Consider the following 56269-nt stretch of genomic DNA (forward strand, 5'->3'; position numbering starts at 1 on the left):
CAGCGGCTCGATCCGGTCCCACATCGCATCGGTGATTACTAAGCGGACAGCCACATCCGATCAACTGACCAACTGATCAAAGGGACACGCTCTAGGGGCGTCAGGGGCGTCAGGGGCGTCACTGGTTCCAGGGGTTCCGGGGCTTCTCAGTGGTGGAAGGAGGTGGCGGCGCCCTTGTCCCGGGTGAACGGGTGCGACTGGCGGCGCAGTTCGGGCAGCAGCCGGTTCACATCGTCGACGAGGAGACCCGCCAGGTCGGCCGAGAATCCGTTGCGGCAGACCACGCGGAGGACGGACAGGTCCTCGCGGTGGGCGGGGAAGGTGTAGGCGGGTACCAGCCAGCCGCGTTCCCGCAGCCGCCGGGACACGTCGAAGACGTCGAAGGACGTGACGTCGGGGGCGGTGGTGAAGGCGAAGACGGGCAGCTGGTCGCCGCGCGTGAGGAGCCGGAAGTCGCCCGTGGCCTCGATGCGTTCGGCGAGGCCGCGGGCGATGTGGCGGGACGTCTGCTGCACCGCCCGGTAGCCCGCCCGGCCGAGCCTCAGGAAGGTGTAGTACTGCGCGACGACCTGGGCGCCGGGACGGGAGAAGTTGAGGGCGAAGGTGGGCATGTCGCCGCCCAGGTAGTTGACGCGGAAGACGAGCTCCTCGGGGAGTTCGGCGGGGGAGCGCCACAGGGCCCAGCCGACGCCCGGGTAGACCAGGCCGTACTTGTGACCGGAGGTGTTGATGGAGGAGACGCGGGGCAGCCGGAAGTCCCACACCAGGTCGTCGTCGAGGAAGGGGGCGACCATGGCGCCGGAGGCGCCGTCGACGTGGACGGGGATGTCGAGACCGGTGCGTTCCTGGAGCGCGTCCAGCGCGGCGCAGATCTCGGCGACCGGTTCGTAGGAGCCGTCGAAGGTCGAGCCGAGGACGGCGACGACCCCGATGGTGTTCTCGTCGCAGAGCGCGGCGGCGGATTCGGCGTCGAGGTGGAAGCGGTCGCCCTCCATGGGGACGAGCCGGGGCTCGACCTCCCAGAAGGTGCAGAACTTCTCCCAGCAGACCTGGACGTTGATGCCCATCACCAGGTTGGGGCGGGCCGCGCCCGGATAGCGGTCGGCGTTCCGCTTGGTCCAGCGGCGCTTGAGGGCCATGCCGGCGAGCATGCAGGCCTCGCTGGAGCCGGTGGTGGAGCAACCGACGGCGGTGCCCGGGTCCGGGGCGTTCCACAGGTCGGCGAGCATGGCCACGCAGCGGCGCTCCAGTTCGGCGGTGCGCGGATATTCGTCCTTGTCGATCATGTTCTTGTCGCGGCACTCGGCCATCAGCACGCCGGCCTGGGGCTCCATCCAGGTGGTGACGAAGGTGGCGAGGTTGAGCCGTGAGTTGCCGTCGAGCATCAGCTCGTCGTGGACGAGTTGGTAGGCGCTCGCCGGGGGCAGGGGTCCGTCGGGCAGCCGGTGGAGGGGTGGTGCCTCGGTCATGCCTCCGACCGGGTCGGCTTCTCCGAAGAAGGGGTTGAGCGCGAGTCGGCGTTCGGGTTCGGGAGCGGAGGCGTGGGGGCCCTGGTGGAGCGGCATGGGGGACTCCTTCTGTCCGGTGGGGGGCAGGTCTGTCCGGGGGGAGGGGGGTCAGCGCAGGGCGTGGCCGTGTTCGTCGAGTTCGAGCTGGGGGCGGCCGGTGACGATCAGCCAGGCGGGGAGGGAGGCGAGACAGAGCAGGGCGAGCATCGCGGTGGAGCCGGCGAGGACGGCGCCGGTGAAGAGGCTGATCCAGCCCTGCCGGGTGGTGGCGAGCAGGACGCCGAGGACGGCGGAGGAGACGGCGACGGCGGGATGGACCTCGGGGACGAGGGCCTGGGTGAGCAGCCCGAAGGCGGCGCCGATGAAGACGGCGGGGAAGATCCGGCCGCCCCTGAAGCCGCAGGAAGCGGCGACGAGAAGGGCGAGGAGTTTGACCACGGCGAGCCTGGCCAGTTCGCCCGAGGACCAGCCGCCGATGGAGGAGGTGAGCTCCTTGACCTCCTCCAGGCCCTTGAAGAGCGTCAGGGGCCCGCCGAGGGCGCCCAGGAGGCCCAGGACGAGGCCGCCGAGGGGCAGCATCAGCATGGGGTGTCGCAACCGCTGGAAGACGGCGTGGACATGGGGGAACAGGTAGCAGGCACCGAGGCCGAAGACCGCCGCTGCGGAGGCGATCACCAGCGCGGCGAGGAGGTCGCCCCAGCCGGGGTCGGTCAGTGGCGGGAGGCCCAGGGCGAAGGTGGGTTCGGCGAGGAGCTGGGTGGTCATCGCCCCCGTACCGGCGGCGACGAGCGGGGCGAAGAGCCGGTCCCAGAGGGAGCCGCGGCCCGGCTGCCCGGCCAGGGCCTCGGAGATGACGAGGGCGGCGGCCACCGGGGTGCCGAAGAGGGCGCCGATCGTGGCGGCCGAGGCGAGGGAGACCCAGGCGGCGCCTGGCAGCGCCGGCTGGGCCTTGCGGCCGAGCCAGTAGGCGAGGGCGATGTTGGCGGCGATGATCGGGTTCTCGGGGCCGAGGCTGACCCCGCCGGTGAGGGCGAGCGCGCTCGCCAGCAGCAGCCCAGGGACGACGCCGGGGGCGAGCGGCGCCCCGCCGAGGCCCGTGGAGGCGGGGTCGGGACCGGCGTGGCCCGGCATCTTCCAGACGACGAGGCCCACGGCGACCCCGGTCGCCGTGAGCATGAAGATGATCCAGAGGGAGGAGTGGCCGCCGATGCCGAGGGCGTCCGGCAGGTCGTCCCAGAAGACACCCTGGAGCTGCTCCGCGAGGGCGCTGATCCCGAGGAACAGCAGGCTCGCTCCCACTCCGACCAGGACCGCGGGCAGTACCTGCGGCAACAGGACCCGCAGCGGGGTCTCGTCGCCGGGGGCGGACGGCGCGGGCTGAGCACGATCGGTAGCCACCGCCCCACCATAAGTGAGCAAATGCCCCAGAACATTCCCAAATGGTCCGGACGGCTCCGCCTCACGTCCGCGGTGCGATCACCACCGCCGTGCCGTAGGCGCAGACCTCCGTGCCCACGTCCGCCGCCTCCGTCACGTCGAAGCGGAACATCAGCACGGCGTTCGCCCCGCGCGCCTTGGCCTGCTCCACCAGGCGTTCCATCGCCTGGTTGCGGGTCTGCACCAGGGTCTTCGTCAGACCCCTCAGCTCCCCGCCGATCATCGACTTCAGGCCCGCGCCGATCTGGCTGCCCAGATGACGGGACCGGACGGTGAGCCCGAAGACCTCACCGATCACCTGCCGCACCTCGAACCCCGGCACGTCGTTCGTCGTCACGACCAGCACGTCGGGGTGCGGTCCCTGACCGCCTCCGTACTCCTCGATGCCCATCGGCACACACCTCCTGACCCCCCAGCCTCAGGGCCGGGCCCCCTGTCCGCATCCCGTGGGCCCCGGGTGGAACCGGTCGCGTCCGCCTCGCGTTGATAGCTTGGGGCCAGCCGTCCCCCATGCCCCCACCGACCGCAGGAGCCCGGAACCCGTGAACACGCTTGCCCTCGGACCGAGCTGGCTGGACCCGGATTATCTGATCCAGACCTTTGGTCTGATCGGTGTCCTGGTCATCGTCTTCGCCGAGTCCGGACTCCTCATCGGGTTCTTCCTGCCCGGCGACTCCCTTCTCTTCACCACCGGCCTGCTCGTCACCACCGGAAAGCTCGACACACCGCTGTGGGTGGTGTGCACCCTCGTGGTGGCCGCCGCGATCATCGGCGACCAGGTGGGCTACCTCTTCGGCCGGAAGGTGGGCCCCGCCCTCTTCAAGCGCCCCGACTCCAGGCTCTTCAAGCAGGAGAACGTCGAGAAGGCCCACGAGTTCTTCGAGAAGCACGGCCCGAAGTCGCTGATCCTGGCCCGTTTCGTCCCCATCGTGCGGACGTTCACGCCGATCATCGCGGGCGTCAGCCGGATGAACTACCGCTCGTTCATCACGTTCAACATCATCGGCGGTGTGCTGTGGGGCGCGGGCGTGACCCTGCTCGGCGCCTCCCTCGGCAAGATCGACTTCGTGCACAAGCACATCGAGATGATCCTCATCGGGATCGTCCTGCTGTCCGTCGTCCCGATCGTGATCGAGTTCCTCCGGGCCCGCTCCCAGTCCAAGAAGGAGCAGGCCCAGGGCGGTCACCACGACGCCCCCGGCGCCCCGAACCCACAGTCCCCCCGCGGCGGCCGCCACGCCAAGCGCTAGGACAGCGCGCACGACCAGCAGGAACGTCAGAACCCCCGGGTGCGCTTCGCGGCGCGCCGCGCCGCCGCCGCGCCCGGGGCCTGCATGAAGAGGCGTGCCAGCTCCCCACCCAGGTTCACGCCGATGGCGATCGCCAGGGCCAGGGCCGACGCCTTCGCCAAGGAGGCGAAGCCCTGGTCCAGATTGTTCTGCGCGATCGCGAGCACCCCGAAGTACGTGGCGGAACCGGGCAGCAGCGGCCCGATCGCCGCCGTCACGTACGGCAGCGACGAGGTGTGCTCGTAGCGGGCGATCAACTGCCCGAAGAGCCCCACCAGACCCGCCGCCACCGCCGTCGCCATCACCGCCGAACCCTCCGCGGTCACCGCGATCGACGCGTAGATCACCCACGCCACCCCGCCGTTCAGCGTCGCGAACAACACCGTCGCCCGCGACTGCTGCAACAGGATCGCGAAGGTCGCGCACAGCACCATCGACGCCAGGATCTGCGTCACCGGCCGCTCCACCGCCCGCAGCGCCCCCTCGGGATTGAGCTGCGCGTCGAACTGCACGGCGATGTAGAGCACCGACAGCACGCCCACCACGATCGCGACGAAGAAGTACGCGACCTCCAGGAGCCGCGCCGAGGCCGTGATGTAGAAACCGGTCAGACCGTCCTGCACGGCCGCCACGAGCGCCCGCCCCGGAATCAGCGCGAACAGTCCACCCGTGATCACCGCCGAGGGCCGCAGATCCGCGTGCAGCATCGTCAGCAGCACACCCATCGCCGCCGGCGGCATCGCCGCCACCAGGAACTGGTAGAACTCCGGCAGCCCCCGCCCCGCGCACAGCCACGCCAGCCGGTCCCCCAGCACCGCGCCGAGCGCGGCCACGAGGAACACCGTCAGGCCACCGCCCAGCAGCACCGAGGCCGCACCGGCGAGGACACCCGCCGCCGACGTCAGGACCCACCCCGGGTACGGATGCCGGTTGCGCCGGATCTCCGCGAGCCGCCGGTACGCCTCCTCGGGCGTCACCTCGTGCGCCCGCGCGTTGAGATCGGCCAGCAGCGTGTACACCGCCGCCAGCCGCGTGTAGTCCGTCCCCCGGCGCCGTACCGTCCGGTTCGCCGTGATCGGATCGTCCACGAGGGACGGCTGGTACGTGACGGACAGCAGAGTGAACGTCACCGTCGGCTCGACCCGGTCCAGACCGTACGAGCGGCAGATCGCGAACATCGCCGCCTCGACGTCCTCCGCGCCCTCCCCGCCCGCGAGCAGCAGCTCACCGATACGCAGGGTCAGGTCGAGGACACGCGGCACCGAAGGACCCGCCTCGTCCTCCTTGCGCGCCGATTCCGGCACCGGCCGCTCACCCACCGGCAGCCGAAGCATCGTCCGCATCCGGTCCTGCCACGGCGCGTCCTGCGACAACCGCACCAGGGGCACCCCGTACGCCGGGGTGAACGCGGGCGGAGAGCTCTTCGCCGAATACGTCGCCGGCGTCGCGAACGCCGACCCCTCCTGCTCGGCCGGCGGCTCCGCGGTGAACCCCGCGGGAAGAGCGAACTCGGAGGTCGGATGCTCCTCCTCCGGCGGCGACGGCTGCTCCACGCCCGCAGGCGGTACGAACGCGCTCCGCGCCTCGTCCGACTGCGGCTTCCGGTCCTCCGGAGCGTCGTCCGGACCACCTGTCGAGCCGTTCGGCTCCGCCACCACTCTGCCCGCCTCGCTCTCTCTCCTGGAACCGTGCATTCCAGTATGAGTGTGCGACAGACGCGCGAAGGCGGTGCACCCCAAGAGGTGCACCGCCTTCACACGGTCAGAACAGAACCGGCGCCTCAGTGGCCGCCCTGCTCCTTGGCGCGCGCGTACGACTTCTCGATCTCTTCCTCGGCCTCGGCGCGGCCGACCCAGTCGGCGCCCTCGACCGACTTGCCCGGCTCCAGGTCCTTGTAGACCTCGAAGAAGTGCTGGATCTCCAGGCGGTCGAACTCCGCCACGTGGTGGATGTCCCGCAGGTGCTCCATGCGCGGGTCCGTCGCCGGGACGCACAGCAGCTTGTCGTCGCCGCCCGCCTCGTCCGTCATACGGAACATGCCGATGGCGCGGCACTTGATCAGGCAGCCCGGGAACGTCGGCTCGTCGAGGATGACGAGCGCGTCCAGCGGGTCACCGTCCTCGCCGAGGGTGTTCTCGACGTAGCCGTAGTCGGTCGGGTAGGCCGTCGACGTGAAGAGACGACGGTCCAGACGGATGCGACCCGTCTCGTGGTCGACCTCGTACTTGTTCCGCGATCCCTTCGGGATCTCGATGAGAACGTCGAACTCCACGGGTGGCTCCTCCTGAATCAACACAAGTGAATGCTCGCGACGACGCGCGGTGATTAAGTGTCCCTCACGCATGTGTGTGATCGCGAAAGGGGCTGGTCAGCAATGCCCGAGCCGAGGACGTGGCAGCTCACGGCGGGCTCCGCCGCCCTCGGACTGGCCCTGGCCGCCGTGGCGGTGACCGCGGCCGGCCCGTGGGACTCGGGCCAGCGTACGGCCGAGCGGGCCCGCGCCGCCGCCCCGGCGACGGGTGGCGCACATCACGCCCCGCCCCCCGCGCCGGCCGCCCCCCGGCGCCCCGCACCCGCCCCCAGCGCCCCCGGCGTCCTCACCGCCCTGCACGCCCCCGCCCCCGCCGGGCGCCCCGCACAGGACCTCGCCGCCGTCCTCGTACCGCTCCTCGCCGACCCCGGCCTCGGCCCCCTGCGCACCGCCTCCGTCGTCGACACCGCCACCGGCAGACAGCTGTACGGCGAGGGCGCCGGCACCCCCATGACCCCCGCCTCCACGGTCAAGATCGCCACCGCCGCGGCCGCGCTCTCCGCCCTCGGCCCCGACCACCGCATCCCCACCACCGTCACCGCCACCCCCGACGGCACCACCGTCACCCTCACCGGCGGCGGCGACCCCACCCTCGACCCGGCCCGCCTGAAGGCCCTCGCCACCGACACCGCCCGCGCCCTCACCGCCCGCGGCCACACCTCCGTACGCCTCACCTACGACACGACCCTCTACCCGGGCCCCACGCTCCACCCCATCGGCCCCAACGAGAACCTCGCCCCCGTCGTCGCCCTCATGACCCGCGCCGGACGCCTGACCGACGGCGACAGCGGCCCCGCCCCCCGCACCGCCGACCCGGCCGGCGACACCGCCCGAGCCTTCGCGGACCTCCTCACCCGGGCCGGGATCACGACCACCGCCGACCCGGCCCCCGGCCGTACCCCCCGGACCGCCCCCCTCGCCCGTACGTACTCCGCACCCCTCGCCGACCTCGTCGAACGCACCCTCACCCACAGCGACAACGACCTCGCCGAAGCCCTCGCCCGGCAGACCGCCCTCGCCCGGAAACACCCCGCGAGCTTCGACGGCGCCGCCCGCGCCGTACACGACGAACTCAGCCGGCTCGGCCTCCCCGTCGCCGGAGCCCGCTTCGCCGACGGCAGCGGACTCGACCGCCGCGACCGCGTCTCCGCCGCCCTCCTCACCGGACTCCTCACCCGAGCGGCCGACCCCGCGCGCCCCGCCCTGCGCCCCGTCCTCACCGGACTCCCCGTCGGCGCCTTCACCGGCACCCTCGCCGACCGCTTCGACACCGCCACCGCCGGCGCCGGACACGTCCGCGCCAAGACCGGCACCCTCACCGGCGTCAACACCCTCGCCGGGACCGTCGTCACCACCGACGGACGCCTCCTCGCCTTCGCGTTCCTCGCGGGCCGCACCCTCTCCCCCTACGAGGCACAACCCGCCCTCGACCGGCTCTCCGCCGCCCTCGCCGGACCGCGCTGACCACCCGCCGAACCGCCCCCGCCCCGCACCCCCGCCGAGTCCGACCCGCCCCGAACCCTCACCGAACAGGCGCCGAGACCGTACGGTTGACGCATGACGAGCATCGGTGGAGCAGGCACATCCGGGATGGTCGACTGGAACCTCGCGGTCGCGACCGCGACCCGCCTCGTGCGGCCAGGACCCGAAGTCAGCCGCGACGAGGCCCGCGAGGTCGTCGCCGAACTCCGCAGGCACGCCAAGGCCTCCGAGGAACACGTCCGGGCCTACACCCGGATGATCCCCGAGGGGTACGAACCCCAGGACACCCCCGTCCTCGTCGTCGACCGGGCCGGCTGGATCAGGGCCAACGTCGCCGGCTTCCGCGAACTCCTCACCCCCCTCCTCGGCAAGATGCAGGAACGCCGCTCCGCCACCCCCGGCAACGCCGTCCTCGGCGCCGTCGGCGGCAAGATCACCGGCGTCGAGCTCGGCATGCTCCTGTCGTTCCTCGCCTCCCGCATCCTCGGCCAGTACGAGACCTTCGCCCCCGCCACCCGCGAGTTCCCCACCGGGGCCGACGGCGGCGGACGCCTCCTCCTCGTCGCCCCCAACATCGTCCACGTCGAACGCGAACTCGAGGTCGACCCGCACGACTTCCGGCTCTGGGTCTGCCTCCACGAGGAGACCCACCGCACCCAGTTCACCGCCGTCCCCTGGCTCCGCGCCCACCTGCAGAGCGAAATCCAGTCGTTCCTCGCCGCCACCGACGTCGACCCCGGCACCGTCGTCGAACGCCTGCGCGAAGCCGTCCAGACCCTCGTCGGCGGCCGCCCCGAAGGAGAGGAGGGCGAACCCTCCCCCTCCCTCGTCGAACTCGTCCAGACCCCCGAACAGCGCGAGATCCTCGGCCGCCTCACCGCCGTCATGTCCCTCCTCGAAGGCCACGCCGACTACGTCATGGACGGCGTCGGCCCCCAGGTCGTCCCCTCCGTCGCCGAGATCCGCGAGAAGTTCCAGGCCCGGCGCGCCCGCGGCGCCTCCCGCCTCGACCTCGCCCTGCGCAAACTCCTCGGCCTCGACGCGAAGCTCCGCCAGTACCGCGACGGCGAACGCTTCGTACGGGCCGTCGTCGACGAGGTCGGCATGGACGGATTCAACCGCGTGTGGACCTCCCCCAACACGCTCCCCACCAAGGCCGAGATCGCCGCCCCCGCCGACTGGATCGCGAGGGTGCACCGTAGGGCAGACTCCTGAGACAGGTGCGGCAGACGACACAGGAACACGTCGGAACGCCGCACCAATCACCCATCCGAGGGACCCTGAGGACAGGGTGAGGCGTGCAATGCTCGGGTAACGGCCGGGTTTCTGTCACCATCGACGCACTCTGAGTGACCGAACCCCCCTTTCCGACCGTTAAGACTCCGACCGAGGCACCCCACCCCCATCACGAAGGGCACCGGACATGGGTCCCCATCCTGCGGTCGCGGCGATACGCCTGGCGGTCCGCCGCGTACTCCACGACGTCCTCACCGAGCACCAGACCGACCCCGCCCCCGCACGCGACGCACAGGCACCCCTCGTGCTCGTCGCCTGCTCCGGAGGCGCCGACTCCATGGCGCTCGCCTCCGCCCTCGCCTTCGAGGCCCGCAAACTGCCCGTGCGCGCCGGCGGCATCACCGTCGACCACGGACTCCAGCACGGCTCCGACACCCGCGCCGACGAGGTCGTCGGCCGCATGACCGCCCTCGGCCTCACCCCCGTCGAGGCCGTCACCGTCACCGTCGGCCGCGAAGGCGGACCCGAAGCCGCCGCCCGCGACGCCCGGTACGCGGCCCTCGACGCCGCCGCCGAGCGCCACGGAGCCACCGCGATCCTCCTCGGCCACACCCGCGACGACCAGGCCGAGACCGTCCTCCTCGGACTCGCCCGCGGCTCCGGCATCCGCTCGCTCTCCGGCATGGCCGCCATCTCCGGCACCGCCGGCCGCTACCGGCGCCCCTTCCTCAAGATCGACCGCCAGACCGTCCGCAAGGCCTGCGTCGCACAAGAACTCGCCGTCTGGGACGACCCCCACAACAGCGACCCCGCCTACACCCGCTCCCGACTCCGCCACGAAGGCCTCCCCGCCCTCGAGAAGGCCCTCGGCAAAGGCGTCGTCGAAGCCCTCGCCCGAACGGCCCAGCTCTCCCGCGACGACGCCGACGCCCTCGACACCTGGGCCGCCGACGCCGAGACCTCCGTACGCGACGAGGCGGGCGCCCTCGAATGCGCCAAGCTCCACGGACTGCCCCCCGCCGTACGCCGCCGCGTCCTGCGCCGCGCCGTCATCGCCGAGGGCGCACCCGCCGGCTCCCTCTTCGCCCGGCACATCGAAGAAGTCGACCGGCTCATCACCGGCTGGCGCGGCCAGGGAGCCATCAACCTGCCCGGCCGCGTCGAAGCCCGCCGCCAGGGTGGCAGACTGGTCATCCGGCAAGGCTGACGCACGCTGCAACGAAAGTGACCCGGGTGAACGAGAAGGACATGGGCACCGACCTCCAGTCGGTGCTCATCACCAAGGAAGAGATCGACGCCAAGCTGGCAGAGCTGGCCGCGAAGATCGACGCGGAATACGCGGGCAAGGACCTGCTCATCGTCGGCGTCCTCAAGGGCGCCGTGATGGTGATGGCGGATCTGGCTCGCGCCCTTTCCACCCCCGTCACCATGGACTGGATGGCCGTCTCCTCCTACGGCGCCGGCACCCAGTCCTCGGGCGTCGTCAGGATCCTCAAGGACCTCGACACCGACATCAAGGGCAAGCACGTCCTGATCGTCGAGGACATCATCGACTCCGGCCTGACCCTCTCCTGGCTCCTCTCGAACCTCGGCTCGCGCGAGCCCGCCTCCCTCGAGGTCTGCACGCTCCTGCGCAAGCCCGAGGCCGCGAAGGTCGCGATCGACGTCAAGTGGATCGGCTTCGACATCCCCAACGAGTTCGTCGTCGGCTACGGCCTCGACTACGCCGAGAAGTACCGGAACCTTCCGTTCGTCGGCACGCTCGCCCCGCACGTCTACGGCGGCTGAACCACCGGCCGTACGGGGAACCCCGACCGCCTTCCCTCCGTTGAACCACGGGAAGGCGGTCGCGGGCGACGATGCTGAGGTACCGTCCGAAGAACAGCTTTTTCACACAGCAGCATTCACAGCAGCATTTTCCTACGGGCAGGAGGGACGGAGCGTTCTCGCTCCGTATGGATGGACGTGAAGCGATACTTCCGTGGGCCGGTCATGTGGATCGTGCTGGCCGTCCTCGCCGTGGTCGTGCTGATGCAGGTCGTCGGCTCGTCCGAGGGCTACAAGACGGTGGACACCGGCAAGGTCGTCCAGGCGATCGACAAGAACCAGGTCAAGCAGGCAAAGATCACCACCGGTGATGAGCAGATCGTCAAGATCGAGCTCATCGACGGCCAGAAGATCGACAAGAGCAGCAAGGTCCAGGCGAGCTACATCGGCAGCCAGGGCGTCGACCTCGCCGACAAGCTGCAGGAGAAGTTCGAGGCCGGGCAGATCGAGAAGGGCTACACCGTCTCCCCGACGAAGCAGTCGCCCTTCGTCTCGATCCTGCTCTCCCTCCTCCCCTTCGTCCTCATCGTGGTCGTCTTCCTCTTCCTGATGAACCAGATGCAGGGCGGCGGCTCCCGCGTCATGCAGTTCGGCAAGTCCAAGGCGAAACTCATCACCAAGGACACGCCGAAGACCACCTTCGCCGACGTCGCCGGCTCGGACGAGGCCGTCGAGGAACTCCACGAGATCAAGGAATTCCTCCAGGAGCCCGCGAAGTTCCAGGCCGTCGGCGCCAAGATCCCCAAGGGCGTCCTGCTCTACGGCCCGCCCGGCACCGGCAAGACGCTCCTCGCGCGCGCCGTCGCCGGCGAAGCCGGCGTGCCGTTCTACTCGATCTCCGGCTCCGACTTCGTCGAGATGTTCGTCGGTGTCGGCGCCTCCCGGGTCCGCGACCTCTTCGAGCAGGCCAAGGCCAACGCGCCCGCCATCGTCTTCGTCGACGAGATCGACGCCGTCGGACGCCACCGCGGCGCCGGCCTCGGCGGCGGCCACGACGAGCGCGAGCAGACCCTCAACCAGCTCCTCGTCGAGATGGACGGCTTCGACGTCAAGGGCGGGGTCATCCTCATCGCGGCGACCAACCGCCCCGACATCCTCGACCCGGCGCTGCTCCGCCCCGGCCGCTTCGACCGGCAGATCGCCGTCGACCGCCCGGACATGCTGGGCCGCCTCGAGATCCTCAAGGTCCACCAGAAGGGCAAGCCGGTCGCCCCGGACGTCGACCTCGGCGCCGTCGCCCGACGCACCCCCGGCTTCACCGGAGCGGACCTCTCCAACGTCCTCAACGAGGCGGCGCTCCTCACCGCGCGCAACGACCTCAAGTTGATCGACAACCACGCGCTGGACGAGGCGATCGACCGCGTGGTCGCGGGCCCGCAGAAGCGGACCCGGATCATGTCGGACAAGGAGAAGAAGATCACCGCGTACCACGAGGGCGGACACGCCCTGGTCGCGGCGGCCTCACCGAACTCCGACCCCGTCCACAAGATCACCATCCTGTCCCGAGGCCGAGCCCTGGGCTACACGATGGTCCTGCCGGACGAGGACAAGTACTCCACCACGCGCAACGAGATGCTCGACCAGCTGGCCTACATGCTGGGCGGCCGCGCGGCCGAGGAGCTCGTCTTCCACGACCCGACCACGGGCGCGGCGAACGACATCGAGAAGGCCACCGCCACGGCCCGCGCGATGGTCACGCAGTACGGCATGACCGAGCGTCTCGGCGCCATCAAGTTCGGCGGCGACAACACCGAGCCGTTCCTCGGCCGTGAGATGGCGCACCAGCGCGACTACTCGGAAGAGGTCGCCGCGCTGGTCGACGAGGAAGTCAAGAAGCTCATCGAGACCGCGCACAACGAGGCCTGGGAGATCCTCGTCGAGAACCGCGACGTCCTCGACAACCTGGTCCTCGCCCTCCTCGAGAAGGAGACGCTGGGCAAGGAGGAGATCGCCGAGATCTTCTCCACCATCGTCAAGCGCCCGGCCCGCCCGGCCTGGACCGGCTCCAGCCGCCGCACGCCCTCGACGCGCCCGCCGGTGCTCTCCCCCAAGGAGCTCGCCCTGACGAACAGCGCCACCGGCACGGCGACCCCCGCGGTCGACACCACGAAGGGCATCGAGATCGCCCCGGTGGACACCCCCGAGGACTGATGGGCCGGTCACCCCGGAATGGAAGCCGCGCCCCCACAGGTTCTAGCCTGTGGGGGCGCGGCTGTTTCGCGCGCACACAGTCAGACGGAACGAGGCACAGGATGACCGACCCGGTGACACTGGACGGCGAGGGCACGATCGGCGACTTCGACGAGAAGCGAGCCGAGAACGCCGTACGAGAGCTCCTCATCGCGGTCGGCGAGGACCCGGACCGCGAGGGGCTCAAGGAGACCCCGGCGCGGGTCGCGCGGGCGTACAAGGAGCTTTTCGCGGGGCTGTGGCAGACGCCCGAGGATGTTCTGACGACGACGTTCGATCTGGGACACGACGAGATGGTCCTGGTGAAGGACATCGAGCTGATGGCGACCTGTGAACATCATTTGCTGCCATTCCATGGCGTAGCTCACATTGGTTACATTCCGGCTGAATCGGGCAAGATCACCGGGCTGTCCAAGCTGGCCCGCCTCGTCGACGTCTTTGCCCGGCGCCCTCAGGTGCAGGAACGCCTCACGACGCAGATTGCCGACTCGTTGATGCGCATCCTCGATGCCCGTGGTGCGATCGTCGTCATCGAGGCCGAGCACATGTGCATGGCTCTGCGCGGCGTCCGCAAGCCGGGCGCGAAGACGACCACCTCGGCGGTACGTGGTCAACTTCGTGACGCTACTACACGTGCTGAGGCTATGTCCCTGATATTGGCCCGTTAGTAGCGGGCTGCCCGCCTTGCTCCATACCGTCCCCGATCAGTGGAGTTGATCGCTGATCAAGGGGGATCGGTATGGGGTACGGGCCGACCAGCAAGATGCTGGTGAACCTGGTGGACGGCTGCGTTTCGGCAAGGGACGTGACTCCGGGCAGCGCGATGTGGACGCTGGACGGAGACCGGACGGTACAGACCACGGTCGTGGGAGTGACGGCGCTGAAAGCGCGAGCCGCCGTCGATGTGGTCACCGACCGCACGACCTTCACCGTCAGCCCGGACCTGCTGCTGTCCACTCCAGGCGGGTGGGTGCACGCGGCTGACGCCGTGGGAATGACGGTGGCCTGGACCCCTGCGCGGAAGCTGTGCCGGGAGCGGCTGACGATCAGGCCCGGCTACGAGTTCGGCTACTTCGTCGGCGCCACGTGCGCTGACGGGACCGTCTACAAGAACTACGTGTCCTTGATCGTCAACGACGAGAGCTTCGCTTCACGGTATGCAGCCGCCATGACGGCCTGCACCGGGCTTTCGGCGCGACTGGAAGCGGTCAGCCGACCGTCCGGATACCTCAAACGAGACGTTGCGGGTTTTCGAGTCCGCGTGGTCTCGTCGTATCTGTCCGATCTGCTGCGGCAGTACGTAGGCGGCGATCCCCATCACACGCGTCAGCGTTTCCCGCGTGTGGTCCTGCGGGACATGGAGACGTTCACGGGCTTCATGGACGGTTACGTGGACGGGGATGGCTGCCGGGTGACGTGGGGGAACTACAAGGGCCGGGTGGTGGGGAGCGCCAACGTCCCGTTCCTGCGCGAATGGGCATCGATCATCGGAGCACGCTTTACACCGGAAGGCCCAAAGAGCCGGGTATCGCGCCTCTACATCGCCGATCGCTGGCGCAGCAGGGACACCTTCCGGCCGGAGCGGCACCCCTTGCAGTTGCAGGAATCCTCCTGGATCCAGGTCCAAGAGGTCCGCCCCCGTCCCGCCCTCGGTGCCAAGCCCTTCACCTTCTACAGCTACCGGCTGGCCCCGTACCCCAGCTTCCTGGTGAACGGGCATCTCGTGCGCGAGGTCTGGTAGGCGTCAGGCGGCCGGGGCGCGGTTGTCGTCGTCGTCCTCCGGGAGTCGGCAGACGCGTTCCAGGAAGAGGGCCGCGGCGATGACGGCCAGGCCCGCCAGGACCGAGAAGGCCGCGTAGAGGGCCTGGTCGCGGCGGGCCGGGACGTCGAGGAAGCCCAGGAGGTAGACGCTCGTGCCGCCGTACATGCCGGCGACGAGGGCGGCGACCAGGGCGCTCGCCTGGCCGAAGACGACCGCGCGGGCCGCCATCAGGGGTTCGACGCCCTTGGCGCCGGGGCGGCGGTCCCGCTGTGCCTTGAGGCGGGCGCGGATCGACAGGGCGGTCGCGGTGAGCACGGCCGCGATCGCGGTGAGCACGATGGGCGCGGCGATCGGCACGCTGGGGAGGGTGCCGACCGAGTCCCAGAGGCGGGCGCCGCCCCAGGAGAGGACGCCGGCGACGACGAAGAGTCCGGCGAGCACCTTGAGCCGCAGTTGTTTCACCGGGTGTCCTTCACGGGGTCGTCGGTCGTGGTCGTGGGCGTCTGCCACGAAGCGTAACGACTACTCGGGGAGACGGAGTTCCAGGTCGGCGCGGCGGGTGACGCCTTCGTCGCCGACGGCGGCGAGGAGCGCGGCGACGGTGCCGTGGCCGGAGAGCTGGGCCTCGGGGTCGACGTCGTGCCAGGGGGCGAGCACGAAGGCGCGCTGGTGGGCGCGGGGGTGGGGGAGGGTGAGGACGGGGTCCTCGGAGACCACGTCGGCGTACGTGACGATGTCGACGTCGATGGTGCGGGCGCCCCAGCGCTCCTCGCGGACGCGGTGGAAGGCCTCCTCGACGGCGTGGGCCCGCTCCAGGAGGGAGGAGGGCGGCAGGGTCGTCTTGAGGAGGGCGACCGCGTTGAGGTAGGAGGGCTGGGTGTCGGGTTCGACGCCCCAGGGCTCCGTCTCGTAGACGGGGGAGACCGCCTTGACCCGGAGGCCGGGGGTGTCGGCGAGGGCGTCGACGGCGCCCTGGAGGGTCTCCAGGCGGTTGCCGAGGTTGGCGCCGAGGGCGACGACGGCCCAGCGGGGGTTGGAGAGGGTCACGTCGGCCGCGTCGACGGTCTCGACGACGGCGGCCGGTACGGGCTGGACGGTGGGGTCGCTCTGGGTCGTCTTCATCGTCGGCTCCGGGTGATCGTGATGGTCACGTCGTCGAAGGGCACGGTGATGGGCGCGTCCGGTTTGTGTACGACGACTTCCACCTCCTGTACCCCGGCGTGGCTGAGGCATTGCTGTGCGATGCGCTCGGCGAGGGTTTCGATGAGGTCGACGGGCTCGCCCTGGACGACGTCGACGACCTCTTCGGCGACGATTCCGTAGTGCACGGTCTTCGTCAGGTCGTCGTCGGCGGCCGCCGGGCGGGTGTCCAGGCCGAGGACCAGGTCCACGATGAAGGTCTGGCCCTCCTCGCGCTCCTTGGGGAAGACGCCGTGGTGGCCCCGGGCCTTGAGGCCGCGCAGCGCGACACGATCCACGCGAATCACTCCTGCTGTCGTAGTTCGGGTGGCCACGCAGCCGGGTGCGGACGGCCGGGTGTCCAGTGTCGAATCTACCTGCGGGGACCGACAGCGCTTGCCCGTGGGGGGCGGGGGGTGGGTCAGGCGGGGGGTTCGGTGCTGTCCGTTCCGGGCTCGTCGTCCTCGGTTTCCTCGGTCTCCGCGAGGACGGGGGAGGCGTGGTGGGACCACATCTTCCAGCCGTCGGGTGTGTGGCGGAACACGTTGGTGGCGACGACGAGCTGGCCGACGAGGGGGCCGAGGGCGGCGCCGTCCTCGGCGGGCCCGCCGCTGAGGATGTTCTCGGTGCAGGTGACGACGGCGGTGCCGCCGGCGAGGGAGATCTTGAGGTCGGTGAGGAAGAACTGGATGTACTCGGTGTTCGCCATGATCAGGGCGTACGAGCGGAGTACCTCGCCGCGGCCGGTGAGGACGGGCCAGCCGGGGTGGACGCAGGTGATGGGGGTGGCGCCGTCGTCGAGCCAGCGGTCGGCGACGCCTTCGAAGTCGCCGGTCTCCATCGCCTCGTAGAAGGCGGTGTTGGCTGCCTCCACGGCTGCTTCGTCGGCGCTGCGGGCGTGGTGGGGGCGGTCGTCGAGTTCGTCGTCCCCGTCGTTCCAGCCGTCCGGGCTCATGCGGCTCCCTCGACGGCTCGGGCGACGCGTACGGCGTCGGCGGTGGCCCTGACCTCGTGGACGCGGACGGCCCATGCGCCCGCGTGGGCGGCGAGGGCGGAGACGGCGGCGGTGGCGGCGTCGCGTTCGCGGGCGGGGGGCGGGGCGGCGCCCTCGCGGGCGAGGACGTGGCCGAGGAAGCGCTTGCGGGAGGCGGCGACCAGGAGGGGGCGGCCGAGGGCGCGGAGCTCGGGGAGGTGGGCGACGAGGGCGAGGTCGTGGGGGGCGAGTTTGGCGAAGCCGAGGCCGGGGTCGACGACGATGCGTTCGGGGTCGATCCCGCCGTCGACGACGGCCTCCAGGCGGGTGCGGAGTTCGGTGACGACTTCGGTGACGACGTCGTCGTACACGGCGAGGCTGTTCATGTTCTGGCTGAATCCGCGCCAGTGCATGACGACGAAGGGGACTTCGGCCGCGGCGACGGCGGGGACCATCGCGGGGTCGGCGAGGCCGCCGCTGACGTCGTTGACGAGGACGGCGCCGGCTTCGACGGCGCGTGCGGCGACGCCGGCGCGCATGGTGTCGACGGAGACGGTGACGCCTTCGGCGGCGAGGCCGCGGACGACGGGGACGACGCGGCGGAGCTCTTCGTCCTCGTCGACGCGGCTGGCGCCGGGCCGGGTGGACTCGCCTCCGACGTCGATGAGGTCGGCGCCCTCGGAGACGAGGTCGAGGCCGTGTTTGACGGCGGCCGTGGTGTCGAACCAGCGGCCGCCGTCGGAGAAGGAGTCGGGCGTCACGTTGACCACGCCCATGACCGCGCAGCGGTCCCACTCCGGCAGGCCCCGGGCGGTGCCCCGGTCGATCGTCGTCCTCATGGGTCCAGCGTAGGGCCAGGGGGCGAGATCAGGCCGCGCGGATCTCGCGTTCGGCGGGTGTGGGGACGATGTGGGCGCAGGGTCGGGGGGTGGGGGCGGGGCGTCTGCGGGTGAGGGGCCGGGGCAGGGAGAGGTTCACGAAGCCTTCGGCCTGCATGGCGGCGAAGCCGATGCGGGGGAGGTCGCGGCTGGTGCGGTAGACGACGAAGCGGGGTTCCCAGCGTGGCCGGAACTTGGCGTTGAACTTGTAGAGCGACTCGATCTGGAACCAGCGGGAGAGGAAGACGAGGAGGCCGCGCCAGACGCGCAGGACGGGGCCGGCGCCGATCTTCTCGCCGCGGGCGAGGGCGGAGCGGAACATGGCGAAGTTGAGGGAGACGCGGGCGATGCCGAGGCCGGGGGATGCCTGGAGGGCGGCGACGATGAGGAGCTCGTTCATGCCGGGGTCGGCGGAGCGGTCGCGGCGCATGAGTTCGAGGGACATGCCGTCGGTGCCCCAGGGGACGAAGTGGATGATCGCCTTGAGGTCGCCGTAGGGGGAGTGGGGGGCGGTGGGGGCGTCGGGATCGGTCTTGTGGGCGGTCGCTATGACGGCGTCGCCGTCGCCGGGGGCGCCGATGCGGCCGAGGGCCATGGAGAAGCCGCGTTCGGTGTCGGTGCCGCGCCAGTCGGCGGCGGCGCGGCGGACGCGTTCGAGTTCGGCGGTGTCGAGGTCTCGGACGCGGCGGACCTGGGTGGTGTAGCCGTTGCGTTCGATGCGTTTGACCATCTGGCGGACGTTGCGCATGGCTCGTCCGGAGAGGGAGAAGTCCGGGACGTCGACGACCGCCTCGTCGCCGAGTTCGAGGGCGTCGAGGCCGGTTTCGCGGGTCCAGACCTGGCCGCCGGTCTCGGAGCAGCCCATGACGGCGGGGGTCCAGGAGTGGGCTTTGGCTTCGTCCATGAAGCGTTCGATGGCGCCGGGCCAGGCTTCGACGTCGCCGATGGGGTCGCCGCTGGCGAGCATGACGCCGGAGACGACGCGGTAGCAGACGGCGGCTTTGCCGCTGGGGGAGAAGACGACGCCCTTGTCGCGGCGGAGGGCGAAGTGGCCGAGGGAGTCGCGGCCGCCGTGCTGGGCGAGGAGGGTGCGGAGCCGGAGTTCGTCCTCGTCGGTGAGGCGGGCGGCGGGGTGCTCGGGGCGGAAGGCGAGGTAGATGGTGGTGAGGGCGGTGAGCATGCCGAGGGCGCCGAGGGAGTAGCCGACGGTCCAGTCAACGCCGTTGCTGTAGGCGACGGGTCCTTCGACGCCGAAGAGTCCGTACAGGACGTGTTCGAGGCGGTCGGCGAGGCTGGGGCTGCCGAGGACGCGGCGGGGGTGGGCGCTGACGATGACGAGGCCGAGGGCGAGGGATCCGCCGCCCATGACGACGAAGTTGGCGAGTGCGCGCCAGCGGCTGCGGGGGTCGGGGAGGGCGGCGAACTCGTCCCGGTGGCGCAGGAGGAGGGCGAGGAGTACGAGGGAGAGGAGGGCGCCGAGGACGGAGTGGCGCCAGACGAACTGGGCGGCGGCGCCGAGGGGGAGGAGGACGACGGCGGCGCGCCAGGCGCGGCGCTTGTGGCGCTTGAGGCCGTGGGCGAGGAGCAGGAGGAGGACGCCTGCGCTGAGGGAGAGGGCGGCGGAGAGGGGGCCGAGGGTGCCGGGGAGGACTTCGGCCAGGGCGTGCATGCGGCTGGCGCGGAAGCGGGGGAAGACGCCGGCGGCGATGTCGATGAGGCCGACGAGGGTGCAGGCCGTGCCGACGAGTGCGGGGACCTTCTCGGGGCGGGGGCCGCGGAGAATCCGGCGTACTCGAACCGGAACCATTCCTGATTTGTCCCCATCTAGCGTGACAGACATGGCTTCCCGTACTTCCCGTGGTCCAGCGAGGGGTCTTTGACTCCGGTCGGGCCCTGCGGCGCGTTCGGCGGGCCGTTCCGGCTGGTGCGCCTTCTAGGACGGTGGCGTGCGGAGTCGGGTTCATTCGTTCGCAGGAAATTCTCGGAAAGAAGGCTCGGTCGCTCCATGGGTCTCACCAGTGACAAGGTCCTCGTGGTGGCGGTCGCACTGACCGTGGCGCTGTTCTTCGCCACGGTCTGGCTGTGGCCGCGGCTCGCCCGTCGGGGCTGGCGGGCATACGTGGGGCGGGTGGGGCTGCTGCTCGCGACCCAGGTGGCGCTGTTCGCGGCGGTGGGTCTGGCGGCGAACCGGTCGTTCCTCTTCTACGGTTCGTGGGCCGATCTGTTCGGTCAGGAGCAGCAGATGGGTGTGGTCGTCGACCACGGGGCCGGTTCGAAGGACCTGCGGGTGGTGGGGACGCGGGCCGTGGACGTGCCGGGCGGCAGGCTTCCCGAGGTCGGCGGCCAGATACAGAAGGTCGTCGTGGCGGGGGAGCGGTCGGGGATCGTCTCGCCGGCCTATGTGTACCTGCCGCCGGAGTACTTCCAGGAGCGGTACGCGAAGCGCACGTTCCCCGCGTCGGTGGTCCTCACGGGGTATCCGGGGACGGCGGAGAACCTGATCAAGGGGCTGAAGTACCCGAGGACGGCGTACCTCCAGGCGAAGGAGGGCCGGATGCAGCCGATGATCCTGGTGATGCTCCGTCCGACGGTGGCGCCGCCCCGGGACACGGAGTGCGTCGACGTGCCCGGGGGCCCGCAGACGGAGACCTTCTTCGCCGAGGACCTGCCGAAGGCGGTCTCGGAGACGTACCGGGTGGGCACGAAGCCCCGGAACTGGGGCTTCATGGGCATCTCCACGGGCGGTTACTGCGCGCTGAAGATCGCCCTGCACCATCCGGAGCGGTATGCGGCGGGGGCCGGGTTCTCCGCGTACTACCGGGCGGCGGAGGACGTGACGACGGGCGACCTCTTCCACGGGGACGAGGGGCTGCGCAAGCGGGCGGACCTGCTGTGGAGCCTGGACCACCTGCCGCAGGGGAGGTCGTCGTTCCTGGTGACGACGTCGAAGCGGGGGGAGGGCAACCGCTCGGGCACGCTGGACTTCGTCAGGAAGGTGAGGAGCCCGGCGCACGTCTCCTCGATCACGCTGGAGAGCGGCGGCCACAACTTCAACACGTGGAACCGGGAGATACCGCCGGCGCTGGTCTGGATGGGCGGCAGGCTCAGCGCGACCTGACGCCTACTCGACGGTCGCCCTGCGCAGCGCCCGGTGGACGCCGGCGGGGGTGAGGACGCCGAGCGGCCGCCCGTCGGCTCCGACGACCGTGAGCCGGCCGGTGTCGTGCTGGAGGAGCACGGCGAGGGCGTCCTTGAGGGAGGTCCCGAGGGGTACGGGGGCGGGGGCGCCGTCCGGGCCGCCGGGACTCTCCGGTGCGGCGCCGTCCGGGCCGCCGGGGTTCTCCGTGGTCACGGGGCCGGGGTCGCCTTCGGACACGCGGGTCACGGGGTCGAGGTCGGCCTCGGTGACGGGGGTGACGGCGAGCCGCTTCAGGCCGCGGTCGCTGCCGACGAAGTCCGCGACGTACGGGGTGGCGGGGGCGCCGAGGACGGTGGCGGGTGTGTCGAACTGCTCGATGCGGCCCTGCCCGTAGACGGCCATCCGGTCGCCCATGCGGACGGCCTCCTCGATGTCGTGGGTGACGAGGAGGACCGTTTTGCGGACGGTGGCCTGGAGGGCGAGGAACTCGTTCTGGAGGCGCTCGCGGACGACGGGGTCGACGGCCCCGAAGGGTTCGTCCATGAGGAGGACGGGCGGATCGGCGGCGAGGGCGCGGGCGACGCCCACGCGCTGGCGCTGGCCGCCGGAGAGCTGGGCGGGGTAGCGGGAGCCGTATACGGCCGGGTCGAGGCCGACGAGGTCGAGGAGTTCGGCGGCACGCGCGCGTGCGGCGGTCTTCTTCCAGCCGAGGAGGGCGGGGACGGTCGCGGTGTTGTCGAGGACCGTGCGGTGGGGGAAGAGCCCGACCTGCTGGATGACGTAGCCGATCTTGCGGCGCAGGGCGACGGGATCGACGTCGGCGACGTCCCGGCCGTCGACGAGGACGCGGCCGGAGGTCGGCTCGACGAGCCGGTTCACCATCATCATCGTGGTCGTCTTGCCGCAGCCGGACGGCCCGACCAGGGTGACGAGTTCGCCCTCGGCGACCTCGAAGGACAGGTCGTCCACGGCGGTGGTGCCGTCCGCGTACCGCTTGGTCACGTGCTCGAACCGGATCATGGTTCCCCATTCTGGCCCCTGGACGCCGAGGGTGTGTGAAGAGCGTGTTGCCGGGGGGTGGCGGGTCTCCGGGATTGTCAGCGGCGGGGGTTAGGGTCGTCATACATTCGTTCGGGAAGTCGACGACCCGGGGGGAGGGACGGATGAGCGCGCCGAACTGTCTGGTCACGAACGACTGGATCTGCGGGGAGTACCTGCGCACGCGCGCCGAGGAGTTGACGGACGCCACGCTCCAGCACGTGGGAATCACGGTGGTGTCGGTGCTGATCGCGCTGGTCGTGGCGGTGCCGCTCGCGCTGCTCGTCCGGGCCCGGCCCCGGTTCGCGGGGCCGGTCCTCGGCCTGACCACCCTGCTCTACACGGTGCCGTCGCTCGCCATGTTCTCGCTCCTGCTGCCCTTCTTCGGCCTGTCGGCGGCGCTCGTGGTGACCGGTCTCGTGCTGTACGCGCTGACGATCCTCGTGCGGAACACCCTCGCGGGTCTCGCGGCGGTGCCCGCCGAGACCCGGGAGGCCGCCCGGGGCATGGGGTACGGCTCGCTGAGGCTGCTCTGTCAGGTCGAACTGCCGCTCGCGCTCCCGGTCCTGATGGCGGGGATACGGATGGCGACGGTGTCGACGATCGCGCTGACGACGGTCGGTTCGGTCGTCGGCCGCGGCGGCCTCGGCAATCTCATCGAGGACGCGCTGCCCACTTTCTTCAAGGCGCAGATGCTCGCCGCGTCGGTGCTGTGCGTGCTGCTCGCCGTCACCGCCGACCTGTTGCTCCTGGGCCTCCAGCGGCTGCTCACGCCGTGGGCCCGGATACGGACCGCGCCGGGGGGTGGGTGAGATGGGCATCGTGACGGAGGCCTGGGGCTGGCTCACCACCGGCGCGCACTGGTCGGGCGAGGAGGGCATAGGGCGGCGGCTCACCGAGCACGTGTACGTGAGCGGGGCCGCGCTGCTGATCGCGGCGGCGCTCGCGCTGCCGCTGGGGCTGTGGCTCGGTCACCTCGGCCGGGGCGGGGCGCTCGCGGTGAACGTGTCGAACGTGGGGCGGGCGATCCCCGTCTTCGCGGTGCTCGCCCTGTTCATGGTGTCCCCCCTGCGGAATGCCGGGTACGTGCCGACCGTCGTGGCCCTCGTGCTGTTCGCGATACCGCCGCTCCTCACCAACGCGTACGTGGGGGTGCGGGAGGTGGACCGGGCCGCCGTGCGGGCCGCGCGGGGCATGGGGATGACGGGTGGCCAGCTCTTCCTGCGGGTGGAACTCCCGCTCGCCGGCCCGGTGGTGATGACGGGGGTGCGCTCGGCCGCGGTGCAGGTGGTCGCCACGGCGACGATCGCGGCGATGGTCGGCCAGGGCGGCCTCGGCCGGATCATCACGGCCGGCTTCGCCACGTACGACACCGCGCAGGTCGTGGCGGGCGCCGTGCTCGTCGCGCTGCTCGCCCTCCTGGTGGAGGGCGTGCTCGTGGGCGCGGACCGGCTGCTCGGACGACGACGTGAAAGACCGATCGAAAGCTGACTGGAGATGGGTGATCTCGTGAACAGGGTCTCGCGTACCGCGGGCGCGGTACTGGGTACGGCGGCGCTGGCCGTCGCGCTCGCCGCGTGCGGCGGTGAAAGTCTGGAGCAGGACAAGGGCACCGGGAGCGCCGGGCTCCCCGGTACCGGGGAGAAGGGCGCGCTGGTGGTCGGCGCGGCCGCGTTCACCGAGGCCAAGGTCCTGGCCGAGCTGTACGCGCAGTCGCTGCGGGACGCCGGGTACTCCGTGTCCATCACCACCGTGAAGAATCGGGAGCTGTACGAGCCGTCCCTGGAGAAGGGCGAGATCGACGTCGTGCCGGAATACGCGGCGACGATCGCGGAATTCCTCAACGCGAAGGTGAACGGGCCGAAGGCGCCCGAGGAGAAGCCGGTCGCCTCCGGTGACGTGACGGCCACGGTGGAGGCGCTGCGGAAGCTCGCCGAACCGCGCGGCCTGAAGGTGCTCGCGGCCGGCGAGGCGGTCGATCAGAACGCCTTCGCGGTGACGAAGGAATTCGCCGCGAAGAACAAGCTGAAGACGCTTTCGGATCTCGGCGAGGCGAAGCTGAAGGTGAAGATCGCCGCCGGTGACGAATGCGCGGTACGGCCGTTCTGCGCGCCCGGTCTGAAGAAGACGTACGGGATCGACGTGACCGGCATCGACCCCAAGGGCGTGGGCACCCCGCAGGCGAAGCAGGCGGTCAAGGACGGGGTGGACCAGCTGGTCCTGACGACCACCACGGACGCCACCGTCGACAGCTACGGCCTTGTCTTCCTCGCCGACGACAAGAAGCTGCAGAACGCCGACAACGTGCTGCCCGTGGTGAACGCCAAGGACGCCGGTTCCGCCGAGATAGCCGCCGCCCTGGACAAGATCACCAAGGTCCTGACCACAGCGGATCTCGCCGAACTCAACCGCAAGGTGGATGCCGAGCGGGCGAAGCCGGAGGACGTCGCCAAGGAGTATCTGACGGCGAAGGGGCTGCTCAAGAAGTAGGCGTCGGGTGAGGGGAGTCGGCCCGAAACGGAACCGGAACGGCGGATATCCACTTCTGATGGCGAGAAGTCGCCAACAGATTGCCGGGCCGACGCCCCACACGACGCCTACGCACGGTAAATTTCAGGCCATGCCACGTGGACGCCACCGCCATTCCCCGCCTCTGCACAAGCTGCTGCCGCCCTCCGCGGTCGCCGGCGCCGCGGTCGTGTGCGCCGCGGCCGCCTGGCTGCCCGGCGACCTGCTGGTCGTGCGGCTGCTCACCGCAGCGGCGGCGGCCGCCGCCGTCACCGGTGCCGTCCTCATGCGCAGTTGGGACCGCGGCGCCGGTCTGAAGGTCGCCGAGCTCGACCGGGCCCGCACCGCCGACCAGTGGAAGGCCGAGGAGCGGGTCGCCGAGCTGGAGTCCGACCTGGAGGAGTCCCGCGCGCTGCGCTCCCGGCTCGACGCCAAGCTCCGCGCCAAGCGCGTGGAACTCGCCGCTCTGCGCGGCGAGCACGCCGACCTGCTCCGCCGGTACGCCACCGCCGAGACCGAGCGCGCCAGCGCCCTGGAGGGCCGACGCGTCCTGGCCCTGGAGGCGACCGGCACGGCGTCCGGCACGGGCACGGCCAAGGCGCTGCCCGCCGGCGGCTCCGCGCCCACTCCGGAGGCCTTCCGCCGCGCCGCCGAGGCACTCCGCGACCTCCCGCGCAACGCCGCGGCCCAGCAGGCCCGCCGCACCACCGAGGCGGCCCGCGCGCGCGACCTGGCGGAGCGGGCCCTGGAGACGGAGGAGCCGCAGGGGAAGCACGCGGCGGCCGCCGGAACAGAGCACACCCGCCCGGCCGCCCCCGCCCTCCCGCCGGCCGCCCCGGCCCCGCCCGCCCCCCCGAAGGTGCCGACCGCGGCCGCGATCGTCCCCTACGCGGCCCGCAGGCCCGTCCCGCGCCCCGAGGGCGGCTTCGACTTCTTCGGTACGCAGAAGGCGGCGGCCATCGAGGCCGTGCAGCACACCGACCTCGCCGACGTCGTGGGCGAGGAGGTCCTCGAAGAGGCCCTGGCGTCCCGGACCGCGCTCGGCACCCCGCTGCTCACCCCGGTGGCCGCCACCGGCACCCCTGTCGCAGCCACCGGCACCCCGGTCGCCCCCGCCGGCACCCCCGGCGACCCGTCGGCACCCCCCGTCACGGCACCCGCCCAGGCGGTCGGCCAGGTCATCGACCTGACCGCGCACGACGAGACCGAGCAACTCGACGTCGCCGAGCTGCGCGGAGCGGTGAACTCGTGACGTACCGCCTCACCGCCCTCCCGGCCGGTGAGACCGTCCAGCGGCGCGACGAACTGCTCGCCCTCTTCGCCCAGGCCTTCTGCGGCGCCCCCTGGCACGAGCCCCCGCTCGGCGCCGTACGGAGCGTGGAGCGGCTGCTCGGCACGGCCGCGCGGAACGACGACTTCACCGCCGTGGCCGCCCTCGACACCGACGGGGCGCTCCTCGGCATCGCGGCCGGTTGGACCGACACCGTCCTGTCCGCGGGCGCCCCCGCCTTCGAGGTCGCCGAGCTCGTCGTCGCCCCCGGCCACCAGGGGCGCCGCATCGGCCGCGGGCTCCACGACGCCCTCCTCGCGGCCGCGGCGCCCGGCCCGGCGCTGCTCATGACCCTGGACGTACCGGAACTGACGGACCGGTACGCGCGCTGGGGCTGGACCGTCGTCGACCGGCGGCGGCCCGGCCAGGAGGAGCGGGAGTACGTCGTGATGAGCCGGGAGGGCTGACCCCCGGCCCGGGACCACTACTTGTCGATGTCGCCGACGACGAAGAACAGCGAACCCAGGATCGCCACCATGTCCGCGACGAGCGTCCCCGGCAGCAGCTCCACGAGGGCCTGGATGTTGTTGAACGAGGCCGAGCGCAGCTTCAGCCGGTACGGGGTCTTCTCGCCCTTGGACACCAGGTAGTAGCCGTTGACGCCGAGCGGGTTCTCGGTCCACGCGTACGTGTGGCCCTCGGGCGCCTTGAGCACCTTCGGCAGCCGCTGGTTGATCGGCCCCGGCGGCAGCTCCGCCATCCGGTCGAGACAGGCGTCCGCCAGCTCCAGGGCGTTGTGCGTCTGGTCGAGCAGGCACTCGAACCGGGCGAGGCAGTCGCCCTCCTCGCGCACCGCGACCCGCAGGGTGTCCTGGAGTTCCCCGTAGGCCAGGTACGGCTCGTCACGGCGCAGGTCGAAGTCGACGCCCGAGGCGCGGGCGATGGGCCCCGACACCCCGTAGGCGTGGACCGCCGCGGGGGACAGGACGCCGACCCCGCGCGTACGGCCGCGGAAGATCTCGTTGCCGAGGACCAGCCGGTCGTACACGTCCATCCGCGACCGCACGTCCGCGACGGCCTGTCGCGCCCGACCCAGCCACCCGGCGGGCAGGTCCTCCTTGAGCCCGCCGACCCGGTTGAACATGTAGTGCATCCGGCCGCCGGAGACCTCCTCCATCACCGCCTGGAGCTCCTCGCGCTCCCGGAAGGCGTGGAAGATCGGGGTGATCCCGCCCAGTTCGAGGGGGTACGAGCCGAGGAACATGAGGTGGTTGAGGACCCGGTTCAGCTCGGCGAGGAGCGTACGGGTCCACACCGCGCGCTCCGGGACCTCCATGCCCAGCATCCGCTCGACGGCCATGACCACGCCGAGCTCGTTGGAGAAGGCGGAGAGCCAGTCGTGACGGTTGGCCAGCATGATGATCTGCCGGTAGTCCCGCGCCTCGAAGAGCTTCTCGGCGCCGCGGTGCATATAGCCGACGACCGGCTCCGCCTGCCGGACGACCTCGCCGTCGAGCACGAGCCGAAGCCGGAGCACGCCGTGGGTCGAGGGATGCTGCGGCCCGATGTTCAGCACCATGTCGGTGCTCTCCGCCGCGCCGCCGATGCCGACCGTCGTCTCCGTCATGCGGCCAGTATCCCCTGCGCCCAGGACCCCGGAAGTTCCCGCCCACGAAGACGGGGCCGCCACCGCGCGGGGCGCCCGGTGGCCCGGGGCCGTCCGGTCACCCCTTCGTCGGGATCCGCCGGTCCAGCCCGTCGCCGCCGGGTTCCGCCGGGATCCGCCGCGTCAGCCAGAGGAAGTCGCCGAGACCGCCCCGGGCGGTCAGCTCGGCCGCCTCACCGGCGGTGGAGAGGCGGCGGACGTACGCGGCCGGGTCCGTCGAGGCGAGCGCGAGCGGCGGCCGCTCACCGGACACCCCGAGGCGACGCAACACCTCGCGCTGCGAGGCCAACTCCGTGCCGCCACCCCCCATGGCGCCCGCCCCCGTGTCGCCGCGCCCCCCGCCCGCCCCCGGCCGGACGGCCGCCTCGCACGCGTCCAGGGCCACGTGCGCGGTCAGGTCGCAGCTGCCGTCAGGGACCGGCGGGACCTCGCGGCCCGCGCGGAACCCCGTCAGGGAGCCGAACGGCGGCCGGGAGGCCCGTACGTGCGCGTAGTCCACGGCCACCGCGCGGCCTGCCGCCAGCGAGGCCACCGCCGCCGCCCAGGCCTCGTCCCGCGGCCGGCCGATCTCGGCCCGCGCGCCCGGCTCCCGCAGGGGCCACCAGCGGGCCAGCCACTCCGCGTCCGGGCCGGAGACCGGCGCACCGAGGCGTTCCGCGCCGTCCGCGCGGACCTCCACGTACCGGACGGTGCCCTCCGCGTCCGCCTCGGCCACGTCCACCGGCACGTTGTCGAGCCACTCGTTCGCGAAGAGGAGCCCCCGCGTCCCCGGGGGCGGCCGGTCGGTCCACACGATCCGGGGATCGAGCCCCGACGGGCGCGGGGCGCGCTCGACGGCGTACGCCCGGACCGTGAAGCCGGCGCCCTCCGTCGCGGCGAGGACGCCCGTGAGCAGTTCCCCGCGCCCCGCGCCCACGTCCACGAGGTCCACCTCGGTCGTGCCCAGCTCGTCCGCGACCTCGCCGAGCAGCCGGGCCACGGCCGCCGCGAAGAGCGGCGAGGCGTGCACCGAGGTGCGGAAGTGGCCCGCCGGCCCCTCCGGGCGCAGATAGAAGCCCCCGGGGCCGTACAGCGCCCGCTCCGTGGCCTGTCGCCACCCCTGCCACTGACACGTCTCATCCGTCACGGGCCCCAGTCTCCACCCCGGGGAGTACGGGTCCCGCGTCAAGGATCGACCCCACGGTTGATCCCCGCACCTGTCCACGTTCCCTACTCTGGGTGACGTGCAGCGCCTCTACGACTTCATCCGCAGACACCCGACGGGCGTCGACACCTTCTGGGCGGTCGTCCTCTTCGGGTTCTCCGCGCTGTGGGTGGGGACCACCTACCCGGCGGTGGGCAACCCCGTCGCGTACGGAGTGGTCGCCGCGCTGTTCTCCCTCGTCGTGGCCCTGCGGCGGCGCGCCCCGGAGAAGATGCTGGTGCTCGCGGTCGCCCTCGGGCTGGTCCAGCTCGGCGCCGGGCTCGAACCGTTCATGGCCGACTTCGCCATGCTCGTCATCATCTTCACGGTCGCGGCGCACGACGGGCCCCGCTGGGGCTCCCGCCTCGCCCTCGTCGGCGGGCTGTGCGCCTCGCCGCTCGCCGCGCTGAGATGGCCGATAACGGACCCCTCCTCCGGGCCCGCCAAGGTCTTCTTCATCGTCATCCTGATCGTGCCGTTCGTGCTCGCCTGGGTCCTCGGCGACTCGCTCCGCACCCGCCGCGCCTACTTCGCGCAGCTGGAGGAGCGCGCCTCCCGCCTGGAGCGGGAGCGCGAGGCCCAGGCCAAGGTCGCGGTCGCCGCCGAGCGGGCCCGGATCGCCCGCGAGCTGCACGACGTCGTCGCGCACAACGTGTCGGTGATGGTGGTGCAGGCGGACGGCGCCGCCTATGTCATGGACTCCTCCCCGGAGACCGCCAAGCAGGCCCTGGACACCATCTCCACCACGGGCCGGCAGGCGCTCGCCGAGATGCGCAGACTGCTCGGCATCCTGCGCACCGGGGAGCACCAGGAGGCCGGGGAGTACGTGCCGCAGCCCGACGTGGAGCAGATCGAGGACCTCGTCGAGCAGGTGCGGGGCGCCGGACTCACCGTCGACTTCGCGATCGAGGGGAGCCCGCGCCCGCTGCCCAGCGGCGTCGAGCTCACCGCGTACCGGATCGTGCAGGAGGCCCTCACCAACACGCGCAAGCACGGCGGTCCCGACGTCGGCGCCAGTGTGCGGCTGGTGTACTTCGACGACGGCCTCGGGCTGCTCGTCGAGGACGACGGCCGGGGGGCGCCGCAGGAGATGTACGAGGACGGGGGAGCCGACGGCCGGGGCCACGGTCTCATCGGCATGCGGGAGCGGGTCGGCATGGTCGGCGGCACCCTGGACGCGGGCCCGCGTCCAGGCGGAGGCTTCCGGATCAGTGCCCTGCTTCCGCTCAAGCCCGCTCACTGACGATCCGAAGGAATCTGATGTCCATCCGCGTGATGCTTGTCGACGACCAGGTGCTGCTGCGCACCGGCTTCCGCATGGTGCTCGCCGCCCAGCCGGACATGGAGGTCGTGGCGGAGGCGGGCGACGGCGTCGAGGCCCTTGAGGTGCTGCGGGCGACGGAGGTCGACGTCGTCCTCATGGACGTGCGCATGCCCAAGCTCGACGGGGTGGAGACGACCCGGCGGATCTGCTCGGAGCCCGACGCTCCGAAGGTGCTGATCCTGACCACGTTCGACCTCGACGAGTACGCGTTCTCCGGGCTGAAGGCGGGCGCGAGCGGCTTCATGCTGAAGGACGTGCCCCCGGCCGAGCTGCTGGGCGCGATCCGCTCGGTGCACAGCGGGGACGCGGTGGTGGCGCCTTCGACGACCCGGCGGCTGCTCGACCGTTTCTCCCCGATGCTGCCGTCGTCGGGCAAGGAGCCCGAGCACAAGGAGGTGGGGCGGCTGACGGACCGGGAGCGCGAGGTGATGATGCTGGTCGCGCAGGGCCTGTCGAACGGCGAGATCGCCGCCCGGCTCGTCCTGTCGGAGGCGACGGTGAAGACCCATGTGGGACGCATCCTGACCAAGCTGGGCCTCCGCGACCGCGTCCAGGTCGTCGTCCTCGCGTACGAGACGGGCCTGGTCAGGGCGGGCGGCGGGGCCGGCTAGGGCCGGGTCAGCGCAGCACGCTCTCCAGGAAGTCGCTGCCGAGACGGGCGACGACGGACACGTCGAGCTGGTGCAGGACGTAGCGGCCGCGCCGCTGGGTGGTGATGAGCCCGGCCTTCTTCATGACCGCGAGGTGGCGGGAGACCTCCGGGGCGGTGATGTCGTACGCGTCGGCCAGCTCGCTCGTCGTGCTGGAGCCCCGGGCCAGACTGCGGCACAGCCGCATCCGCATCGGGTGGGCGACGGCATCGAGGCGGAGGGTGACCGCCTCGACGGAGGCCGCGCCGCCGAGGTCGCGGTCGGCGACGGGGTACTGGATGACGGGCTGCCAGCCGGGGGTGTAGAGGGCGACGAGGTGCGGCCAGCCGAAGGCCGTCGGCAGGAACGTCACGGCGGAGCCCTCGGCGCTCGTCCGCCCCTGGACCAGCTTGTCGACGACGATCCTGGAGCCCCGGGCGTCCTCCTCGAGGGTCATCGCGGGGGAGGCGGCGGCGACCGCCTCGGCCAGGCCCCTGCGGCGCGTCAGCTCCGTCTTGTGGCGGGCGTCGGCGGCCAGCTGGATCCGCACCCGGCGCCAGGTGTCGGCGAAGAACGCCTCGTCGCAGTCCTCGAGCAGCCGCCGTATCCACGCGCGCGTGCCGGGCGGATCGGCCAGCATCCGCTCCACGAAGGCGGCCTGCCGGGGCCCGCGCGCGGCGGCCAGGTCGAGGGCGCGGCGGCGCATCCGCTCGTCGACGAGCGGGGAGGGGGCGCCGTACCGGTAGTTGCTGTTGCAGGAGATCTCCAGCGCGGAGCCCACGTACTTCTCGTCCTCCATGCGGTCGAGGTCGTCCAGCTCCTCCGCGAGGGTCTCCCGCGGCCGCGGCGGCAGGAGGATGTCCGAGCGGGTGCTGTTCCACATGAAGTCGGCCTCGTGCAGCCGGTCCGCGAGCTCCGGCTTCAGGGCCGCCGCCGTCGTGGTGGTCCAGGCGTGGAGCCGGGCGTGGTGCGCCGGCTCGGACAGGGCGTGCAGGGCGGCGCCCAGCTCCGCCAGGGGCGAGGGGCAGAAGGCGATCCGCTCGGGCGGCAGTCCGGTGATGTCGATGGTCACGCTCACCGGTCCATGGTGCGGGGTGGCGCGGGGGTGGGTCGCCCCGTTTTACGGGGGCCGACAAACGGCGGGTCCCCCGGCGCGCGCACGGCGGTCAGCCCGGCGCGCGCCCCTCTACGCGAGACGCGCCAGGAAGTCCCGTACCGCCGCCCTCACGTCGTCCGCCGTCCACTCCAGGCCCGGTTCCCCCACCGTCAGTTCCGTCACCGACACCCCCGGCGGGCCGCCCGCGCCGGGAGCGGACCAGCGGCGGAAGAGGGCCGTGCCGGTGGACTCGGTCTGGGCGAGGGACGCCGCCGTCAGGGTCTCGGGGTCGTACGGCAGCCAGACCTGGAACTGGTGGGTGTGCGGGGTCTCGGGGTGGACCCGGAACCAGCCCGTCCCCGCCTCCGTGAACGCCTCCCGGACCGCTTCGGCCACCACGCGCGCGTGGGCCACGTACGAGGGCAGTCGGGGCAGCTCGATGTCCAGGCCCCGGAGGGCGGACAGGGCCGCCGGGTACTGCTGGAAGACCTGGCCCCCGTAGCGGTGCCGCCACACCCGGGCCTCCGCCATGACCTCCTCGGGGCCGGCCAGCGCGGCGCCGGACAGACCGCCGAGGGACTTGTAGAACGAGACGTAGACGCTGTCGGCGAGCCCGGCGATCTCCGCGAGCGGACGGCCGAGGAACGGAGGGCACTCCCAGAGCCGCGCCCCGTCGAAGTGGACCACCGCGTCCCGTTCCCTGGCCGCCTCCACCACCTCGGTCAGCTCGTCCCAGGTCGGCAGCACGAAACCGGCGTCCCGCAGCGGCAGCTCCAGCATCAGCGTCCCGAAGGGCTCCGGGTGGTCCCGTACCTCCTCGGCGGTCGGCAGCCGGGGCGCGTCGGTGGGATGGACCGTGCGGAGCCCCGACACGGCCCCGAGCGCGCCGCCCTCGTGGACCTCGGGGTGGGCGAGCGGGTGGAGGGCGACGACGGGGCTGCCGGTGCGCCCGGCCCAGCAGCGCAGCGCCACCTGCTGGGCCATCGTGCCGGTGGGGAAGAAGACGGCGGCGGGCAGTCCGAGCACCTCGGCGACGCGCCGCTCCAGCTCCTCGACCAGGCCGTCCCCGTACGCGTCGAGCGGCCCCTCCGCGTGCCCGGACGCCTCCGCCCACGCGACGAGCCCCCGCAGGCGCGTGCCGACCGTACCGTCCACCGGGGCGCGCCACAGCGTGCGCTCGGCGCCGCCCCAGACCTTCGCCCGGTGGCGCCGGACCGCTTCCTCGTCCGCAGGACCGGCAGGACTCACAGGGCTGGCCGGGCCGGCAGGACTCGCAGGGCTCTCAGGATCCATGGCCCGATCATCACACCACCGCCCACGCCACCGCCCGCACCACCGCCCACACCCTGTGGACAGCCACGGGGCGGGGCGAACCGCTGGCGTAGCATGACCAGAAATCGTCCGGTACCCGCCGAGGACTGGAACGGAAGGCCGTCCCACCGTGAACGCACCAGCAGCGCCAGAGCCCCGAGCCGAGGACCGACCCGCCCGGCTCACCGTCGGAGTCGTCGGCGCCGGCCGCGTAGGCCCCGCCCTCGCCGCCGCCCTCCAGCTCGCGGGGCACCGCCCCGTCGCCGTATCCGCCGTCTCGGACGCCTCCCGGCGCCGCGCCGCGGCCCTTCTGCCCGAGGTCCCGGTCGTCGAGCCCGCCCGCGTCCTGGCCCTCGCCGACCTGGTCCTGCTCACCGTGCCGGACGACGCCCTGCCCGGTCTCGTCGAGGGCCTCGCCGACACCGGAGCCGTACGGCCGGGACAGCTGCTCGTGCACACCTCCGGGCGGTACGGGGTACGGGTCCTCGACCCCGCCCGCAGGGCCGGCGCCCTCCCGCTCGCCCTGCACCCCGCCATGACCTTCACCGGCACCCCGGTCGACGTCCAGCGGCTCGCCGGCTGCTCCTTCGGGGTGACCGCGCCCGAGCAGCTGCGGCTCGCCGCGGAGGCCCTGGTGATCGAGATGGGCGGCGAGCCCGAGTGGATCGCGGAGGAGGCCCGCCCGCTGTACCACGCGGCCCTGGCCCTCGGCGCGAACCACCTGGTGACCCTGGTGGCCCAGTCGATGGAGCTGCTCCGCAAGGCCGGGGTCGCCGCGCCCGACCGGATGCTGGGACCGCTCCTGGGCGCCGCCCTGGACAATGCCCTGCGGTCCGGCGACTCGGCCCTCACCGGCCCCGTCGCGCGCGGGGACGCCGGCACGGTCGCCGCCCACGTCGCCGAGCTCCGCAAGCACGCGCCCGCCACCGTCGCCGGCTATCTGGCGATGGCCCGCACGACCGCCGACCGGGCGCTCGCGCACGGCCTGCTCAAGCCCGAGCTGGCCGAGGACCTGCTGGGGGTGCTCGCCGAGAGCGCGGCGGGCACCACCGGGCCCGCCGACGGGCCGCAAGGAGACGACCGATGACCCTGTCCGCCCGTACGAGCGCCGGGAGCGGGCGGCCCGTCAGCCCGTCCCCGCTCCTCCCCACGGTGGAGGAGCTCGGGGACGCCGTCGCCCACCGCTCGCCGGGTGGCCTCGCCGTGGTCATGACCATGGGCGCCCTCCACGAGGGCCACGCCACCCTGATCCGGACCGCACGCGAGCGCGTGGGCGCCGACGGTTTCGTCGTCGTCACCGTCTTCGTCAACCCGCTGCAGTTCGGCGCGGGCGAGGACCTCGACCGGTATCCGCGCACCCTCGACGCCGACCTGCTGCTCGCCGCCGAGGCGGGCGCCAGCGCCGTCTTCGCGCCCTCCGTCGACGAGGTCTACCCGGGCGGCGAGCCCCAGGTCCGGATCACCGCCGGACCCATGGGCGAGCGCCTCGAAGGCGCCTCACGGCCCGGCCACTTCGACGGCATGCTGACCGTCGTCGCCAAGCTCCTCCACCTCACCGGCCCCGACCTGGCCTTCTTCGGCCAGAAGGACGCCCAGCAGCTGGCCCTGATCCGCCGGATGGTCCGCGATCTGAACTTCCCGGTCGAGATCGTCGGCGTGGAGACCGTCCGCGAGACCGACGGCCTCGCCCTCTCCAGCCGCAACCGCTACCTGTCGGTCGCCGAGCGCCGTACCGCCCTCGCGCTGTCCCGCGCGCTGTTCGCCGCCGGCGACCGGCTCGCCGCCCAGGAGGCGCTGCGCGCGCGTGCCGAGGCGCTGCCCGGCACCCAGGACCGCGCCGAGGCCCTGTCCCGGCTCGGCGAGGCCCGCGCCGCCGCCGACGCCCACGCGGTCGCCCAGGCGGTCGAGGGCGGCCGCGCCGGGGCCGTACGGGCAGCGGCCCGCTCCGTCCTCGACGACGCGACCAGGGCGGACCCGCCGCTCACCCTCGACTACCTGGCCCTCGTGGACCCGGCCGACTTCACCGAAGTCGCCGACGACCACGACGGGGAGGCGATCCTCGCCGTCGCCGCGCGCGTGGGGAGCACGCGGCTCATCGACAACATCCCCCTGACCTTCGGAGCCACCAAGTGACCGGAATACGGCTGCACGCGCCCGCGCCGGGCTGGGCCATCGACGCCGACGTCGTCGTGGTCGGCTCCGGCGTCGCGGGCCTGACCGCCGCCCTGCGCTGCACCGCCGCCGGGCTCCGTACGGTCGTCGTCACCAAGGCACGCCTCGACGACGGCTCCACCCGCTGGGCCCAGGGCGGCATCGCCGCCGCGCTCGGCGAGGGCGACACCCCCGAGCAGCACCTCGACGACACGCTCGTCGCCGGCGCCGGACTCTGCGACGAGCGGGCCGTCCACGCCCTCGTGACCGAGGGCCCCGACGCCGTCCGTCGCCTCATCGCCACCGGCGCCGACTTCGACAAGACGGCCGACGGCGAGATCGCGTTGACCCGCGAGGGCGGCCACCACCGCCGCCGGATCGCCCACGCGGGCGGGGACGCCACCGGCGCCGAGATCTCCCGCGCCCTGGTCGAGGCGATACGGGACCGGGGTGTCCGCACCATCGAGCACGCCCTCGTCCTCGATCTCCTGACGGACGCCGCGGGCCGTACGGCGGGCGTGACCCTGCACGTCATGGGCGAGGGGCAGCACGACGGCGTCGGCGCCGTCCACGCGCCCGCGGTGGTCCTCGCCACCGGCGGCATGGGCCAGGTCTTCTCCGCCACCACCAATCCGGCCGTGTCCACGGGTGACGGCGTGGCCCTCGCCCTGCGCGCCGGGGCCGAGGTCTCCGACCTGGAGTTCGTCCAGTTCCACCCCACGGTGCTGTTCCTCGGCGCCGGTTCCGAGGGCCAGCAGCCGCTGGTCTCCGAGGCGGTGCGGGGTGAGGGCGCCCATCTGGTCGACGCCGAGGGCGTGCGTTTCATGACGGGGCAGCACGAGCTGGCCGAGCTCGCGCCCCGCGACATCGTCGCCAAGGGGATCACGCGGCGGATGCAGGAGCGGGGCACCGAGCACATGTACCTCGACGCCCGCCACTTCGGTGCCGAGATGTGGGAGCACCGCTTCCCGACGATCCTCGCGGCCTGCCGCGCCCACGGCATCGACCCGGTGACGGAGCCGATCCCGGTCGCCCCCGCCGCCCACTACGCCTCCGGCGGCATCCGCACGGACCTCCGGGGCCGTACCACCGTCCCCGGCCTGTACGCGTGCGGAGAGGTCGCCTGCACGGGCGTCCACGGCGCCAACCGGCTCGCCTCGAACTCCCTCCTCGAGGGCCTGGTCTTCGCCGAGCGGATCGCCGAGGACATCACGGCCGCGGCGCCGCGCGTGCCCGGCGCGCCGGTGCCGCACCCCGCGCCGGTGACCCTGCCGCTGCCCGTGGGGGGCGCCAGGACCCGTATCCAGCGGATCATGACGGCCGGTGCCGGAGTGCTGCGCTCCGAGGCGAGCCTGCGGGAGGCCGCCGAGGCCCTGGACGCCCTGCACGGCGACGCCCTCGCGGGCGGCACCGACGACACCAAGGCCGGCGAGCCGGGCGTGGACTCCTGGGAGACCACCAACCTGCTGTGCGTCGCCCGGGTCCTGGTCGCCGCCGCCCGCCGTCGCGAGGAGACCCGCGGCTGTCACTGGCGCGAGGACCACCCGGACCGCGACGACACGGACTGGCGCCGCCACCTCGTCGTACGCCTCACGCCGGATCGGGCCCTCGACGTCCGGACGACCGGCACGCACGACTTTCCCCCCACCTCCGATGCCCCAAGGGAGCCGAAGTGACCACGCCCGAGGAAGCCCGTCCCGAGCCCGTGGACGTCCCTCTGATCCAGATCAGCACCTTCCCGGCGTCCGAGGAGGCCGGTGGCTGCGGCGACGGCTGTGCCTGCGGCGGCGGCGAGGAGTTCGAGTGCGGGCTCGACCCGGCGCTCGCCGAGCTCCTCGCGGCGGCGGGTCTCGACCCCGTCCAGGTCGAGGACATCGCCCACCTCGCGATCGCCGAGGACCTCGACGGCGGGGTCGACGTCACGACCGTGGCGACCGTCCCCGAGGACGCCGTCGCCACCGCCGACTTCACCGCCCGCGAGGCCGGTGTCGTCGCCGGTCTGCGGGTCGCCGAGGCCGTGCTGTCCATCGTGTGCGCGGACGAGTTCGAGGTCGAGCGGCACGTCGAGGACGGCGAGCGGGTCGAGGCCGGGGACGTGCTCCTCAGCGTCACCGCCCGCACCCGTGACCTGCTCACCGGCGAGCGCAGCGCGCTCAACCTCCTGTGCCGCCTCTCCGGCATCGCCACCGCCACGCGCGCGTGGGCGGACGCCCTGGAGGGCACGAAGGCCGCGGTCCGCGACACCCGCAAGACGACGCCGGGCCTGCGGGCCCTGGAGAAGTACGCGGTCCGCTGCGGCGGAGGCGTCAACCACCGCATGTCGCTCTCCGACGCGGCCCTGGTGAAGGACAACCACGTGGTGGCGGCCGGCGGTGTGGCCGAGGCCTTCACGGCCGTGCGCGAGCAGTTCCCCGGGCTGCCGATCGAGGTCGAGGTCGACACCCTGGGCCAGGTCCGCGAGGTCCTGGACGCGGGCGCCGACCTGATCCTGCTCGACAACTTCACCCCGGCCGAGACCGAGGAGGCCGTCGCCCTCGTCGCGGGCCGCGCGTTCCTGGAGTCGTCCGGCCGGCTGACCCTGGAGACCGCCGCGGCGTACGCGGCGACCGGCGTGGACTATCTGGCGGTCGGCGGGCTCACCCACTCCTCCCCGATCCTCGACATCGGCCTCGACCTGCGCGAGGTGCGGGCCTGATGCTGCTCACCATCGACGTCGGCAACACGCACACGGTCCTCGGTCTCTTCGACGGTGACGAGATCGTCGAGCACTGGCGGATCTCCACCGATCCGAGCCGCACCGCCGACGAGATGGCGGTCCTGCTGCAGGGCCTCATGGGCATGCACCCGCTCCTCGGCGTCGAGCTGAGCGACGGCATCGAGGGGATCGCCATCTGCGCGACGGTCCCCTCGGTGCTGCACGAGCTGCGTGAGGTGACGCGGCGGTACTACGGGGACGTCCCGGCGGTCCTCGTGGAGCCCGGCGTCAAGACGGGCGTCCCGGTCCTCACGGACAACCCCAAGGAGGTCGGCGCGGACCGCGTGATCAACGCGGTCGCCGCCGTCGAGCTCTACGGCGGCCCGGCGATCGTCGTCGACTTCGGTACGGCGACGACGTACGACGCGATCACCGCGCGCGGCGAGTACGCGGGCGGGGCCATCGCGCCGGGCATCGAGATCTCGGTCGAGGCGCTCGGGGTCAAGGGGGCGATGCTCCGCAAGATCGAGCTGGCCCGGCCGCGCAGCGTGATCGGCAAGAACACGGTCGAGGCGATGCAGTCGGGCATCGTCTACGGCTACGCGGGCCAGGTCGACGGCGTGGTCGCCCGGATGAAGCGGGAACTCGTCGGCGTCAACGGCGACCCCTCGGACGTGACGGTGATCGCGACGGGCGGCCTTGCGCCGATGGTCCTCGCGGACTCCAAGGAGATCGACGAGCACGAGCCGTGGCTGACGCTGATCGGCCTGCGCCTGGTCTACGAGCGGAACGTCTCGCGCATGTGAGGCCGCGGCGGAGTCGCCCCACCGGGCCACCCGCCCGTAGCCCGCGGGCAGGCCGGCCCGCCGCCGGACCATCGACGCGCCGTAATGATCGTTAAGAGAAAATTGTCCGATTAGCGCGTATCGTCACCTCATGCCCACGCCATACGGATCCCGCGGCGGCATGGCGTTCAGCGCGGACGAGCTGCGTGTGCTCCGCCGTGCCCTCGCCGTCGCCCTCCACCCCGCCCCCCTCCAGGACGAGGACGTCCAGGACGCGCTGCGCCTGGCCGAATCCGTGGACGAGGCCGTACGCGAGGCCGGTCGGCTGCGCGCGTTCCTCCTCGACGACCTGGTCCGCTACCGCGAAGCGCTCCCCGGCTCGCTCAGCGGCTATCTGGAGCTGCTCCGGGAGGCGCTCGCCGCCGGGTACGACCCCGCGGCCGACGACCTCGCCGCCCTCCGCGCCCTGCGCCGCGATCCCGCCGCCGGCGCGCTGCTCGCCCGTTGTCAGCTCCTCGCCGAGCGCTCCGTACGCGCGCGCCTGGGCCGGGTCACCCAGGTCACCGCCACCCCCGTGACCGGCGTCTCCCGGCCCCGGCTGCTCGCCCTGCCCGGCGGACGCGCGGCGGGCGACGAGCCCAAGCCGACGCCGCCGACGCCGGCCGAGCGCCCGGTCCCCAAGCCGTCCGAGGTGTTCCCGCCGCGCCGACGGCCCGTACCCCCGCCCCCACCCGAGGAACGGGTCGCGAGCTAGCTACCCTGGTCGCCATGGACTACGTATCCGCGCTCCTTCCCCCCATCGTGATGGCCGCGTTCTTCACCGCCCTCGTGGTCGTCATCGTGAAGAGCCAGGGAGGCTCCAACAAGGCCAAGGAGGACGCGGTCGTGGACGCCGCCCTCGCCCGCGCCGAGGCCACCCGCCAGGCGGACGGCACCCCCACCGCCTGAGCCCGACCCCACCTCCGGGACGTACGACCCTTCACGGTCGTACGTCCTTTTTGTTGCGTTTCTCTCCGTCAATGGGCGCTCATTGACGGTTTGCGATCTAAAGTGACGGTGTGCCCCGTCCTTTGGGAGAGCTCGAAGACGCCGTCATGACGCGCGTCTGGCAATGGAACCGTCCGGTGACCGTCCGCGAAGTTCTGGAGGACCTTCAGAAGGAACGGTCCATCGCCTACACCACCGTCATGACCGTCATGGACAATCTCCATCAGAAGGGCTGGGTCCGCAGAGAAGTCGAAGGCCGTGCCTATCGATATACGGCGGTCTCCACCCGCGCCGCATACGCGGCCGCCCTGATGAACGAGGCATGGGCCCGGAGCGACAACCCCGCCGCGGCCCTGGTCGCCTTCTTCGGCATGATGTCGCAGGACCAGCGCGAGGCCCTGGACGACGCCATCCGTATCGTCCAGCGCGTCACGCCGCTCGCGGCCCCGCCCGCGGAGGGCGCCGACGAATCAGGGGCCCAGGAGCGATAGCGTCCCCCCATGTCGCCGTCTGCCTCCCCGGCCGCCTCCGCGGCCTCCGCCAAAGCCGTCACCGTACGCAGGGCCCGTACCGGAGATGTCGCCGCCGTCCGCCGTCTCGTCGACCCGTTCGTCCGGCGCGGCATCCTGCTCGACAAGGCGACCGTCACCCTTTACGAGTCCATCCAGGAGTTCTGGGTGGCGGAACGCGACGAGGACGCCACCGTCGTCGGCTGCGGCGCCCTCCACGTGATGTGGGAAGACCTCGCGGAAGTCCGTACTCTCGCCGTGGACCCCGACTTCAGGGGAGCCGGCGTCGGCCATCAGGTGCTGGACAAACTGTTGCACACGGCCCGGTGGCTCGGAGTGCGGCGGGTATTCTGCCTGACCTTCGAAGTCGACTTCTTCGTCAAGCACGGCTTCGTCGAGATCGGCGAGACCCCGGTCGACGGAGATGTCTACAGCGAGCTCCTGCGTTCCTATGACGAGGGAGTCGCAGAGTTCCTCGGTCTCGAACGAGTGAAGCCGAACACCTTGGGCAACAGCCGGATGCTTCTGCACCTGTGAGCGGGAACCCTATGTCCGAATCGCGCACGTTTCCCGCGTCGCCGGGCTTCTGAACCTCTCCCAGGGGTTTGTGTTTTCCCGAGAAAAGCGGTTTCCTTTCCGCGTACTGCATTTTCGATGAAAGGAAATCCGGTGGCACAGAAGGTTCAGGTCCTTCTTGTCGACGACCTCGACGGCGTCGAGGCGGACGAGACCGTGACGTTCGCGCTGGACGGCAAGACCTACGAGATCGACCTCACCACCGCCAACGCGGAAAAGCTCCGCGGTCTGCTCGAGCCGTACACCAAGAGCGGCCGTCGTACCGGTGGTCGCACCACCGGCGGACGCGGCAAGGGCCGCGCCGTGGCGACGGGCAGCCCGGACACCGCGAAGATCCGCGCGTGGGCCAAGGAGAACGGCATGAACGTGAACGACCGCGGTCGCGTTCCCGCCGACATCAAGGCCGCCTACGAGGACGCGAACCGCTGAGGCGACAGCTGCTGAGCCGCCGGGCCCCCGGTCCGGGCACTCAGCAGCCGCAGCCGGTGGCACTCCGCGGCGGCGGCGGCCACGAGACGCACCAGGCTGGGGGCATCCGCACCGCCCCACGGCGCGGACCGCAGCGCCGGCAGCGAGGACTCGACCTCGCGGCCCGGTGCCGGGGCCCGCAGCCACACGGCGCCGCCCGGCGTGCCGGAGCCGCACCACCCCGGGGGAAGGGGCGCGGGCATCCGGCCGTCGGCGCCCAGGACCGCGAGATCGAGCGCGATCCCGCCCCACTCCAGCCAGTCGAGCAGACCCGGTAGTTCCTCCGCGCTCCCCGCGGCCACGAGCACCAGCATCCGGCGCCCCAGCAGGGCCACAGGGCCCGTGGCGGGGCCCAGCCGGCGCAGCACACCGCGGCCGGCCGGGGCGGGCAGGTCGAGGACGTCGAAGCGCAGCCCCGTGACCAGCTGCACCGGAGGGCCGGCCACCGTCGCCCAGCCGAACTCGTTCTCGTACCACCCCGCCAGACCTCCGTCGAGCGGCCTGCGGGGAAGCGGGACGGTGAAGGGCATGCCCGGGGAACTCCCGCGGCAGAGCGTTGGTTACGCCCCCGGTGACGGAACGTCCCGTTCCGAACGCGCAAAGTGTCCGGATCGAGGCGTAAGAGTGCGTTCGGGAGCACAAGGGTGTTCGCTGGTAGCGGAGGGAACCCGGGTGCGCCGCATGGAGTGTCGGTGCTTACGGGTAAGACATTCCCAGTGGAGAGGGGCGAGTCGCGGGCTTCGGCGTCTCACGTTCGCCATCGGCGTACTGATGGCGTGGCGAACTACTTGGCCTGCGGGAACATCGTCTCGCACCATCGGGTTGGAGCATTTGTCGGCTGTTCGGCAGCAGGTCTCCCCGCTGAAGAGGGGGTGATCCGGACGGATGTCGGCAGTTGGAATGAGCGGTCCCCGCTTGCGGGACTAAGCTGCGGAAGGACAGGGAGGGGATCGACCCCTAACTGACTGACCGCTCTGAGGAGCGATTAACGATGTTCGAGAGGTTCACCGACCGCGCGCGGCGGGTTGTCGTCCTGGCTCAGGAAGAAGCCCGGATGCTCAACCACAACTACATCGGCACCGAGCACATCCTTCTGGGCCTTATCCACGAGGGTGAGGGTGTCGCCGCTAAGGCCCTGGAGAGCCTCGGGATTTCGCTCGAGGCGGTCCGCCAGCAGGTTGAGGAGATCATCGGGCAGGGGCAGCAGGCCCCGTCCGGGCACATCCCCTTCACCCCGCGTGCCAAGAAGGTCCTGGAGCTTTCGCTCCGCGAGGCCCTCCAGCTCGGCCACAACTACATCGGCACCGAGCACATCCTGCTCGGCCTGATCCGCGAGGGCGAGGGCGTCGCCGCCCAGGTCCTCGTGAAGCTGGGCGCCGACCTCAACCGGGTGCGGCAGCAGGTCATCCAGCTGCTCTCCGGCTACCAGGGCAAGGAAGCCGCCACCGCCGGCGGTCCTGCCGAGGGCACCCCCTCGACGTCCCTGGTCCTCGACCAGTTCGGCCGCAACCTCACCCAGGCGGCCCGCGAATCCAAGCTCGACCCGGTCATCGGGCGCGAGAAGGAGATCGAGCGGGTCATGCAGGTGCTGTCCCGCCGCACCAAGAACAACCCGGTCCTCATCGGCGAGCCCGGCGTCGGCAAGACCGCCGTCGTCGAGGGCCTGGCGCAGGCCATCGTCAAGGGCGAGGTGCCCGAGACCCTCAAGGACAAGCACCTCTACACCCTGGACCTCGGCGCGCTGGTCGCCGGCTCCCGCTACCGCGGTGACTTCGAGGAGCGCCTGAAGAAGGTCCTCAAGGAGATCCGCACCCGCGGCGACATCATCCTGTTCATCGACGAGCTCCACACCCTCGTGGGTGCGGGTGCCGCCGAGGGCGCGATCGACGCCGCCAGCATCCTCAAGCCGATGCTGGCCCGTGGTGAGCTCCAGACCATCGGTGCCACGACGCTCGACGAGTACCGCAAGTACCTGGAGAAGGACGCGGCCCTCGAGCGCCGCTTCCAGCCCATCCAGGTCGCCGAGCCGTCGCTGCCGCACACGATCGAGATCCTCAAGGGTCTCCGCGACCGGTACGAGGCCCACCACCGGGTCTCCATCACCGACGAGGCCCTCGTCCAGGCCGCGACCCTGGCCGACCGGTACATCTCGGACCGCTTCCTCCCGGACAAGGCGATCGACCTGATCGACGAGGCCGGCTCCCGGATGCGCATCCGCCGGATGACCGCGCCGCCGGACCTCCGCGAGTTCGACGAGAAGATCGCCGGCGTCCGCCGCGACAAGGAGTCCGCGATCGACTCGCAGGACTTCGAGAAGGCCGCCTCTCTCCGCGACAAGGAGAAGCAGCTCCTCGCCGCGAAGGCCAAGCGGGAGAAGGAGTGGAAGGCCGGCGACATGGACGTCGTCGCCGAGGTCGACGGCGACCTGATCGCCGAGGTCCTCGCGACCGCCACCGGCATCCCGGTCTTCAAGCTGACCGAGGAGGAGTCCAGCCGCCTGCTCCGCATGGAGGACGAGCTGCACAAGCGCGTCATCGGGCAGAAGGACGCCGTCATCGGCCTCTCGCGGGCCATCCGCCGTACGCGAGCCGGTCTGAAGGACCCCAAGCGCCCCGGTGGCTCGTTCATCTTCGCCGGTCCGTCCGGTGTCGGTAAGACCGAGCTTTCCAAGGCGCTCGCCGAATTCCTCTTCGGCGACGAGGACGCGATGATCTCCCTCGACATGTCGGAGTTCAGCGAGAAGCACACGGTTTCCCGTCTCTTCGGTTCGCCGCCCGGATACGTCGGCTACGAAGAGGGCGGCCAGCTCACCGAGAAGGTGCGCCGCAAGCCGTTCTCCGTCGTCCTCTTCGACGAGGTCGAGAAGGCCCACCCCGATATCTTCAATTCCCTTCTCCAGATCCTGGAGGACGGTCGACTGACCGACTCCCAGGGCCGGGTCGTGGACTTCAAGAACACGGTCATCATCATGACGACCAACCTCGGGACCAGGGACATCTCGAAGGGCTTCAACCTGGGCTTCGCCGCCCAGGGCGACACGAAGTCCAACTACGAGCGGATGAAGGCGAAGGTCAGCGACGAGCTGAAGCAGCACTTCCGCCCGGAGTTCCTCAACCGTGTGGACGACGTCATCGTCTTCCCGCAGCTGACCCAGGACGACATCCTCCAGATCGTCGACCTGATGATCGACCGCGTCGACGACCGCCTCAAGGACCGGGACATGGGCCTCGAGCTCTCCCAGTCCGCGAAGGAGCTGCTCGCCAAGAAGGGTTACGACCCGGTGCTCGGCGCCCGTCCGCTCCGCCGGACGATCCAGCGTGAGATCGAGGACACGCTGTCGGAGAAGATCCTCTTCGGCGACCTGCGCCCCGGTCACATCGTGGTCGTGGACACGGAGGGCGAGGGCGAGGAGCGCGCGTTCACCTTCCGCGGCGAGGAGAAGACGGCCCTGCCGGACGCCCCGCCGATCGAGGCGACGGGTGGCACGGGAGCGGGCCCGAACCTGTCGAAGGACGCGTAAGGCGTCACGCCTGAGCGAAGGGGCGACCCCGGAACCGATGGTTCCGGGGTCGCCCCTTCGCCGTGTCAGGAGAGGCCGATCCGGACGTACGGCGGGAGGTGCCCGGTGCCCTGGAGGCTGAGGCCGGGGGCGATGATCTGCCGGAGGGCGGGGAACGCCGCCGCGACCGGATCCAGGGAACGGGGACCGTCTCCTCCCGGGCCCGGGAGGAGGTGCAGGGTGCCGACCGCCGGAAGGACGACGTCGGCCGGGCAGGAGTCCAGGGAGTCGGCGTCGACGACGAGGGACGCGAGGCGGGGCAGCGCGGCCAGTTCCCGCCAGGAGTCCGCGGTGAGGCGGACGCGTTCGACGGACAGGGCGGTCAGGCCGGTGAGCGGGCCGAGTGGGGGCAGCGCCGGGTCCTGGTCTCCTCGGGTGAGGATCAGCTGTCGCGGGTCGCACCGGGCGAGCAGAGCCGAGAGCTGGGGGTACGAGACGCCCGCGCCGATCTCCAGTGCCTCCAGGGTGAGGCCGAGACGGAGGACCTCCGCCGCCCGCTCGTCGTCGTCCAGGAGGAGACGCAGGTCGGCGGGGTCCAGGCCGGCGATGACCGCCTCGGCGTACGGGCGGGCCTCGAAGCGCTGCCACGCCCAGACGAGCTGGGCCCTGACGGCCAGCGCCGGGTGGGCGGCGAAGCGGGCCAGGTACGGGATGGCCGCGTCGACGGTGATGTGGCTGGCGGTGATCACCGTCATCTCCGCCTCTCCGTCGGTCAGCCCCTCAGGTCCGGGCAACAGGTCGAGGACCAGCCGGCCCACCGCCGCCAGTTCCCGAGCCTCGTCCGGGGTGCGCGGGGGGATCACCTCCGCCGCGCGGGCCCGGACCTCGTCCCGTACCTCCGGCGCCACCTCCGTCGCATGGTCCAGGGCCGTCGCCGCCAGCATCACGAGGCGCAGTCGTGCGCGCCGGTCCCGGGCGTCGGCGGCCGCGGTCAGGAGGTCGCGGAGGATCTCGGCGCATTCGCGCGGGCGGGCGTGGCCGACGGCCATGCGGATGACGTCCTCCCACTGGTCGTCGGTCGCGTGCCGGACCAGGACGCCGATGTCCCAGCGGTCCACCAGGGCCTTGGCCGCCAGGTAGTCCTGGAACGTGCGGTGGACGAACTCCACCGTGTCCGTCGTCGGCTCGCGCAGGAGGCCGCTGCGGTGGAGGAGGTGGGTGAAGACCGCGCCGGGGGCGTGCGCCGCGGCCTCCTGGACCGCAGGGAGGGCCTCGGTGACGATCGACTCCGCGTGGGCGCGGTCCAGCTGGGTCCGGCCGTTGACCGTCAGCCAGTACGCGAGTCGCTGGATCAGCTGGATCTGCGGGGCCTCGTGGAGGTTGATGCCGTACGGCGTTCCGATGTCCCGCTCGCGGTCGCGCCGGGCGAGGAGCATGGAGAGGGCGGCCTCGTAGAGCGGTCTGCGGCCCTGCGGGAGGTAGCCGCGCCGGTCGCGGTGGAGGGCGCAGATAAGGCCGCACATCAGGGGGTTGGTGGCGAGCCGGGCGACGTGCTCGGTGGTGCGGAGGGCGTCGAGGAGCGGCTGCTCGAACGGGGCCGCGTCCGGCCCGGCGGCCCGGTGCCAGCGTCGTACGAAGGTGGAGACCTCGGTACGGGTCATGGGGGAGAGCGTCAGCTCGGTGAAGCCGTCCTGGGCCAGCCAGTCGTCGCGTACCGCGGTGGGGCGGGAGGTCACCAGCCAGCGGTTGCCGTCGTACGTGTCGAGGAGGCCGCGCAGCCAGTCGCGGGCGCGTGACCGCTCCCTCTCGGGGATCTCGTCGATGCCGTCGACGAGGACCAGGCCCCGGCCGGCGGCCAGGACCCGGTCGGCCCAGCCCTCGGGCGGGGTGAGCGGACAGCCGGCGGCGGAGAGGAAGCGGTCGGGGGACGGGAGCCGCTCCCCGTGGCGGGTGAGGGTGCGCAGGGGGAGGACGAAGGGGATGCGGTCGCGCAGGTACGCCATGCCCTCCGCCGGGTGGTCGGTCGCCGCGGAGAGGGTCAGCCACTGCACGAGCGTCGTCTTCCCGGAACCGGCGAGGCCGCGCAGGAGGATCTTGTCGTGGCGGGTGAGGGCGATGTCGGCGCGGACGGCGGCCGGGTCCCGCCGGCGGACGCCCTGGGCCGCCTCCCCGCGCACCGGGGGGAGGGCCGGTTCGCGGCCCGTCGCCTCCAGGGACAGATACGCCATGTCCAGCGGCCACCGGTCGGACGACTCGTGCAGGTCGATGCCGTAGATCGTCAGGCGGCCGTGCCTCTTCGCCAGGTGGGTCAGGTAGCGGCGTTCGAAGTCCGCGTCCCGGCCGTCGGCCCGGGGGGTCCGGCGGATGATCTCGTCGATCTTCGCGATGAGCTCGGCCTGGCCGCGGGTCTGCTCCACCAGGCTCCGGGCGACGAACGTGGAGCGCCGGGTGAAGAACTCCAGGATATGGAGGGAGGCCCACTCCGTCATCGAGTCCAGGTAGAGCGCGGAGTCCGTGGAGAGGCCGTCGGGAGCCGGGGCGGTCGCGCGCAGGCGGCGGGCGAGTTCGCGGTGGCCGAGGCGGACGGCCTGGACGTCGTCCATGTCGAGGTCGCCGAGCGCGATGAGGGTCTTCGCGAGGGTGTCCGTGACGGCCTCCGCCTCGTCGGCGGGGAACGGCGGCTCTCCCTGCCCGTCGAGGGAGCGTCCGACCAGCGTTCCGGCGAGCTTGCGGACGTCCTTCTCGGTGAGGGTGCGACTCTCGCCGCGGAAGGAGACGAGGGAGGAGAGTCGGACGGTATCCTCCGGGGCCGTGAGTCCCGCCCCGGGGCCATCACTGACCAGCAGTTTCTTCAGGAGTGGGCCGATCGCCGCCGAGGCGAGGCGCGCGCCGATGAGTGCCGGTTCCATGTGTGTCCCCCCGTGGGTCCCGAAGCGGCCAGCGTAGTGCGGGAGGGCTGTGGGGACGGCTCGGTCGCGTGACCCAGATCCCATCCGCGGCCCGCGTCTGGTGACAAGGCGCACAGGCGTTTCGAGGGGTACTAACCGGATTAGTCGCAACCTTTGGTGGTGATTCGGGACGTTCAGGAGTGAACCGTCGGGACTTTGGTCCCAGAGGGTCCCGAACCGGACGTGGGGCGGCGTTTTCGGCGGTTCCGGACAGGCGTGGCAGGCGGATCAACCGGTTCTCTTGTGCCGGTATGTCCGATTTCGAAGGGGTGGTCCGGGGTCGTCAAGGGCTGAACTTCCGTGGAGATCGCTACGACGGCATGTCGTAGATGGGGTGTTTTGGGCTTGATGGGAGTCCGGGTTACCAAGGATGAGCAAGCCCGGCGCAGCGCACCGTTCGCGTCGGGTCCCGTACATCCCCGGAGGTTTTCCCCCGTATGTCGAAGCGCGTCATGAACCCCGCCGCCCGTGCCACCGCCGTCGCTCTCGCCGCCGCGGGCCTGGGAGCGACGATGGTGACCGGAGCAGGGTCCGCCTTCGCCGCCGAGGGCAAGGCCGCCGCCCCGGTCGCGATCACCGCGTCCGCCGCCGTCGCCGCCCAGGCCGACACCCAGGCCCACGTGGCCGCCCAGGTGAAGGCCGCCGCCGCGAAGGCCGCCGCCGCGAAGGCCTCGGCCGCGAAGGTCACGGCCGCCAAGCAGGCCGCCGCGAAGCAGGCCGCCGTCAAGAAGGCCGCCACGAAGGTCGTCGCCGCCAAGAAGGCCCCGTCCTGGGTCAAGCCGGTCGCCGCGTACACCCTCACCGCCAGCTACAACCAGGGCGGCGCCATGTGGGCCCAGAAGCACTCCGGCCAGGACTTCGCCGTCCCGGTCGGCACCCCGGTCAAGGCCGCGGGCGCCGGCACCGTCGTGAAGGCCGGCCCCAACGGCGGCGGCGACGGTCCCGCGTACGGCAACGCGATCGTCGTCAAGCACGCCAACGGCACGTACTCGCAGTACGCCCACCTGTCGAAGCTCAAGGCGCACGTCGGCCAGAAGGTCGCCGCCGGTCAGCAGATCGCCCTCTCGGGCAACACCGGCAACTCCTCCGGCCCGCACCTGCACTTCGAGATCCGCACGACCCCGAACTACGGCTCCTCCGTGAACCCGGCCGCCTTCCTGCGGTCCCACGGCGTCTCCATCTGACGCCTCACGAGGCCCCGTGGGCCTGATTGAGCAGACCGAGGGCGACCTCGAGGACGGCTTCGCGCTTCTCCTCGGAGTCGCCCTCGACGTTGTCCATGAAGAACATCCCCGCGTGCAGCGTGAAGATCGCGCTCACACAGCGCACCCGGTCGAGGACGGCGAAGTCCGGCTCCTGGACCAGTCCGCTCAGTTCGAGCATCCGCTCCTTGAAGGTCAGGCCGATGCTCAGCTCGCGGACGGCCGCCTGGTTCTCCTGCATGAAGCGGAACAGCGGGTACGCGCCGATCAGGGCCTCCTGGTAGCGGCGGAGGATCTCCTCCCTGACCTCCAGGGTGCGCGGCTGCTCCCGCGCCCAGGCGATCAGCTCGTCCATGGGCCGGGTGAGGTCCTGGAAGATGCCGATGATGATGTCTTCCTTGGTCTTGAAGTGGTAGTACAGCGCGGCCTTGGTGACGTCCAGGTGCTCGGCGATCTCGCGCAGCGAGGTCTTCTCGTACCCCTGCTCGGCGAAGAGCTGCAGGGCCACGTCCTGGATGCGCTGGCGGGTGTTGCCTCGGGCCATGGCTGCTCTCCACTTTCCACAAAACTTACTTGACGCCCGGCTAGTGACCGGCCTACCGTCCTCAGTGTAGTAACTAGCCGGGCGGCAAGTAAGGGATCGAGATGACGACGCAGGACACAACCAGGCCAGCACAGGGGAAGCAGGAGCAGCAGCCACGCAGTGTCCGCGTCGTCCTCCTCGCCCTGATGATCGCGATGCTCCTCGCGATGCTGGACAACATGATCATCGGTACCGCGATGCCCACGATCGTCGGCGAACTCGGCGGCCTCGAACACCTCTCCTGGGTCGTCACCGCCTACACCCTCGCCACCGCCGCCTCCACCCCCCTCTGGGGCAAGGTCGGCGACATGTTCGGCCGCAAGGGGGTCTTCCTCACCGCGATCGTGATCTTCCTGATCGGCTCGGCGCTGAGCGGCATGGCCCAGGACATGGGCCAGCTCATCGGCTTCCGTACCGTCCAGGGCCTCGGCGCGGGCGGCCTCATGGTCGGCGTGATGGCGATCATCGGCGACCTGATCCCGCCCCGCGAGCGCGGCAAGTACCAGGGCATGATGGCCGGCGTGATGGCCCTCGCCATGATCGGCGGCCCCCTCGTCGGCGGCACCATCACCGACCACTGGGGCTGGCGCTGGTCCTTCTACATCAACCTGCCGCTCGGCGCCGTCGCCCTCGCCATGGTCACCACCGTCCTGCACCTGCCGAAGAAGCAGCGGGCCGAGGGCACCCGGATCGACTTCCCCGGCGCCGCGCTCCTCACCGTCGGCATCACGGCGATCGTCCTGGTCACCACCTGGGGCGGCACGGAGTACGCCTGGGGTTCGGCCCCCATCGTCGGCCTCGCGGTCGGCGGCGCCGCCGCACTCGCCGCCTTCCTCTACGTGGAGACCCGCGCGAGCGACCCGATCGTGCCGCTGCACATCTTCCGCAGCCGCAACTTCACCCTGATGTCCCTGATCGGCTTCATCGCCGGCTTCGTGATGTTCGGTGCGGTCCTCTACCTGCCGATCTTCCAGCAGTCCGTCCAGGGCGCCTCCGCGACCAACTCCGGTCTGCTGCTCCTGCCGATGCTGCTGGCGATGATGGTCGTCTCGCTGCTCGTCGGCCGGTTCACCACCAGCACCGGCAAGTACAAGGTCTTCCCGATCGCCGGCGGCGCCCTCATGACGGCAGGCCTCTTCCTGCTCTCCACGATGGACACCGACACCTCGCGGGTGACCTCCGGGATCTACATGGCCGTCCTCGGCGCCGGCATGGGCTTCCTCATGCAGATCACCATGCTGGTCGCCCAGAACAGCGTCGAGATGAAGGACATGGGCGTCGCCTCGTCCTCCACCACCCTCTTCCGGACACTCGGCTCCTCCTTCGGCGTCGCGATCATGGGCGCGCTCTTCACGAGCCGCGTCCAGCACGAGATGACGGCGCGCGGCGGATCCGGGCTCACCGAGCGGACCGCCCAGCTCGACGCGGCGAGCATGGCCAAGCTGCCGGAGGCGCTCCGCGAGGCCTACCAGCACGCGGTCGTCTCGGGTACGCACGGCGCCTTCCTGGTCGGCGCCGCGGTCTCCGTCCTCGGCTTCGTCCTCGCCTTCCTCGTCAAGGAGGTGACGCTCCGCGGCGCCGGCCCCGAGCCGACCCCGAAGGCGACGGACGACGACGACGCCAGGGTCGCCGAGAAGGTCTGACCTCGCGCGCAGGCGGTACGAGAACGGTGGGGCCGGTCCCGGCCGGGGCCGGCCCCACCGGGCGTACCGGTGCCTGGCCCCACCGGCATACCCGCCGCCCGGCCCCGTCGGCGTACCCGCGCCCCGTTGCAGTCGAGCGGCGGTGCACACCGGTCGGGCCACAGCCCCTGATCACAGCCCCCGGCTTCAGTCGAGCGGCAGCCGCACACCGGTCCGGCCACAGCCCTTGATCACAGCCCGGCTTCAGTCGAGCGGCAGCCGCAGCATCGGGAAGCTGCCCGTGTTCGTCGGCGCGTGGTCCGGCAGCCACAGCACCGCGATCGCGCCGCCCACCCCGTTCGGGGCACCCTCGGAGGCCACGTTCCGGTAGGTCAGCCGGGCGCCGAGGACCCGGGCCTGGCCCGACGCGATCGTGAGGCCCAGGCCGTGACCCTGGCCCGCGCGGTCGCTCGACCCCGTACGGAACCGGCTCGGGCCCTCCTTGAGGAGCGCCTCCGGGAAGCCCGGTCCGTGGTCGCGGACGCGGACGACCCGCCCCTCGACCGTGACCTCCACCGGCGGCCTGCCGTGCTTGGCGGCGTTCGCGAGGAGGTTGCCCAGGACGCGTTCCAGACGCCGCGGGTCGGTGTTCACCCAGGACTCGTGGACGACCCGGACGACGACCTCCGGGTCGAGGGCCCGCACCCGCCGCTCCACGAACTCGCCGAGCGCGATCTCCTGGAGCTCGGCCCGCTCGGACGCGCTGTCGAGCCGCGCCACCTCCAGGACGTCCTCGACCAGGGTCCGCATCGCCTGCGCCCGATCCCGTACGAGCTCGGTGGGTCGCCCCGGCGGCAGCAGCTCCGCCGCCGTGAGCAGCCCCGTCACCGGTGTGCGCAGCTCGTGCGCGATGTCCGCGGTGACCCGCCGCTCGGCCTCGATCCGCTCGTTGAGGGCGTCGGTCAGGGCGTCGACCGCCCACGCCAGGTCATCGGTCTCGTCCCGGACGACCCCGCCGACGGCCTCCCTGACCCGTACGTCCGTGTTGCCCTGCGCGACCCGGCCGGCCGCGACGGCGGCCTTCCGCAGCCGCCGCGAGAGCTGGCCGCCGATCAGCACGCCCAGCGCGCAGCCGCCGAAGACCACCGAGACCGAGCCGATGACGAGGGCCCGGTCCAGATCGTTCATGATCGTCGCGCTGCGGTCGGCGAAGGGGATGTGCAGCGACAGCACGTCGCCGTTGGCGAGGGGCACGGCCGCCCACACGTCGGGCGGCCCGCCGTGCCGGTGCTCCTGCACGAACGTGCCCCGCCGTTTGTCCCGCATCAGCTGGTCGAGCTGCGGCGGCAGCGACGGGTCGTTGATCTTCGTACCGAAGCGCGGTTCCTTCGGCTTCGACGTCTCGTAAAGCCGCTGCGCGAAGAGCAGCCGCTCCATCTGCACCTCGCGTGCGTTGTCGAGCATCGAGATGCGGGCGGCGTTGTGCACGACGACGCTCAGGGTCACCGCGATCAGCGCGCCGACGGCCGCGATGGCGACGGCGATCTTCCAGCGGACGCCGGTACGCAGGGGGAGCAGCTTCACACCGGGCCCTAGCTCTTGAGCTTGTAGCCGAAGCCGCGGACCGTCTCGATCCTGTCCTGGCCGATCTTGGAGCGCAGCCGCTGCACATGGACGTCCACGACCCGGGTGTCCCCGCCCCAGCCGTAGTCCCAGACCCGCTCCAGGAGCTTGTCCCGGGACAGTACGGTGCCCGGCGCGGACGAGAACTCCAGGAGCAGCCGCATCTCGGTCGGGGTCAGCGCGACCGGCGCCCCGCCCTTGCGGACCTCCATGCCCTCGGTGTCGACCTCCAAGTCGCCGAAGACGAGGAGTCCGCCGACGCCGGGCGCCCCGTCACCGTGCTCCCCGGCGCCCGCCCCGCCCGCGTGGCCGAAACGGCGCAGCACGGCGCGGATGCGGGCCATCAGCACGGACCCGTCGAAGGGCTTGGTGACGTAGTCGTCGGCGCCCGCCTCGAGGCCGAGGACGACGTCGATCGAGTCGGCCCGCGCCGACAGCATGATCACCGGCACCGTCGACTCGTCCCGGATGCGCCGGCAGAGGCTGACCCCGTCCATGCCCGGCAGCATCACGTCGAGCAGGGCGATGTCCGGCCGCTGCGCCCGGAAGGCGTCCAGGCCGGAGAGCCCGTCTGGCACGGCCGTGACGCGGAAGCCGTCCCGTTCGAGGGCGAGCTGGGTGGCCTCGCGGATGACGTCGTCGTCCTCCACGAACAGGACATGGGTCTCGGCCATCGTGCGTGCCCTTCGGGTCGTGCGCTGTCGTCGTGCGCTGGCTGTGCGGTCGCGAAGTGGGGTGTGCGGCTGCGGGGGTGCGGGTCGGCGGGGTGTACGGCTCTGGGGTCCCGGGTCCCGGTGCAGGGCTCCGGGGGTACGGCCCCGGCGTACGGCGCGCGGGACGCGTCCGGCGCCCGGCTCAGTCCGCCGGCGGCTCGCTCGGCGCGGGTTCCTCCATGCCGCCGTCGCCGACGGCCCGGCTGTAGTCGTTGTGCACCCAGTCGTGCTGGGTGAACCTGTTCCCCGACCACCGGTACGTGATCACGTCCTCGCCCGAGGGGTACGCGACCGGGTCGCCCTTCGCGTACACCTGCTTGGTGACGACGAGCTCGCCCCGGTCGATCGTGGCGTAGACCGCCGCGTCCTCCGCCATGAAGACGTTCTCGTACCGGTCGCTCTGCTTCCGGTAGACGTACGTGCCGATGCCGACGGCGTCACCGCAGGTCATCACGTTGACGACGACATCGGGGGCGGGTGCGCCGGTGAGATTGCCGTAGGAGGCGTCCACCGGGTAGGCGTCCGCGACGCAGGGCTTCAGATCGGTCTTGAGCCGCTCGCCGATCTTCGGGTCGGCCTTGAGCAGCGCGATCGGATCGACCCGCTCGGCGGAGGGCTGCCCGCCGTCGGCGGAGGGGGAGGGGGTGGGCGCCGCCGGGGCCACGTCGTGGGTGCCCGCGGCGCCCTCGTCACGGGACCCGGTACCCCCGGTGGAGCAGGCGGCCATGGACAGACCGACGGCGACGAGCCCGGCCGCCGCCGTGATGCTCGCCGCCTTGACGGTACGACGCCGACGGCGGCGCCCGGTCCCGTACCGGTCGTCATCACCGGGGCCGTCGCCGCCGTGTCTGCCGCGGCCGTCGTCGTGTCTGCTGCCGTCGGCTCCGCCGTCTAGGCCGCGCACCGCTCCCGCTCCCGTTCGTCGCCTCGTACGGTCGTCCGCTCCCCGGTCCGCCCCAGAGCGCGGGCGTCGAGGTCACGGCTCTCCAGCTCCTGACGGAGCCGGGCGAGCGCGCGGTGGAGCGTGGACTTCACCGTACCGGTCGACATGCCGAGCGCCGCCGCCGTCTCCTCCGTGCTCATCTGCTCCCAGTGGCGCAGGACGACGACGCTGCGCTGCTTCGGCGCGAGGACCTTCAGGACGTCCATGAGCAGGGCCCGGTCGGCGTGCTGCTCGGTCGGGTCGTCGCCGCAGGCGTCGGGCAGCTGCTCGGTGGGCACCTCTTCGAGCCTGCGGGCGCGCCACCACTCGGTCCGGGTGTTGATCATGACCCGGCGCAGATAGGCGTCGGCGAGGGACTTGTCGGCGATGCCGTCCCAGCGCCCGAAGGTGCGGGCGAGAGCCGTCTGGAGGAGGTCCTGCGCGTCGACTGGATCGGCCACGAGACGCCGGGCACTGCGCAGCAGCGCGTCCTGCCGCGTGCGTACGTACTCCTCGAAGTCGAGCACCTCGCCATGCCTCATCCGAACCGCCTCCGAACCCCGTGACCAGCTGTGTTCCTCGTGTCGTGGCCGACGCTACGGAGCGGTTGTCACGGGGTTGTGCGTGGCAGCCGTCGGTGGACGCACGGCTGCCCATCGGTTGTGTAACAGCGGGGCGGAGGAGGTTTCGCGCCGGCCGGCCGGGTGTTGGGGGCAGGGAACCGCCGGTACGCCGGAGCCACCGCCGGTACGCCACGAAGACTCAGGACCGGCCCGCGACCGGCTCAGGGGACTGGTCCACGACTGGCTCAGGTACCGGCCCGCGACCGGCTCAGGGACCTGCCCACGACCGGCCCGCGACCGGCCCACGACCGGCCCGACCGGCTCAGCGACCGGCTCCGGGGCGTGCCAACGGACCGGCCGCCCCCGCGACCCGTTCAGGACACGGGCAGCCGGTAGGACCCGTCGTCCAGGGGCTCGACGAGGCCGTCCGCGACCAGACCGTCCAGGGCCCGGGCCCGCTGCACCGGCTCGTCCCAGACCGCGTCCAGGACCGCCTGTGCCACCGGCTCCGCCGAATCCCGCAGCACCGCGAGGAGCCGGCCCCTGACCTGCCGGTCGGTCCCCGCGTACGTCTGGCCGCGCCGCGCGGGGCCGTCGTGGGCCGGCTTCCCGGCAAGCAGCCAGGCGCACCGCCCGGCGATCGGGCAGCGCCCGCAGTCCTCGTTCCTCGCCGTGCAGACCAGCGCGCCCAGCTCCATGGAGGCGGCGGCCCAGCGGGAGGCGGTCGCCTCGTCCTCGGGCAGCAGGGCGCGGGCGAGCCGCCGCTCGGCGGCCGTGGTCGCGTTCGGCGGGTACTGGACGCCGCTCGCCGCCCGCGCGAAGACCCGGCGCACATTGGTGTCCAGGACCGGGTGCCGCTGTCCGTACGCGAAGGAGGCCACCGCGGCCGCCGTGTACTCGCCGATGCCGGGCAGTGCGAGCAGCTGCCCGTGGTCGCTCGGTACGTCGCCGCCGTGCCGTTCCCTTATGGCCACGGCGGCCGCGTGCAGCCGCAGCGCCCGGCGCGGATAGCCGAGCCTGCCCCAGGCGCGGACCGCCTCGCCGGGGGCGTCGGCGGCCAGGTCGGCCGGGCGCGGCCAGCGCGCGAGCCACTGCTCGTACACCGGCAGGACCCGGACGACCGGGGTCTGCTGGAGCATGAACTCGCTGACCATGACCCCCCAGGCGCCGGCCTCGGGGCGGCGCCA

General features: G+C 71.9%; 53 protein-coding genes (1 of these 53 cut by a window edge). 29 read left to right on the forward strand and 24 right to left on the reverse strand.

Translation table 11 applies throughout. From position 1 onward, the window contains the following. Nucleotides 1-146: 146 nt before the first annotated feature. From ABZ567_RS29720 to ABZ567_RS29730, 3 genes are all read right to left on the reverse strand, one after another. Nucleotides 147-1565 carry a glutamate decarboxylase gene (locus ABZ567_RS29720; protein ID WP_360795687.1) on the reverse strand — a complete coding sequence of 473 codons (1419 nt, stop codon included), beginning with the start codon at nucleotides 1563-1565 and terminating at the stop codon, nucleotides 147-149. A gap of 51 nt (nucleotides 1566-1616) precedes the next feature. Continuing rightward, nucleotides 1617-2906, reverse strand: coding sequence for an ion channel protein (locus ABZ567_RS29725; protein WP_360795690.1), 1290 nt, complete (start codon nucleotides 2904-2906; stop codon nucleotides 1617-1619). Nucleotides 2907-2967: 61 nt separating this feature from the next. After that, nucleotides 2968-3336, reverse strand: a complete 369-nt coding sequence (locus ABZ567_RS29730; RefSeq protein ID WP_360795693.1) for a YbjQ family protein — start codon at nucleotides 3334-3336, stop codon at nucleotides 2968-2970. A 151-nt stretch (nucleotides 3337-3487) separates the two neighbouring features. On the opposite strand from ABZ567_RS29730, the gene ABZ567_RS29735 reads away from it, so the two are divergent. Further along, nucleotides 3488-4195, forward strand: a complete 708-nt coding sequence (locus tag ABZ567_RS29735; RefSeq protein ID WP_360795696.1) for a VTT domain-containing protein — start codon at nucleotides 3488-3490, stop codon at nucleotides 4193-4195. A 26-nt stretch (nucleotides 4196-4221) separates the two neighbouring features. Here the strand turns inward: ABZ567_RS29735 and ABZ567_RS29740 are convergent, their stop codons facing one another. Beyond that, nucleotides 4222-5892, reverse strand: a complete 1671-nt coding sequence (locus ABZ567_RS29740; RefSeq protein ID WP_360795881.1) for a threonine/serine exporter family protein — start codon at nucleotides 5890-5892, stop codon at nucleotides 4222-4224. Nucleotides 5893-6014: 122 nt separating this feature from the next. Continuing rightward, nucleotides 6015-6506 carry an inorganic diphosphatase gene (locus ABZ567_RS29745; RefSeq protein WP_024758444.1) on the reverse strand — a complete coding sequence of 164 codons (492 nt, stop codon included), beginning with the start codon at nucleotides 6504-6506 and terminating at the stop codon, nucleotides 6015-6017. A gap of 102 nt (nucleotides 6507-6608) precedes the next feature. Between ABZ567_RS29745 and dacB the strand changes: the two genes are divergently transcribed. The 7 genes from dacB to ABZ567_RS29780 all read left to right on the forward strand — a co-directional run bounded on the left by dacB (nucleotide 6609) and on the right by ABZ567_RS29780 (nucleotide 15021). Next, nucleotides 6609-8009 (forward strand): D-alanyl-D-alanine carboxypeptidase/D-alanyl-D-alanine-endopeptidase, encoded by a 1401-nt coding sequence (dacB, locus tag ABZ567_RS29750; protein WP_360795699.1) that lies wholly within the window; start codon nucleotides 6609-6611, stop codon nucleotides 8007-8009. Nucleotides 8010-8102: 93 nt separating this feature from the next. Next, the gene (locus tag ABZ567_RS29755; RefSeq protein WP_360795702.1) at nucleotides 8103-9242 is read left to right on the forward strand and encodes a zinc-dependent metalloprotease; all 1140 of its coding nucleotides are present in this window, start codon (nucleotides 8103-8105) and stop codon (nucleotides 9240-9242) included. 208 nt (nucleotides 9243-9450) lie between these two features. After that, a complete protein-coding gene (tilS, locus tag ABZ567_RS29760) occupies nucleotides 9451-10470 on the forward strand; it encodes a tRNA lysidine(34) synthetase TilS (protein ID WP_360795705.1) in 1020 nt (339 codons plus the stop codon). A 41-nt stretch (nucleotides 10471-10511) separates the two neighbouring features. Next, nucleotides 10512-11051: a hypoxanthine phosphoribosyltransferase gene (gene hpt / locus ABZ567_RS29765; protein ID WP_030219931.1), complete on the forward strand. Its 540-nt coding sequence runs from the start codon at nucleotides 10512-10514 to the stop codon at nucleotides 11049-11051. Nucleotides 11052-11222: 171 nt separating this feature from the next. Continuing rightward, complete coding sequence (ftsH, locus tag ABZ567_RS29770; RefSeq protein WP_360795708.1) at nucleotides 11223-13241, forward strand: ATP-dependent zinc metalloprotease FtsH; 2019 nt, start codon at nucleotides 11223-11225, stop codon at nucleotides 13239-13241. A gap of 101 nt (nucleotides 13242-13342) precedes the next feature. Further along, nucleotides 13343-13948, forward strand: coding sequence for a GTP cyclohydrolase I FolE (gene folE, locus ABZ567_RS29775; RefSeq protein ID WP_360795711.1), 606 nt, complete (start codon nucleotides 13343-13345; stop codon nucleotides 13946-13948). A gap of 71 nt (nucleotides 13949-14019) precedes the next feature. Continuing rightward, nucleotides 14020-15021 (forward strand): hypothetical protein, encoded by a 1002-nt coding sequence (locus ABZ567_RS29780; protein ID WP_360795714.1) that lies wholly within the window; start codon nucleotides 14020-14022, stop codon nucleotides 15019-15021. A gap of 3 nt (nucleotides 15022-15024) precedes the next feature. Here ABZ567_RS29780 and ABZ567_RS29785 read toward each other — a convergent pair whose 3' ends face one another. From ABZ567_RS29785 to ABZ567_RS29810, 6 genes are all read right to left on the reverse strand, one after another. Beyond that, nucleotides 15025-15504 (reverse strand): DUF3180 domain-containing protein, encoded by a 480-nt coding sequence (locus tag ABZ567_RS29785; protein ID WP_360795717.1) that lies wholly within the window; start codon nucleotides 15502-15504, stop codon nucleotides 15025-15027. 60 nt (nucleotides 15505-15564) lie between these two features. Then, entirely contained in the window at nucleotides 15565-16164 is a 600-nt protein-coding gene (gene folK / locus ABZ567_RS29790) for a 2-amino-4-hydroxy-6-hydroxymethyldihydropteridine diphosphokinase (RefSeq protein ID WP_360795719.1), read from the reverse strand. Beyond that, nucleotides 16161-16520 carry a dihydroneopterin aldolase gene (gene folB / locus ABZ567_RS29795; protein WP_056569486.1) on the reverse strand — a complete coding sequence of 120 codons (360 nt, stop codon included), beginning with the start codon at nucleotides 16518-16520 and terminating at the stop codon, nucleotides 16161-16163. The genes folK and folB overlap by 4 nt, the downstream gene beginning before the upstream one ends. 122 nt (nucleotides 16521-16642) lie before the next feature. Beyond that, on the reverse strand, nucleotides 16643-17176 hold the full coding sequence (locus tag ABZ567_RS29800) for a nuclear transport factor 2 family protein (RefSeq protein WP_360795723.1): 534 nt from the start codon (nucleotides 17174-17176) through the stop codon (nucleotides 16643-16645). Next, nucleotides 17173-18033, reverse strand: a complete 861-nt coding sequence (gene folP, locus ABZ567_RS29805) for a dihydropteroate synthase (RefSeq protein WP_360795726.1) — start codon at nucleotides 18031-18033, stop codon at nucleotides 17173-17175. The genes ABZ567_RS29800 and folP overlap by 4 nt, the downstream gene beginning before the upstream one ends. Nucleotides 18034-18061: 28 nt before the next feature. After that, nucleotides 18062-19912 carry a phosphatidylglycerol lysyltransferase domain-containing protein gene (locus tag ABZ567_RS29810; RefSeq protein WP_360795728.1) on the reverse strand — a complete coding sequence of 617 codons (1851 nt, stop codon included), beginning with the start codon at nucleotides 19910-19912 and terminating at the stop codon, nucleotides 18062-18064. Between the two features lie 165 nt (nucleotides 19913-20077). On the opposite strand from ABZ567_RS29810, the gene ABZ567_RS29815 reads away from it, so the two are divergent. Further along, nucleotides 20078-21190 (forward strand): alpha/beta hydrolase-fold protein, encoded by a 1113-nt coding sequence (locus ABZ567_RS29815; protein ID WP_360795731.1) that lies wholly within the window; start codon nucleotides 20078-20080, stop codon nucleotides 21188-21190. 3 nt (nucleotides 21191-21193) lie between these two features. Here the strand turns inward: ABZ567_RS29815 and ABZ567_RS29820 are convergent, their stop codons facing one another. After that, on the reverse strand, nucleotides 21194-22231 hold the full coding sequence (locus ABZ567_RS29820) for an ATP-binding cassette domain-containing protein (protein ID WP_360795734.1): 1038 nt from the start codon (nucleotides 22229-22231) through the stop codon (nucleotides 21194-21196). A 143-nt stretch (nucleotides 22232-22374) separates the two neighbouring features. On the opposite strand from ABZ567_RS29820, the gene ABZ567_RS29825 reads away from it, so the two are divergent. From ABZ567_RS29825 to ABZ567_RS29845, 5 genes are all read left to right on the forward strand, one after another. After that, nucleotides 22375-23061 carry an ABC transporter permease gene (locus tag ABZ567_RS29825; RefSeq protein WP_360795737.1) on the forward strand — a complete coding sequence of 229 codons (687 nt, stop codon included), beginning with the start codon at nucleotides 22375-22377 and terminating at the stop codon, nucleotides 23059-23061. 1 nt (nucleotide 23062) lies between these two features. After that, entirely contained in the window at nucleotides 23063-23740 is a 678-nt protein-coding gene (locus tag ABZ567_RS29830) for an ABC transporter permease (RefSeq protein ID WP_360795741.1), read from the forward strand. A gap of 6 nt (nucleotides 23741-23746) precedes the next feature. Beyond that, nucleotides 23747-24739 carry an ABC transporter substrate-binding protein gene (locus tag ABZ567_RS29835; RefSeq protein WP_360795744.1) on the forward strand — a complete coding sequence of 331 codons (993 nt, stop codon included), beginning with the start codon at nucleotides 23747-23749 and terminating at the stop codon, nucleotides 24737-24739. 130 nt (nucleotides 24740-24869) lie between these two features. Next, nucleotides 24870-26009, forward strand: a complete 1140-nt coding sequence (locus ABZ567_RS29840; protein ID WP_360795747.1) for a hypothetical protein — start codon at nucleotides 24870-24872, stop codon at nucleotides 26007-26009. Then, nucleotides 26006-26494 (forward strand): GNAT family N-acetyltransferase, encoded by a 489-nt coding sequence (locus ABZ567_RS29845; RefSeq protein WP_360795750.1) that lies wholly within the window; start codon nucleotides 26006-26008, stop codon nucleotides 26492-26494. The genes ABZ567_RS29840 and ABZ567_RS29845 overlap by 4 nt, the downstream gene beginning before the upstream one ends. Nucleotides 26495-26511: 17 nt before the next feature. On the opposite strand, the gene ABZ567_RS29850 is transcribed toward ABZ567_RS29845, so the two are convergent. Both ABZ567_RS29850 and ABZ567_RS29855 read right to left on the reverse strand, forming a co-directional pair. Then, nucleotides 26512-27654, reverse strand: a complete 1143-nt coding sequence (locus ABZ567_RS29850) for an NADH-quinone oxidoreductase subunit D (protein WP_360795752.1) — start codon at nucleotides 27652-27654, stop codon at nucleotides 26512-26514. A gap of 97 nt (nucleotides 27655-27751) precedes the next feature. Then, on the reverse strand, nucleotides 27752-28819 hold the full coding sequence (locus ABZ567_RS29855) for an SAM-dependent methyltransferase (protein ID WP_360795755.1): 1068 nt from the start codon (nucleotides 28817-28819) through the stop codon (nucleotides 27752-27754). A gap of 97 nt (nucleotides 28820-28916) precedes the next feature. Between ABZ567_RS29855 and ABZ567_RS29860 the strand changes: the two genes are divergently transcribed. Next, nucleotides 28917-30119, forward strand: a complete 1203-nt coding sequence (locus ABZ567_RS29860; protein WP_360795758.1) for a sensor histidine kinase — start codon at nucleotides 28917-28919, stop codon at nucleotides 30117-30119. Nucleotides 30120-30136: 17 nt separating this feature from the next. Further along, nucleotides 30137-30811, forward strand: a complete 675-nt coding sequence (locus ABZ567_RS29865) for a response regulator transcription factor (protein WP_360795761.1) — start codon at nucleotides 30137-30139, stop codon at nucleotides 30809-30811. A gap of 7 nt (nucleotides 30812-30818) precedes the next feature. On the opposite strand, the gene ABZ567_RS29870 is transcribed toward ABZ567_RS29865, so the two are convergent. Both ABZ567_RS29870 and ABZ567_RS29875 read right to left on the reverse strand, forming a co-directional pair. Further along, complete coding sequence (locus ABZ567_RS29870; protein ID WP_360795764.1) at nucleotides 30819-31907, reverse strand: DUF5937 family protein; 1089 nt, start codon at nucleotides 31905-31907, stop codon at nucleotides 30819-30821. Between the two features lie 108 nt (nucleotides 31908-32015). After that, nucleotides 32016-33218 (reverse strand): beta-eliminating lyase-related protein, encoded by a 1203-nt coding sequence (locus tag ABZ567_RS29875; protein ID WP_360795767.1) that lies wholly within the window; start codon nucleotides 33216-33218, stop codon nucleotides 32016-32018. A 148-nt stretch (nucleotides 33219-33366) separates the two neighbouring features. Here ABZ567_RS29875 and ABZ567_RS29880 point away from each other — a divergent pair, with 148 nt between their 5' ends. From ABZ567_RS29880 to ABZ567_RS29925, 10 genes are all read left to right on the forward strand, one after another. Then, on the forward strand, nucleotides 33367-34323 hold the full coding sequence (locus ABZ567_RS29880; RefSeq protein ID WP_360795770.1) for a DUF2520 domain-containing protein: 957 nt from the start codon (nucleotides 33367-33369) through the stop codon (nucleotides 34321-34323). Then, nucleotides 34320-35369 carry a pantoate--beta-alanine ligase gene (gene panC / locus ABZ567_RS29885; protein WP_360795773.1) on the forward strand — a complete coding sequence of 350 codons (1050 nt, stop codon included), beginning with the start codon at nucleotides 34320-34322 and terminating at the stop codon, nucleotides 35367-35369. Before ABZ567_RS29880 ends, panC begins: the two co-directional genes overlap by 4 nt. Then, nucleotides 35366-37063, forward strand: coding sequence for an L-aspartate oxidase (locus ABZ567_RS29890; protein WP_360795775.1), 1698 nt, complete (start codon nucleotides 35366-35368; stop codon nucleotides 37061-37063). Before panC ends, ABZ567_RS29890 begins: the two co-directional genes overlap by 4 nt. Further along, nucleotides 37060-38082, forward strand: a complete 1023-nt coding sequence (gene nadC, locus ABZ567_RS29895) for a carboxylating nicotinate-nucleotide diphosphorylase (RefSeq protein ID WP_360795778.1) — start codon at nucleotides 37060-37062, stop codon at nucleotides 38080-38082. Before ABZ567_RS29890 ends, nadC begins: the two co-directional genes overlap by 4 nt. Then, a complete protein-coding gene (locus tag ABZ567_RS29900) occupies nucleotides 38082-38888 on the forward strand; it encodes a type III pantothenate kinase (RefSeq protein ID WP_360795781.1) in 807 nt (268 codons plus the stop codon). Before nadC ends, ABZ567_RS29900 begins: the two co-directional genes overlap by 1 nt. A gap of 160 nt (nucleotides 38889-39048) precedes the next feature. Beyond that, nucleotides 39049-39621 (forward strand): hypothetical protein, encoded by a 573-nt coding sequence (locus tag ABZ567_RS29905; RefSeq protein ID WP_360795884.1) that lies wholly within the window; start codon nucleotides 39049-39051, stop codon nucleotides 39619-39621. 14 nt (nucleotides 39622-39635) lie between these two features. Continuing rightward, a complete protein-coding gene (locus ABZ567_RS29910) occupies nucleotides 39636-39815 on the forward strand; it encodes a hypothetical protein (protein ID WP_360795788.1) in 180 nt (59 codons plus the stop codon). Between the two features lie 110 nt (nucleotides 39816-39925). Continuing rightward, nucleotides 39926-40345 (forward strand): BlaI/MecI/CopY family transcriptional regulator, encoded by a 420-nt coding sequence (locus tag ABZ567_RS29915; protein WP_360795791.1) that lies wholly within the window; start codon nucleotides 39926-39928, stop codon nucleotides 40343-40345. Nucleotides 40346-40354: 9 nt separating this feature from the next. Then, nucleotides 40355-40900: an amino-acid N-acetyltransferase gene (locus tag ABZ567_RS29920; RefSeq protein WP_360795794.1), complete on the forward strand. Its 546-nt coding sequence runs from the start codon at nucleotides 40355-40357 to the stop codon at nucleotides 40898-40900. Nucleotides 40901-41032: 132 nt separating this feature from the next. After that, nucleotides 41033-41368, forward strand: a complete 336-nt coding sequence (locus ABZ567_RS29925; RefSeq protein ID WP_360795797.1) for an Lsr2 family protein — start codon at nucleotides 41033-41035, stop codon at nucleotides 41366-41368. Here the strand turns inward: ABZ567_RS29925 and ABZ567_RS29930 are convergent. Continuing rightward, a complete protein-coding gene (locus tag ABZ567_RS29930) occupies nucleotides 41347-41937 on the reverse strand; it encodes an SCO3374 family protein (protein ID WP_360795800.1) in 591 nt (196 codons plus the stop codon). The genes ABZ567_RS29925 and ABZ567_RS29930 overlap by 22 nt on opposite strands. A gap of 461 nt (nucleotides 41938-42398) precedes the next feature. Here ABZ567_RS29930 and ABZ567_RS29935 point away from each other — a divergent pair, with 461 nt between their 5' ends. Continuing rightward, nucleotides 42399-44927 (forward strand): ATP-dependent Clp protease ATP-binding subunit, encoded by a 2529-nt coding sequence (locus ABZ567_RS29935; RefSeq protein ID WP_360795802.1) that lies wholly within the window; start codon nucleotides 42399-42401, stop codon nucleotides 44925-44927. 65 nt (nucleotides 44928-44992) lie between these two features. Here ABZ567_RS29935 and ABZ567_RS29940 read toward each other — a convergent pair whose 3' ends face one another. Next, nucleotides 44993-47815, reverse strand: a complete 2823-nt coding sequence (locus tag ABZ567_RS29940) for an NACHT domain-containing protein (RefSeq protein WP_360795805.1) — start codon at nucleotides 47813-47815, stop codon at nucleotides 44993-44995. A 476-nt stretch (nucleotides 47816-48291) separates the two neighbouring features. Between ABZ567_RS29940 and ABZ567_RS29945 the strand changes: the two genes are divergently transcribed. Continuing rightward, a complete protein-coding gene (locus tag ABZ567_RS29945) occupies nucleotides 48292-49038 on the forward strand; it encodes a M23 family metallopeptidase (protein WP_360795808.1) in 747 nt (248 codons plus the stop codon). Nucleotides 49039-49042: 4 nt separating this feature from the next. On the opposite strand, the gene ABZ567_RS29950 is transcribed toward ABZ567_RS29945, so the two are convergent. Next, a complete protein-coding gene (locus tag ABZ567_RS29950; RefSeq protein WP_360795811.1) occupies nucleotides 49043-49600 on the reverse strand; it encodes a helix-turn-helix domain-containing protein in 558 nt (185 codons plus the stop codon). Between the two features lie 101 nt (nucleotides 49601-49701). Here ABZ567_RS29950 and ABZ567_RS29955 point away from each other — a divergent pair, with 101 nt between their 5' ends. After that, entirely contained in the window at nucleotides 49702-51282 is a 1581-nt protein-coding gene (locus ABZ567_RS29955) for an MDR family MFS transporter (protein ID WP_360795814.1), read from the forward strand. A gap of 243 nt (nucleotides 51283-51525) precedes the next feature. Here the strand turns inward: ABZ567_RS29955 and cseC are convergent, their stop codons facing one another. The 5 genes from cseC to ABZ567_RS29980 form a co-directional block, all read right to left on the reverse strand. Continuing rightward, nucleotides 51526-52845, reverse strand: a complete 1320-nt coding sequence (cseC, locus tag ABZ567_RS29960) for a two-component system sensor histidine kinase CseC (protein ID WP_360795817.1) — start codon at nucleotides 52843-52845, stop codon at nucleotides 51526-51528. A gap of 8 nt (nucleotides 52846-52853) precedes the next feature. Continuing rightward, complete coding sequence (cseB, locus tag ABZ567_RS29965) at nucleotides 52854-53558, reverse strand: two-component system response regulator CseB (protein ID WP_360795820.1); 705 nt, start codon at nucleotides 53556-53558, stop codon at nucleotides 52854-52856. A gap of 181 nt (nucleotides 53559-53739) precedes the next feature. Then, nucleotides 53740-54501, reverse strand: a complete 762-nt coding sequence (locus ABZ567_RS29970) for a hypothetical protein (RefSeq protein ID WP_360795823.1) — start codon at nucleotides 54499-54501, stop codon at nucleotides 53740-53742. Continuing rightward, nucleotides 54489-55061 (reverse strand): SigE family RNA polymerase sigma factor, encoded by a 573-nt coding sequence (locus ABZ567_RS29975; protein WP_360795826.1) that lies wholly within the window; start codon nucleotides 55059-55061, stop codon nucleotides 54489-54491. The genes ABZ567_RS29970 and ABZ567_RS29975 overlap by 13 nt, the downstream gene beginning before the upstream one ends. A 395-nt stretch (nucleotides 55062-55456) precedes the next feature. Then, nucleotides 55457-56269, reverse strand: partial view of an A/G-specific adenine glycosylase gene (locus ABZ567_RS29980; RefSeq protein WP_360795829.1) — the 3' portion only. The gene runs 123 nt beyond the window's last position; only the last 813 of its 936 coding nucleotides appear in the window; its start codon lies beyond the right edge, outside the window; its stop codon occupies nucleotides 55457-55459.

Origin of the sequence: Streptomyces sp. NPDC016459, assembly GCF_040632845.1 — a bacterium.
In the GTDB taxonomy this organism is placed as follows: Bacteria; Actinomycetota; Actinomycetes; order Streptomycetales; family Streptomycetaceae; genus Streptomyces.

What these genes read in the sequence shown, in the direction of transcription:
- ABZ567_RS29720 (WP_360795687.1), bottom strand. Translation starts at nt 1,565, where the DNA reads ATGCCGCTCCACCAGGGCCCCCACGCCTCCGCTCCCGAACCCGAACGC.
- ABZ567_RS29730 (WP_360795693.1), bottom strand. Translation starts at nt 3,336, where the DNA reads ATGGGCATCGAGGAGTACGGAGGCGGTCAGGGACCGCACCCCGACGTG.
- dacB (WP_360795699.1), top strand. Translation starts at nt 6,609, where the DNA reads ATGCCCGAGCCGAGGACGTGGCAGCTCACGGCGGGCTCCGCCGCCCTC.
- ABZ567_RS29755 (WP_360795702.1), top strand. Translation starts at nt 8,103, where the DNA reads ATGACGAGCATCGGTGGAGCAGGCACATCCGGGATGGTCGACTGGAAC.
- tilS (WP_360795705.1), top strand. Translation starts at nt 9,451, where the DNA reads ATGGGTCCCCATCCTGCGGTCGCGGCGATACGCCTGGCGGTCCGCCGC.
- hpt (WP_030219931.1), top strand. Translation starts at nt 10,512, where the DNA reads ATGGGCACCGACCTCCAGTCGGTGCTCATCACCAAGGAAGAGATCGAC.
- ftsH (WP_360795708.1), top strand. Translation starts at nt 11,223, where the DNA reads ATGGACGTGAAGCGATACTTCCGTGGGCCGGTCATGTGGATCGTGCTG.
- folE (WP_360795711.1), top strand. Translation starts at nt 13,343, where the DNA reads ATGACCGACCCGGTGACACTGGACGGCGAGGGCACGATCGGCGACTTC.
- ABZ567_RS29780 (WP_360795714.1), top strand. Translation starts at nt 14,020, where the DNA reads ATGGGGTACGGGCCGACCAGCAAGATGCTGGTGAACCTGGTGGACGGC.
- folK (WP_360795719.1), bottom strand. Translation starts at nt 16,164, where the DNA reads ATGAAGACGACCCAGAGCGACCCCACCGTCCAGCCCGTACCGGCCGCC.
- ABZ567_RS29800 (WP_360795723.1), bottom strand. Translation starts at nt 17,176, where the DNA reads ATGAGCCCGGACGGCTGGAACGACGGGGACGACGAACTCGACGACCGC.
- folP (WP_360795726.1), bottom strand. Translation starts at nt 18,033, where the DNA reads ATGAGGACGACGATCGACCGGGGCACCGCCCGGGGCCTGCCGGAGTGG.
- ABZ567_RS29810 (WP_360795728.1), bottom strand. Translation starts at nt 19,912, where the DNA reads ATGTCTGTCACGCTAGATGGGGACAAATCAGGAATGGTTCCGGTTCGA.
- ABZ567_RS29815 (WP_360795731.1), top strand. Translation starts at nt 20,078, where the DNA reads ATGGGTCTCACCAGTGACAAGGTCCTCGTGGTGGCGGTCGCACTGACC.
- ABZ567_RS29820 (WP_360795734.1), bottom strand. Translation starts at nt 22,231, where the DNA reads ATGATCCGGTTCGAGCACGTGACCAAGCGGTACGCGGACGGCACCACC.
- ABZ567_RS29825 (WP_360795737.1), top strand. Translation starts at nt 22,375, where the DNA reads ATGAGCGCGCCGAACTGTCTGGTCACGAACGACTGGATCTGCGGGGAG.
- ABZ567_RS29830 (WP_360795741.1), top strand. Translation starts at nt 23,063, where the DNA reads ATGGGCATCGTGACGGAGGCCTGGGGCTGGCTCACCACCGGCGCGCAC.
- ABZ567_RS29835 (WP_360795744.1), top strand. Translation starts at nt 23,747, where the DNA reads ATGGGTGATCTCGTGAACAGGGTCTCGCGTACCGCGGGCGCGGTACTG.
- ABZ567_RS29840 (WP_360795747.1), top strand. Translation starts at nt 24,870, where the DNA reads ATGCCACGTGGACGCCACCGCCATTCCCCGCCTCTGCACAAGCTGCTG.
- ABZ567_RS29850 (WP_360795752.1), bottom strand. Translation starts at nt 27,654, where the DNA reads ATGACGGAGACGACGGTCGGCATCGGCGGCGCGGCGGAGAGCACCGAC.
- ABZ567_RS29865 (WP_360795761.1), top strand. Translation starts at nt 30,137, where the DNA reads ATGTCCATCCGCGTGATGCTTGTCGACGACCAGGTGCTGCTGCGCACC.
- ABZ567_RS29875 (WP_360795767.1), bottom strand. Translation starts at nt 33,218, where the DNA reads ATGGATCCTGAGAGCCCTGCGAGTCCTGCCGGCCCGGCCAGCCCTGTG.
- panC (WP_360795773.1), top strand. Translation starts at nt 34,320, where the DNA reads ATGACCCTGTCCGCCCGTACGAGCGCCGGGAGCGGGCGGCCCGTCAGC.
- ABZ567_RS29900 (WP_360795781.1), top strand. Translation starts at nt 38,082, where the DNA reads ATGCTGCTCACCATCGACGTCGGCAACACGCACACGGTCCTCGGTCTC.
- ABZ567_RS29905 (WP_360795884.1), top strand. Translation starts at nt 39,049, where the DNA reads ATGGCGTTCAGCGCGGACGAGCTGCGTGTGCTCCGCCGTGCCCTCGCC.
- ABZ567_RS29910 (WP_360795788.1), top strand. Translation starts at nt 39,636, where the DNA reads ATGGACTACGTATCCGCGCTCCTTCCCCCCATCGTGATGGCCGCGTTC.
- ABZ567_RS29920 (WP_360795794.1), top strand. Translation starts at nt 40,355, where the DNA reads ATGTCGCCGTCTGCCTCCCCGGCCGCCTCCGCGGCCTCCGCCAAAGCC.
- ABZ567_RS29930 (WP_360795800.1), bottom strand. Translation starts at nt 41,937, where the DNA reads ATGCCCTTCACCGTCCCGCTTCCCCGCAGGCCGCTCGACGGAGGTCTG.
- ABZ567_RS29935 (WP_360795802.1), top strand. Translation starts at nt 42,399, where the DNA reads ATGTTCGAGAGGTTCACCGACCGCGCGCGGCGGGTTGTCGTCCTGGCT.
- ABZ567_RS29940 (WP_360795805.1), bottom strand. Translation starts at nt 47,815, where the DNA reads ATGGAACCGGCACTCATCGGCGCGCGCCTCGCCTCGGCGGCGATCGGC.
- ABZ567_RS29945 (WP_360795808.1), top strand. Translation starts at nt 48,292, where the DNA reads ATGTCGAAGCGCGTCATGAACCCCGCCGCCCGTGCCACCGCCGTCGCT.
- ABZ567_RS29950 (WP_360795811.1), bottom strand. Translation starts at nt 49,600, where the DNA reads ATGGCCCGAGGCAACACCCGCCAGCGCATCCAGGACGTGGCCCTGCAG.
- ABZ567_RS29955 (WP_360795814.1), top strand. Translation starts at nt 49,702, where the DNA reads ATGACGACGCAGGACACAACCAGGCCAGCACAGGGGAAGCAGGAGCAG.
- cseB (WP_360795820.1), bottom strand. Translation starts at nt 53,558, where the DNA reads ATGGCCGAGACCCATGTCCTGTTCGTGGAGGACGACGACGTCATCCGC.
- ABZ567_RS29975 (WP_360795826.1), bottom strand. Translation starts at nt 55,061, where the DNA reads ATGAGGCATGGCGAGGTGCTCGACTTCGAGGAGTACGTACGCACGCGG.